This is a genomic window from Endozoicomonas sp. NE40, from assembly GCF_040549045.1.
Classification (GTDB): domain Bacteria; phylum Pseudomonadota; class Gammaproteobacteria; order Pseudomonadales; family Endozoicomonadaceae; genus Endozoicomonas_A; species Endozoicomonas_A lisbonensis.
On the sequence record NZ_JBEWTB010000002.1, the window covers coordinates 585,172 to 642,842 of the forward strand.

Genomic DNA, 57,671 nt, shown 5'->3' on the forward strand with positions numbered 1-57,671 from the left:
TCCTGAGGAAAAGGCATGTCGGAGTTAGGGGGAATACAGCCAAACACCCATGCGCGGGTTCACCTGCGCTCAGATACTACTGCCCAAAAAACCTTCAAAAAAATTGGCAGTGCATTTAATCGTAAGGTTTTCCCACACAAAATACAGAAAAAGCTTCTCCAGCTGCGACAACGTCCCGGGCGTCCAAACAAGCCAATCCATCTTCGTGGAGTAGCTCTGGCGTCACCACAGCGCCAGCTCGCCCCTCCAGCACTTCCTCCCAAAAACAACAGGCCACAGCAGCCTTTTCAGCCCGGACCATCGGGCGAAGGCGCAGCCATCTATAACAACCTGCAATATCGGTCACTGGTTGCCAGAGAGCGGGTCACTGCACAGTTTGAGCATCCTCAACAGGTATCGAAAAACATTATCGATGCGGCCTGGTCTTTTCATCATCAGGGCAAGAACAATACCTGGGGACAAAGCCATGCCCTGCTGGCAAAAGCCGGTCAGCTTGGGCAGGTCGGCAGCAGTATCAACTACCATGACCAGGCACTGGTACAGCCATTGTCCAGACAGGCTGGAGGCCTAGAACAGCAGGGAAGGCAGGTGATTGATAACCTGCAGAAAGGCATCAACCAGATGGATCAGCTGATGCAACAACAGGGGCATTTGATGCATCCCTCAGAACACCAATATCTCTCAGGCATAAAGCAAAGCCTCCACAACGAGCAGAAATTAATGCTTCAGGTGATGGATGACCCCGGCGCGGTATCCGTTTCCGGCTCACTGAATCTGCATCAGGCCATGGAACTGAAACGGCTGGGGTATGACCTGAACCCGACCATTGCAAAACATTTCAGTCCTTTTAGCGATCAGCACCTGATCAGAGGGTCTGACCAGAAGTTTGGCTCCGGAGCCATTCATTCTGTGACCAAACTGAAGTTCCAGACTCAGTCCGGCGTGGTAGAGAAAATTTTCAAGGGAGAAGATCCCGTTGATCCCTGCCCCTTTGATTCCATCACCGGATCTGAAAATTACCTCGATAAAAACAAGCCCCGATTTGCTGCCCGTAACTTTGCGGCGGCAAAGTTTGACAACCTGCTGGGTACCGGGCTGATGCCAACGATGGAACTGACGGTTCACGACGGGCAGCTGGGTGTATTAATGGATGTCGCCAAAGGCGTTAAACCCTGGAATCAGCACCCTGATACCTATAACTGGATTCCTGTGGAAGACAACCGCCAGCCTCAACTGGCTGCAAGCATTCAACAACAGCTGAACAGTGCTGAATGGCTGGATGGCATCTGCGCCCAGCAGGACCGACATGCAGGCAACCTGTTTGTGGACCCCGGCTCTGGCAAGGTCACACTGATCGACAATGATATGGGCTTTTATCCGGGACAGCGCGAAGTTCGCACTCCCTCCAGACCCGGCGGATTTCGCCGATTCAGTGGTAGTACCGCAGGTTTGCCTGCGGTAATTGACGCCAGGGTTTACCAGAAGCTGATGTCGATCACCCCGGCACAGATTCATCAGCAGATGGACGGGCTGCTAACCCCGCTGGAAATACAGTCAACAGTCAGTCGTGTGCAGCAGCTTCAGCTTCATGCCCGGCAGCTGGCAAACAATGGCCGGGTGATTGAGAACTGGCAACAGTGGAAGGACCCGGCAACCCGATTGAACGCTGCAAAATTTCAGCATCGCTACGCACCCGACAGTTATCTGTTATCCGTTCAAGGCAAGAGCAGAGGTTTATAGTTATGTTTGAACACGACCCGGCACGCAACTGTTATCAGTCAGCCTGCGCACTGCTGATCAGTGAGGGGCTACCCTGCCCACCGGTTCACCATAAATTTACAGGCAAACTCCAACAGACCCGCTATTCGGCACTGTTTACCACCGAGCCGTCCCTGCCGGACCCCTACCATTTTCAGTTCTATCTGAACCAGCTGCTATCCGGCGAGTGTCCTTCCATGGTCGTCTTTGGGGTATCAGGCCATGGTTTCTCTTCCCGGGCCATGCATTACTACCTGATTGATGAACATATCGCGGTATTGTTTCAGGACGGTTTTCCTGAAACGCCCGAAGGCTGGGTGGAAAAGCAGGCGGTTGATTACGACCTGGCCAGCCAGCTTTTTATTGCCTGTCAGGACGCCGTGCAGGCAAAGCGACTGGCAGCCGATGAAAAGCTGGTGATCTGTCGCTCATTCTTTCAGCCAGGGCAGTGGGGAGTCATTAAACAGTCCGGTGAAAAGGTGAAATGGGAAACAGCCGCTAACCCTCTGGAGGCAGCTACTGAATGGCTGACAGGGAAGAAAATGTGAGCGGTCAGCCCCGCCACCTCCGGGCCTCCAGCGGTGACTGGCTGCCTTCCATTAAACAAACGCTTCGATTAAACTGCTGATCAAACAATTACCAGACTATATGCCTCGCTGGATTAACTCATTCGATAACTCGCTCAATAACTCGTTTAATAACTCGTTTAATAAAAAGGGACTCCCCTTCTGATGCTACTCCTTGAACTTCTGCAAGCTTCACCCGGTTATCTTTTATTCGCCTTAACTGTACTCGGCCTGATTGTTGGCAGTTTTCTGAATGTGGTGATTCTCCGTCTTCCGATCATGATGGAGCGACAGTGGAAGCTTGAATGCCTGGAAGCCCTGCATCCGGACAAAGTACCGGAAAACCCGATGAAATATAACCTGATGATACCGGGTTCAAACTGCATGGCGTGTGGACACAAGATTCGTCCCTGGGAAAATATTCCGGTACTGAGCTACCTGATACTGAAAGGTCAGTGCTCACACTGCAAAACCTCTATATCCATTCGATATCCATTGATTGAAATCATCAGTGCCATTCTGGCGGTGGTGGCCGGAGTAACCTTTGGTGCATCAATCACCACCTTATTTGTCTGCCTTCTGGCGTGGGCATTACTGACTCTGACGGTTATAGACCTGGATACCCAGCTGCTGCCCGACAGCATTACCCTGCCTCTGCTCTGGCTGGGTCTGCTGGTGAACACCCAGCACCTGTTTGTCCCACTGACTGATGCGGTGTTTGGTGCCATGGCAGGCTACCTGTCGTTATGGCTGGTTTATCAGGGTTTCAAGCTGGCCACCGGCAAGGAAGGTATGGGCTATGGCGATTTTAAACTGCTGGCTGCGCTCGGTGCCTGGCTGGGCTGGCAGATGCTGCCCCTGATCATTCTGCTGTCATCCCTGGTGGGAACACTGGTGGGGGTTGGACTGATGGTGTTCAAACAGCACAAACGTGAACAGCCAATCCCTTTTGGTCCTTATCTTGCCGCAGCGGGTTTTATTGCGTTGCTATGGGGTAACACCCTGGTTGAGTCTTATCTGCAAATAATGGGGATGTAATGAGTCTGGTTATAGGTGTTACCGGTGGAATAGGCAGTGGCAAAACGGCAGTGACCGACTACTTTGCCGCACTGGGTATTACTGTTGTCGATGCGGATCTGGCCGCCCGGGTTGTGGTAGAGCCGGGCCAGCCGGCACTGGAAAAAATCGCACAGCGTCATCAGGGTATCCTTCAGGCAGAAGATGGCAGCCTGGATCGTCGTAAACTGCGGGACATTATCTTTGCCAGTGACAGCGAACGAGTCTGGCTGGAACAACTCTTACACCCGTTGATTCGTGAACAGATTATTACCGAGCTCAAAGCGTCTGTGTCGCCTTATTCAATTCTGGCTTCACCATTGATGATAGAAACGAACCAGCACCTTCTGACAGACCGGGTTCTGGTGGTGGATGTGCCGGTTGAACTACAGATTGCCCGTACCATAAGCCGGGACAACATGACGGAAGAACAGACCCGCAGCATTCTGGCTAAGCAGGCGACAAGGGAAGAACGTAGAGAAAAAGCCGATGATATTGTTGATAACAGCCAGTCGCTGGAACAGCTTTACCCGCAACTGGATAAGCTGCACCAGCAGTATTTAAAGCTCGCTAAGCTTTAAATAAATCAGACACCGGGACGCCAGCCATTGGTAATCGGATAGCGACGATCCCGGCCAAACCCCCGTGGGGTTATACGCACACCGACTACCGCCTGACGTCGTTTAAATTCATTAATGTCGATCAGGCGCAGCACCCGGTAGACGGTATCCCGGTCAAAACCTTCATCAATAATCGTTTCAGCACTGCAATCTTCCTCGACATACATTTCAATGATGCGATCCAGATCACTGTAGGGCGGCAGGCTGTCTTCATCCACCTGATCCGGAGCCAGCTCCGCTGAAGGCGGGCGGTCAATTACCCGCTGGGGAATAACATAACCCAGTGAGTTACGGTATTCAGACAGTTCAAACACCAGGGTCTTTGGAACATCTTTCAAAGCGTTGTAGCCACCACACATATCACCGTACAGTGTCGCATAACCCACTGCCATCTCACTCTTGTTACCGGTGGTCAGCACCATGTAGCCTTTTTTGTTGGAAATCGCCATCAGCAGTACACCCCGGCAGCGGGACTGAAGGTTTTCCTCGGTGGTATCTCGACCACTGTCGGCAAACTCACTGCTCAGAGTGTTCATAAAGGCATCGAACATCGGCTCAATGGGCATGATTTTATAGTCAACACCCAGAATGTCCGCTTCTTCCTTTGCATCCTGAAGACTCATTTCTGAGGTGTAGCGGTATGGCATCATCACTGCCTGCACCCGCTCCGCCCCGAGTGCATCAACCGCAATAGCCAGAGTCAGCGCGGAATCGATACCTCCGGATAGTCCCAGCACAATACCTTTAAAACCGTTCTTGTTCACATAGTCACGGACACCGGTGACCAGAGCGCTGTATACCCGTCTGTGCAGATCGGGCAGAGGTGCGCGACCTGTTCTTCTACAAATTGCTCTTCTACAAAATGCCCTTCTACAAAAAGCTTGGTGCCACAGTCAAAACGAACCGGCGTCAGTGTTTCGGTAAAGTAATCGCCACAGGTCATTACCCGACCATCGCCGTTCATTGCAAAGGAGCCACCGTCAAATACCAGCTCGTCCTGACCTCCGAACAGGTTGACATACAACACTGGCAGACCGGTTTCCTGACAACGCTGGCGAATGGTTTCACGGCGAACACTCTGCTTATCCTTGTGGAACGGCGAAGCATTCAGACTCAGGATCAGGTCAGCTCCGGCCTCTCTGGCCTGCATGGCCGGTTCCTGGAACCAGAGGTCCTCACAGATGGTCAGTGCCAGCCGGGTTCCTTTACAGTCAAAGGTGGCCATCTGATGACCCGGAACAAAATAACGCTTCTCATCAAACACCTGATAATTCGGCAGATGCTGCTTGGCATAACGGGCTATCACCTGACCGTCGCGCAGAACAACCGCCTGGTTTTCGAGACCGTGAGCGCCCATACCCGGCACACCAATAACAATATCAATGCCTTTAACGGCGTTCAGTCGATGTAAAGCCTGTTCCGTACGCAGAATCAGGCTGGGACGAAGAAGCAGGTCTTCAGGGGGGTAACCGCACAGGGTTAGTTCCGGAAACACCACCAGATCCGCCTGATGGGTATCCCGTGCCTGTTCAGCGGCGTTAATCACCATAGAGGTATTGCCGTCGATGTCACCAACCTTCAGGTTAATCTGTGCCATCACGATATTGAGCATAGCTGCGGACATTGAAATGCCTAACGTCTGTAATCTTTAATCCAGGGACGCTATTCTCGACGAAGATGAGGGTTCTGTAAAACTGAAGTTAAGGATCAGGGCAGAAAACGGCAAATCGAAGATAAACGGGTGAACAATCACTCTTCAAAGTTGTAATTCATGGTTTCTGCCGGTCCCTGCAGGAAGTCACCCTGAATGAAGTCAACGCCACTGTGCCATAAAGGCGCCATCTCGACAGCACTTTCTACATTGGGAACAATGATCTGCCTGCCACTGTCGGACAACTGCTGAACCATTGCCTTCAGCTCTTCCCCTTTACTTTCGTTGGTCAGGTCCTTGGTAAAAGATACATCCACCTTGACAAAATCGAGATCCAGAGAGGCAATGGTTTCCACCGGGTTAAGGCTGCAGCCAAATTCACTGACCGATGTGCCACAGCCCATATCCCTGACCGCCTTGAAAAAGTCCGGCATCTGCTTACTGAAACGAACCACATTCTGTTCACTCAGCTCCACGACCAGTGCCTGTGGCTTAATTCCAGCCGCCTTTAACGCCACCCCCATCCAGGGTAGAAACTCCTTGTCGTTAATCACGTTACCACCAAGATGGACAAACATTCTGGTTTTCAGCTTGTCCGTGTCATTACTCATCAGGTCTTTACCCGCCTGAATGACCTGCCAGCGGTCCACCTTTCCCCACAAGCTGTTTTTATCAAGCTTGGAACGAAAATTAACGGCATCATGCTGACGACCACGGGCATCCATCATGCGCAACATGACCTCATAATGCCCATATTCAGAACCTTTCAGGCTAATCACCGGCTGGTAAAACAATTTCAGGTTGTCATGCTGCATAGCCTGACTGACCATACCCGCCAGGTGCTTTTCAACCGAACTGACCACATTGATCTTGCGTTTCTGGTAAAAACACAGCTTGCCACCACCCTGCCGGCGCGCTTCTACACAGGCGTGACGCGCCCTGACCAGAAGGGTTTTAGCGTCGCTGTTGGCGTCAGTAAGCTGAATCGAACCCAGACTGAGTTTAACTGGCAGTTCATTCTTGCCAACCGTTACCGGAGTTTCAGACACTTCTTCCAGAAGCTGGTCAGCAACAGCCTGCACCACATTTTTATCCGCAGCCTTGACCAGCGCCATAAACTGCCCTCCCCCCCAGCTCGACGCCTTATGCTCGATAAGACTCAGGCCAAGCCTTTTGGCAACCTCCATCAGCAATGGCTGACTGATCCTTTTCCCACCTTTGGCGTGTACCGCTTTCAATGTGTCCAGAGAGACACAAAGCAGGGAAAACTTTTCCTTCCCTGAAATAACCCGCTGAATGGCAACATCCAGGTGCTCCTGGAACTGTTTTTTGTCGTACAGCCTGGTGTCGCTGTCCGGTTTTGAGACCCTGGCTTCTTCAGTGTCCGCCATAGAGTTCTGTTGTACTTCCTGCAAGCGAACCAGAAGGCTCAGAGTGAAGCGTCCTTCAAAAGAGGTCGGCGTGACCATGGCCCTTACCGGTACTTCGCCCTCTTCGGACATCAGCGAGCACTGAATCGCTGCCAGTGCCTGTCCGCTGTCTTCAATGCTGGCCAGGAATTCATCAACATCGTTCTGGTCTGACGAGGCCACCAGCTCTTTAAACGCATTCCCCTTCAGCGACTCACTCTCATCCCGTCCCAGCAATACATTAAATGCCGGGTTGGCATAGCGAATCGTGCCTTCGCCAACATAAACAATGGCATCAACCTGATCATTCAGAAGGTTTCGGCGCTGTTTCTCTGATTCATTCAACGCCACACTCATGCGGCGGTAATTGCGGCGGGTGTTAAGGTCGGCAATTTCACGTTTTGCGGTGATCAGCAGCAGCTCATCCCCCTGATGGGGAATCACACAGCGAACCCCCTGTTTTATCAGCTCCAGTATTTCTTCATCTTCCAGACGGTCACTGAGAACCACAACCGGAACATCTTGTCCCTGGTGCTCAATTCGTTCAATAACGCTATTGACCGTTATGCCCTCAGGCATATCCTGTTCTGAAATCAGCAACAGGTCCCACTTCTGGCGACCCGATAACGCTTCATCCAGACTGTCCATGGAGACAATATGATGGGCGCGGGTTGAGTGTCCTGCGTCACGGAACACATTGAGAACGGCTTCAGCTTCTTCGGCAAGGGCATCAACAATCAAAAGCCGGGTGATGTCTTTGTTATCCTGCGCCATGGATAAACGGGTCCTGACGGTCTGATTATTTTGAGGGTATTCTTTAAATTTATAGCAAGAGGAAATGCAGACCGCTGATTAACTGACGATAAACAGCTCAATGACGGTCCGAAATAAACAACATGCCTTCAGCTTTATTGAGCTGATTATTACGGTGGCACTGATTGGCATCATCATGGCCATTGCTGTGCCGTCCTATCAACAGTATGTTATTGAAAGTCAACGCTCCGATGCGGCCATAGCACTGACCTCTGCCGCAGCAGAGCAGGAACGTCTGTTCACTTATAACAACGCCTACTCCATGGATATAGACGATCTGGGCGGCAGTCGCTCTCCCGGCGGGCATTACACTCTTGCGGTCACGTCTCCGGAAAGCTCGCCGCCACCGGCCAGTCCCCGGCAATTTACCCTTACCGCCACACCAGCCACTGACAGCATCCAGCAACAGGATAACCACTGCCAGACATTTACCCTCAACCATCTTGGGGTTAAAGCCAGCCTTGACCATCTAGGCAATACTTCAACGGACTGCTGGTAGCTATCTGGTAGCTATATTGCTGTCAAAACCATGACTTCCTCTCACCAGCGCAGAGCCTTTCAATAGCTGTTTTACAATATACAGGCTGATGACTGAACGACCAGTCAGACTGCTAGATTGATAGACAGGTCTGTCAAACCATGGAATGCCAACTTGTCTGTTCAGCGCACCTATAAATCACCCCGGGGCTGCACACCGGCTAAGGGCTTTACCCTTCTTGAAATAATGATCGCCGTGTTACTGATGGGCATTCTGGTTTCCATAACGGCACAAATGGGGTCACTGGTGGAATCTTCCCGATTGGGTTTCTACAGCCAGAGACTTTATGCCAGCGCCAAACTGACCCGAAGCGAAGCCATTAAACGGGGAGAGAGGGTGAGTATCTGCCGGTCGGTCAATGGAACCGATTGCGATGTTTCTGACACCAACTGGTCTGCAGGCTGGATCGTTTTTGTTAACCCAAATGACAACGATACCGTTGATACTGGCGAAGAAGTTATCCGGGTGTTCAATGCCATGGACACCCTTCGTATCACATGGAGCGCAGGTAACAGGCTGACATTTATCCCCCGGGGCTCAGCTGCAACAAACGGTTTCTTCACGGTGTGTACTGATGGCCTCACGGCCACTGCCCAGCAAACCGTGACTGTGACCGCGTCCGGACAGATCAGGAAAGCTTCTGCCACAGGCGACTGCACATGAAACAGTTTATTGAACCCCAGAAAAATACTCGACAACAGGGTTTCGGCCTGATTGAAGTACTGATCAGCCTGCTGATCTTTGCGTTAGGGATTCTTGGCATCGCAGGCATGCAGGGGCAGGCTCTCAGGGTGACTCAGGACAGCCTTCAGCGTTCCCAGGCCGTCTGGCTGGCTTACGATCTTGCTGAGCGCATGTGGGCCAACCCTGAAGGACTGGAAGCCGGTAACCTTTACCAGACGACTGCGACTTCTGCTGCCGTAGCGGGGTACTGTGCAGGCACACCGCCCACTTCCTGCATTGGCTCAACCTGTACCTCAAACCAGATGGTCGAATACGACATTTTCGACCTGATCTGCAACAACCCCGGCATCGTTAACCCGCAACTGGCACTCACCTGCGCAGCAACCCCCTGTATTGACGGAGCGGTGACAATCGATGTTTCCTGGGATGCCAGGGGAGATGTCGGAGGCGTATTTTCAGGTCGGCGGAATCTCTCCATAACCGTGAGGCAATAGCCATTATGCAAAAGAACCGGGGTTTCTCTCTTATTGAAATGATGCTGGTAGTGGCTATGGCACTGGTGGTCAGCACCAGTTTCCTGCAACTGCTGGTAGGCAACAATCAGTCAACCCTTTTCCATGAAAACCTTTCAGCCTCCCAGGAGAATGGCCGCCACAGTCTGTACCTTCTGAGTCGTACAGCGCGGATGGGAGGTTATCGGGGCAGAATTAACCTGGGTACCCTTATTCCCCTGTATCGGGGTTCGTGCAACGGCGCCAGCCCCTGCACTTTTGATGGCGGTGGCACTAACAGTGACCAGGTGGCTATTCAGTACGAGCCGGTTCCCATTGGTACGACCGGTAATGGGGTTGACTGTGCAGGTAACACCGTGCGTATTCCGGAGCTGACCGCTGACGTTTACTTTGTGGCAGACGATCCGGCTAACAATAATGTATCAACACTGTTTTGCCAGGGCTTTAATCCTGCTACTGCCGCTTCTCGCGGCCCCCGGCAAGCCCTGGTGCAGGGCATTGAAAACCTGCAGGTCGTTTATGGCGTATCCAGCACAGGTACGGAAGTCGTGGATCAGTACCAGGCTGCGGGTAGTGTGACCAACTGGGCTAACGTCCGCAATATCCGGTTTGGGGTGCTGGTCAATTCCGGTATTGCCGGAACCGGCTTTGAGACACGAATCCGAACCTTCGATATTCTGGAAAGTGGCACCCTGTCATTCAATGACAATACCCCCCGGTATGTCTATACCACGGTGGCCACCATTGTTAATGCAGGACTTTGATATGGACCAGCCCTCATCATCCGGACGCCCCCCGAAAAAACTAAAACAACAACAGGGCTCCATGCTGAAGGAACTGACCGTTAGCAATGAGCAGCGGAGCCTGCAGGTGCAGAAAGTGGCTTTTGGCAAACTCATTGCATAATTACAAGCCCTGGAATCTACCCCTGACATTTTGAATAACGCCAGAACCAGCGACCAGACCTTAACAGCTATCAGCAACCCTGCCGGATGTACCACGGCAAGGCAGGTTTGCCAGACAGTAACACTCAGTTTTGTTGGTCAGCCCCTCCGGCGGGCTATAGCGTTGGTGACTATATTGGCTTGTCCTACGAACTAAACAGCATTGCCATCCTCAATGAAACCTCCTCACGGTCTGATCAGACCCTTGGGTTTACTTATGTCGTAAGAAAGAGTGCTGACTGAACCCTCTGATTTGGACAATAACTTTCAGAGCCGGGGTGAGCCTGCCGATTCCATACAAATAGTATTGCCCTGAGCAAAGGTAAAAGCCGTGAAAAAGAACATCACAGTCTGGCTGTTTATATTCATTTACTTTTCCGCCCAAGCCGACGACACCACTCTTTTTGTCAGAAGTTTACCAGACGCTGCAAGACCTAACATTTTGATGATCTACGACACTTCCGGTTCCATGTTGATTACAGAAGCATCCACCGGTCAGCAAAGACGTGTCGGAGCCAGTCAGGCTGCCATTAATTTTATCAATTCAGCCCAAAATATTAATTTTGGCCTGATGAGCTTTGCCCCTGTCAGGAATAGTACAAACCTGAATTTTGACGTAGCCGTTCGGGACATAAACCAGATTCGTACTGATGCTGTAACAGCTATCCAGAATTATGTATATGACGCATGGACTCCTCTCTATGAAAGCTATTTTGAAGCTTACCGGTACTTCAGGGGTGAGAATTCCCGCTTCGCTGTCACATTTGGAGCCAATACGCGCGTAGCCGGATCAACCAGTCAATACCGCTCGCCAATTACTCACAGATGTCAGGAAAACATCATTCTACTCATCACCGACGGTTTGCCTTCTGTATACCGAACCGGACTTGACCTGATCAGAAACCTGATCAGCGGCGTTACGTTTCCCACGGGAGAAGGTCTGACTAATAACTGTGACACCAGTGACGATGCCAGTGACAATGAATGGTGTATGGAAGAACTCGGATATTTCATGGATACGACCGATATGAGTTCAACCATAGACGGCACGCAGCATGTATCTACCTTTGTAGTTGCCTGCTACGGCGATGCTGATGAAACGGTCTGGAGAAACACAGCCCGGGTTAGCGGCGGAGAGTACTACTCCGTGGCTAACTCCAATGAACTGGCAGCGGCATTGACCGGGATACTCGAAAGAGTGAATGCAACCGCCAGTATTTTTGCGGCTCCGGCCACTTCACCCAGTGCTTTTAACTCACTACAAACATCCGAAGATGTTTACTACACCATGTTCCGCCCTGCTCGTGGCCCCAACTGGACTGGTAATTTAAAACGCTACAGACTGGGTCAGGACAACCAGATATACGACGTTAACGGCAACCTTGCTATTGATGCGACAACAGGGCAGTTCAGGGCAACCGCACAAAGCTTCTGGAGTAGCAGTGCCGATGGACTTATTGTAGGAGCGGGAGGAGTGGCTGAAGAAATTACTTTAACCCGCGCCCTTTACACGAATACCACCGGGAGTACCGATGTCGACCTGACTGACAGTGACAACATCCTGCATGAAAATACCACCGCCATCACTTCAGCCATGCTGGGTGCCGCTGACGCTACGGAAAGAACTCAGCTTTTACAATGGGGCAGAGGCGTTGATATTGATGACAGTGACGGGGATGGTTCAACCACCGATGTCAGAACTGCCGTTGGAGATGCACTGCATACCCAACCCAGAGACATTACTTATTATGCCGACAGCACCGGAAGCGTCGTCGATAAAACCGTCTTTTTTACCACCAACGACGGTTTTTTACATGCCATTGATGCCGATGATGGCACTACTGAATTTGCCTTTATTCCAGAAGAGCTTCTGTCTAACCTGAAATTTTACCGGGATGGTTTCGTCTCTGGCGGTACACTGAAAGTCTATGGAATGGACGGCCCCATGACTGTCTGGCACAACGATGCTAACAACGATGGCGACGTATTGCAGGCCGACAATGGTTCAGCTGATGCCAACGAGCATATTTATCTCTATCTCACCATGCGCCGGGGTGGTAATAATATTTATGCTCTGGATGTCACGGACCGCAGCAATCCTGAGCTTAAGTGGGTTATTGAAGGCGATCTGGATAACGATCATCAGCGTGATACCAGAACGGCCAACCCCAACTTTAATGAGCTGGGGCAAACCTGGTCCGCCCCCCTGCTGGCAAGAGTAAACTGGAACGGGGCAGAACGGCAGGTTCTGTTGTTTGGCGGAGGCTACGATGCCGATACAGACGCACAGACCACTATCGCATCGAACAGTGACATTGGTAATGCTATTTACATGGTCGATGCAGAAACCGGAGCTAAGCTCTGGTCAGCTTCATCCCAGAGCTACTCGAATCTTACCCTGAGTACGATGGACTTTGGAATTGCCGCCGACCTGACACTGGTCGATATTGATCAGGATGGCCTTATCGACTTTTTCTTCGCGGCAGACACCGGCGGTCAGTTGTTCCGGTTTGATATTGATCCGGCCAATTCCGGGGCAAGCAATTTTGCAACCGGCGGCAAGATCGCCCAGATTTCCACATCGACAGCTGCAAACACCCGCCGCTTCTTTGAAGCACCTGTCGTATCCATTGGCAGAAACAGCGAGTACCTGAATATCGCTGTAGGCACTGGCCTGAGGCACTCCCCGCTTGATACAACGGTGAATGACCGCATGTACGTTATCCGGGACCCGAATGTTTTCGAAACACCTGCTAACTATAACTATGCCACACGCGGAGGCAGCTCCACCTTTATTGATGAGTCCAATCTCTATGATGCCACCAGCAACCTGATACAGCAGGGTACCACTGCAGAACAGCAAACAGCATTAACCACTCTGGATAGCAGTAATGGCTGGTATCTGCGCATGGAAAGCAGTGGTGAAAAAATACTGGGTCAGGCCACTATTTTTAACGGCATTCTGTTATTCAACAGTTTCACACCAGTAGCAACCTTCTCAAGCAACTGTATACCGCAGGCTGGCACGAACCATTTTTACTCGGTCAACATTGAAAATGCCGGCTCGGTTTTCAATCAGGACACCAGCGTTGCTGCCCTCAATAAAAGTGATCGCCGGGTGGCAACGCTCAACAGCGCCATTGCACCAACCCCTTCAATTGTTAACCGGGGCAATCAGGGATCTGAAGTCTGTGTCGGAACCCAGTGCTTTCAAAACCTGCTCAGGAGTGTCAGATCCGTCCCCATGCACAGAAACTTCTGGAGAGAAAACCGATGAAACAACCCGGAGGCTTTACGCTTATAGAAATACTGATTGCAGTCATCATTGTCAGTACATTAATCGCCATTGCCGTGCGCTCTTATACCGATTATGTTAACCGCGCTCGCCGGAGTGACGTTCTGACACTCCTGCTGCAGATTATGCAGCAGCAGGAACGGTCGCCAATATCGTGAATGCAGGTCTTTAACATGGATCAGTCTGAAGCAACGAAACCCGCCACTGGAAAACAGCAGAAAGGCTCCATGCTGCTGATGACCATGATCATCCTGGCCATGTTTGTTTTCAGCGGTTTGTTCATAATGGAAACGGCCATGCTGCAGGAATTAACCGTGAGCAATGAGCAGCGGAGCCTGCAGGTGCAAAAAGTGGCTTTCGGAGAACTTGTTGCACAATTACAAGCCCTGGAATCTACCCCTGACGTTTTGAATAACGCCAGAACCAGCGACCAGACCTTAACGATTATCAGTAACCCGGCCGGTTGCACAACACCAGGACAGGTTTGTCAGACCGCAACGCTCAGTTTTGTTGGTCAGTCGCCGCCACCAGCAGGTTACAGTGTCGGCAATTATATTGGCCTGTCCTTTGAAATAAACAGCGTTGCCACACTCGATGAAACGTCTGCCCGTTCCGATCAAACGCTGGGATTTACTTATGTGATAAAAACAGCGGGTCCGTAATTAATACCGGTAGCAAGGAGCAACCAATGAAACCTGTCAGACAGCTTGGACGCTGTATTATTCTCTTTTTTCTTATTGTCCTGTCCCCGGCCAGCTTTGCCGAGAGCCAGTCCGGGGAGCGCAGGAAATATGCCCGGATCAAGGTCGAATTCCATACCAGAGATACCGGCCTGATATGGGCTTATTTCTGCAAAACCTGCCGCCCCATTCGCTTTTTGTTTGATGGGTTACTGAAGGTAGACATTCCCGGCATGCCTTCCATCAACGAGAAAAGTGTCCACAGGCTCAGGCAACTGGATGGCGGAGCCGCTGTGATTGTTTCTTCAGGCTATAACCGCAATAAAGCTGTACACGTCTGGCCGATAAAGGCCTGGTAAGTCTGGTCGACTATAAAAGAAATCACCCCAGGAACGAATTACATTGCTGCTACCAAGAGTAATGCTCGTGACAATAGCCCTGTCGACTGTTGTTTTCACACAGGCTGATGACACGGAGTTATTTGTTGCGACCCTTCCGGACAGCGCACGACCCAATGTGACGCTTATTATGGATGACTCAGGCAGTATGGGCTGGGGCTCACCGACTCCAATGTCTCAGGCTCAGGCAGCAGCCCGCAATTTCCTCAATAACGCCTCTGATATCAATATCAGCCTGATGAGCTTCAATGGTTGCAACCCCGGGGGCAATGTTGATTTTGCATCAGAAAATATTGCTACAGCACGAGCCCGGGCAATCGGGGTTATAAATGGCTATTTTGCGGACTGTGGAACCCCCCTGGGGGATACCTATTATGAAGCTTATCGCTACTATGCAGGTCTGTCCCCCAGGTTCGGTACAGGAAGCGTTGCTGCTTCCATTACTGGTTCAAATTACCGTTCCCCGATATCTAATGCCTGCCAGAGGAACAGTATTATCGTCTTTACGGATGGCTGGCCTAACACGGGGGAACAGTCTGCCGCAGCGATTAATGCGCTTACCAATGGTCTGACCTTTCCTGCCGGTATCGGACACTTAAGCCACTCCTGCGTTGCTGACAGTGGCGAGTGTATGGATGAACAGGCATGGTTCATGTTTAACAATGATGTCAATGCCAATTTTCGGGGCGACCAGCAGATTACTACCTTTACAATCGGGTTCGGGTTTACCGGAACGCCTCCTGCCCTACTGCCCAGAACCGCCAATATGGGAGGAGGGCAATTTTATACTGCCGCCAATGCCAACCAGCTTTCAGATGTTCTTAATGATATTCTGTTAAGGGTAAACGCCACGGCGAACAGTTTTGCGGCCCCCGCTGCGTCAACCAGCTCCTTTAATACACTGGAAACTTCCGAAGATGTTTATTATGTCATGTTCCGGCCTGCTGCCGGTCCCAACTGGACGGGCAACTTAAAGCGTTACCGCCTGGGTGATGACAACCAGATATACGACGTCAACAATAATCTTGCTATTGACCCGGCAACAGGCCTGTTCCTCGATACGGCACAAAGCTTCTGGAGCAGCAGTGCAGACGGGCTTGAGGTAGAGGAAGGGGGAATGGCTGAACAAATCACTTCAAGTCGTCCCGCTTATACGAACACTACCGGGAATAGTGGCGTTAACCTCACTGAAACAGATAACCAGTTGCATGAAAATACTGCCGCCATCACTGCCGCCATGCTTGGCGCTGCCAATGCAACGGAAAGGGAACAGCTTTTACAATGGGGCAGAGGTGTTGATGTCGATGACGCTGACGGTGATGGTTCATCCACCGACAACAGAACATCCGTGGGGGATGCGCTGCACACACAACCCAGAGACATCACTTACTTCGCCAACGCCACCGGGACTACCGTTGACAAAACCGTATATTTCACCACCAACGACGGGTTTCTTCATGCCGTCAACGCAGCCGATGGCACCACCGAATTTTCCTTTATTCCCGAGGATCTGCTGCCAAACCTCAAAACTTACAGGGATGGATTTGTCACTGGTGGCGCGCTGAAAGCCTACGGTCTGGATGGGCCAATGACCGTCTGGCACAACGATGATAATGGTGACGGGGACATATTACAGTCCAATAATGGTACGGCTGACAGCAACGAACATATCTATCCCTATCTCACCATGCGGCGGGGTGGGAATAATATTTATGCACTGGATGTCACCAACAGAAGTCGTCCCGAACTGAAATGGGTCATTCGCGGTGATCTGGATAATAACCACCAGCTTGACAGTCGTGCTACCAACCCGGACTTTAACGAACTGGGTCAAACCTGGTCTGCACCCTTGTTGACAAGAGTCAACTGGAACGGGTCAGAACGGCAGGTACTGTTATTTGGTGCTGGTTACGATGTGGACACCGACACACAGACAACCACCTTGTCTGTCAGTGACATTGGCAGCGCCATATACATGGTCGACGCAGAAACCGGAGCTAAACTCTGGAGGAGTTCTTCACGAGGTTATGCAGACCTTAGCGTTAGCGGTATGAACTATGCCATTGCAGCCGATTTGGCATTAGTGGATATCGATCAGGATGGTCTTCTGGATTTTTTCTACGCCGCAGATGTTGGTGGCCAGCTATTCCGGTTCGATATCGAACCGACCAATACCGGAGCCAGCAATTTTGCAACGGGTGGAAGGATCGCACAACTATCCCTGCAGACCGCTGCAGAATCACGACGTTTTTTTGAAACTCCGGCAGTGTCCATAGGCAGAAACAGTGAGTACCTCAATATTGCTATTGGGTCAGGGCTAAGACACACCCCCCTGAGTACAACGGTTAATGACCGTATGTACGTGATTCGCGACCCAAATGTATTCGATACACCTGCTAACTATAACTACGCTGTTCGCGGGGGCAGCCCCAGTTATATTGACGAGTCAAACCTTTATGATGCGACCAGTAACCTGATACAACAGGGAACCAATGCCCAGCAGCAGACGGCATTAACCAGTCTGGAAAGCAGTAACGGCTGGTACATACGTATGGAGGGTAGTGGTGAAAAAATTCTGAGCAGGGCCAGTATATTTAACGGCATTCTGTTATTCAGCAGTTTCACTCCTGCATCAGGCACCACTACCAACTGCACGCCAGGAGCCGGAGCCAACAATTTTTACGCCGTGAATGTTGAAAATGCCAGCTCTGTTTTTAATCTGGACACCAGCCTTGCCGCCCTTAACAAAAGCGACCGTAGCCAGACACTGTTAAGTGGCACAATTGCGCCAGCGCCATCCATCGTTAACCGGGGCAACCAGGGTTCTGAAGTCTGTGTGGGAAATCAGTGCTTTCAGAACCTTTTGAGAAGTGTTCGTTCAATCCCCATGCACAGGAATTTCTGGAGGGAAAACCGGTGAAAAAATACAGGGGCTTCACTCTTATAGAAATACTAATTGCCATTACCATCGTCAGCCTGTTAATCGCTATTGCGGTTCCCTCTTATACTGACTACGTTAACCGCGCCCGCCGCAGCGATGCTTTAGCGCTCTTATTACAGGTAATGCAGCAACAGGAACGCTACTTTACTGAACAGCTCGAATATACGACGGACCTGAGCCTGCTGGGCTACACGGTTGATTCATCCGGAAATATCGCTTCGGAAAACAGCCATTATCTGCTCTCTGCGGGTAACTGTGCTGGCATGACAACGGTTGCTACATGCGTCAACCTCACTGCGACCCCTCAGGGGATACAGGCAACCACCAGCAACATTACCCTTGATAGCCGTGGGAACAGAACACCGGCAGGTTACTGGCAATAACGGCAAGATCTGAATCATTCATTACTGACTTAACCAGGGAATATCGAATATCTGTCGCCAGGACATGCGACCAGACGATGAGAAACCATAATTCAGAACCCGCCGGTCGATGCTGCCACCCGCCCCCTGGGTCACCGCTGACCGTCGTCCTCCCTCCCCCTGATGAATCACCGGTGCTGAAGCATAGCCTATCCCCAGTAGAATCCTGTTCAATGAAAGATAGACATCCTCATCTTCACTGTATTCAACGTAGTCAATAACATTACCGGGTGTAGCGGTACCGGTCTGGTAATGAACACCGTGCAAAAAACTGCGACCATCTGCACGACAGCTGTTCAGGGATGGTTGATACTCGGTAAAGAACAGCATTGAAAATAAACGACTGGCACTGGAAACATTTCTTCCCGCAGGGTTTTGCCCATCGTAATTCAGCCGTATACGCCAGCCGGACTCAGACTGCATAACAGACCGGAGTACGTCAAAGTTACTGATCGTAGTATCCTCTACCTTAAACACGCTGTAACCGTTCACCGTACTTTCTACCACGGTTCCATTCGACAGGACTTCAACATCGGAGGTGTCAATAACGTCAGTCAAATTCACAGCGCTGTAGCTCAGGGTCCGACTGCTGTTCAACGGCTCTTTTAAGCCATAGTAATATTGCTGCCCCGAATTGCTGTTATCACTGTAAGTGAGCAGCCGTCCGGTACCCGCATAAACCCAGTGATTTTCGGTATCCTTTACCGTAAAGGGAGCCGCCGTAATGGGTTGCCCATTATCCATAAGAATCGAAAGTTGCGACTGAGCCATTTGTTCACTGAGCTGCAATCTCAACAGCTTTCCACCCAGCTCTCCACCTAATTCGGCCGCGCTGGTTTCCACACTGCCGAAATAGATGACATCGTCCTGATAATCATTATTCCAGTCCACCGCCGTCAGGTCTCCGGCATAGCTTGAGGGAGAATCGGAAACCAGAGGGTCAAGACCGGAAACAAATGACCGGATTTTCAGGTCATAGGCAAAAACCCGCAGGTTCTGATCACTCTTACCGACATTGATGGCTTCCCTGATCCCGGTTTCCCCTTCACCGTGAGGGCCTGAAGCAAAGACAAGATACCATTCATTGGTTAGCGCACCTTTACTCCAGTCAGTCTCGCCGCTAGTGTTTGTATCCGGAATACGACGCTTAACCACTACCGGTTTAGAAGTGGTTAAACCCAGCTCAGGGTGGCTGATTTCAGCGATTAACCTGGGAGGTTGTTCAGGATTAGTGACATCCAGCACCACATAAGCCGAACGCATGGTGCGGCTGGCTCCATTCACTTCAGTATCAATAGCACCACCACCCAGCCGCATTCCCACCACCAACACTGTTCCCCAGCCTCCGGGATAGTTACTATCCGCAGCATTGAAAATATTGGCATCAAATGTCAGCGGTTCACCGTCCATATAATAAACATGAGGATAATCCTGTTCCTGCAGCCATCTCAGGTGCGGCAGCAGGTTCATAGGCGTATAGGCCCAAAGTTCGGAGCCTAAAGGATGACTGGTTTCACTGTTGCTGCCAGTGGTGTTATAGGCATACTGGCTTTCATCCCAGAACCCGCCATTAAAGGCGTGAAGCATGCCATCATTAGCACCGGCATACAGTACATGACGACGATTCTGATAGTGCGAACGGAAAGCCTGATAGGTTGTATCGTTGTATAGAGCGTCATAGCGTGAGTCGGGAGCAGCCACCAGCCGGGGCGTAGAATGAACAATATCGCCCAGACGCCATATTTCGTCTACTCCGTCACCGTTGTAATCAATGGTTCGTGAACGGGTACCTTCTATCTCCTCCCCTCTGACATAGTTAACCACTGTCGTCACTTCAGAGGCCGGTACACCCAGATAGCCCTGTCTGTCGGTAAAACTGGACGCTGTAAATGGTAAAGATTCACCACTATCCACAACCCCATCACTGTCTTCATCCAGCCAGGTGAAAATATAGCGCCCGCTATCCGCTGTTGAATCATAATTGCGTTGAGTAATAACATCCTGCACCTTGGCAAGCTGGTCTCTTGCGTCCCAGATTGTTGTTCAGAGAAGACAACGGCTGCAAAGACCCCGAGACGGTTTGAGTCTCTCCGTCATCGTCCGTGGAATACCTTTGCAGCATGGTCTGGTTGGCGTTAGGGTCAAACTTGAGTTCGACAATATAATCCGTCTCATAATCATCGAGCTGATTGTTACCGTTACTGTCTTCGCGCAGCAACCCTTTACTGTCAACAAACAGGCTATGCAGCAGCCCTCCCCAGCTGATCGTACGACCATTGTATTCCTGCGTTGGTTGAAACAGCGCCTGGTACAATACGCCTGTACCCGTATTGCTGTTTGATAGCAGCGCCGTGTTCGTAGCCGACGACACCCGGCTGGCAATATCCTGCAATACCTGTCCCAGCTGTGCTTCCAGCAGAGCAGGGTTTCGGGCAAAGAAATAGTTGTCTGGCAGTCCGTCAGCCCCTATCGAACCTGTCGTATTATTGCGGGTATCCCACTCACGGCTGTCTCCGGAGCTGTTTCCGGGACTGCCATCACCATCCATATCGAGAAAGCCACCGTATTTAGCCGCAAGAAACAAAGGTTTAGGCAATACCCCCGCAGCACCATTATTGGCGACATAGTTATTGGTTTTAAAGCTGGACGACCCCTTGTAAACAAAATCATCCTGCAACCCGTCATCATAGGTTCCGGTCACGGTATAACTGAATCGCAGGTTCAGACCGGCATAAACCCCGTCAACCTGCACCGCAATACGCAGCTCATTGCCAAGAAAGCCTGTGGTTTTCAGGGTTGAATCGCTGGTCAGGTTGCACTGGTTGCCAACGCAATACTTGATCCGGGAAGACGCATCATAATCAAAATCATTGCCCCAGAGTGAATCTTCCCAGGTAAACAGCAGGCTGCCTTCTACCGGGTTGCCCTGATCATCAAGAACCGTATTTTCAACCACCACATCCGTCAGCGTACAGTCACTGCCACTGCCGGAAAAATTAGTGCCGGAGCCAAAGTTGGAGCTGGTGTGACAAACCGGTTGAAAGGTAACCGGGTTGCCCCCCGCATTCAGAGTAAAACCGGGCATACTTTCTGCCAGCTGAATCGCATAGGTCTTAACGCTCTGTACACCTTCAAGTTCGCTGCGCAGATCCGTCTGGTTGCCATAAAATGCCAGACCAGATACCTGATAGCTGCCTTCCAGTTGTGGCAGCTCCGGACAAAGCCCACGCGCTTCTGACAGACCGTTCAGATATTTCGCCGTACACTGCCGTGTACTACCGGTGCCGCCCACCAGATACTCGCCAGCAAAGCTGCCACCATACTCATAATTTCCAACCTCATCGGTTTTACTGTTAACTGACGCTACACCCGACAACCCCGGAAGTTCCGCACTGCTGCCGAGTTCATCGGCATCAAAAGAGTTCAGCCCGGTAGACAGCAGGATGATGGAACAGTTGGCGCAGGCATTCGCAGCAGTAATGGGATTCAGCCAGGTTTCAGTGGCAAGGTTGCTGACAAAGGAGGTATCCGAGCTGGTGTTAAATGCCGGAGTGGGCGCCGACCGTCCGGCAAAATACCTTAATGCCTCAAGATACATTTCCGCTATCGGGTTGCCCCAGTTGCTGCAATGGCGGTTGGAACTGGTTGAGCGCCCTGACTTGAAGGTACTGATGGAGATTCCGTAAGTGCTGCAATCCGTATATTTATTCTGGCTGTAACTGTATTTAGCGATCCGGAAGGTGTTGATATGGTGGATAATGCCTTTGACAGAGTGGTTAAACGTCCCGTCCGTTAAATGGATCTCGTTGTCACTGACGTTGGAGTTCCCCCCAATTTTAGAAATATTTCGCCTCAGGAGACCGCCCGAAATATTCCTGTCATAGCTGCCACTGATCAGGCCAAAACGTATACTGCCGTCTTCCCCGTAACGCTGTAGCAATCCTGTAGGCTTGTAGTGATTAGAACCATACTCCCTGCAACGGCCCGACACACTGTCTTTACCATTGACACAGGCGCGAACCCTGACGGTCAGTTCATCGAGTTTATAGCCGGATGACGGACTGTTTGTGGCTCCCCACTGGCACTGCTTCACCTCTGTGGATGCCCAGCGATTCCAGGCACCGCTGGCAATCCGCACCCTGGGCTCACCGTTCTCAGAGGTCGCCAGATTGCACAGGCTGACCGTGTTCGAATAAGGTGTCAGTTTGTCGATATCCGATCCGCTGTACACCTTAACAAACGAATGAATATCGCGAGGCAGGTAGGCCCGTTCCAGAACCGTTGACGTACTGGTATCCGTTGAGCGTTTGCCACCAAATAGCACACGACGAAGGATATCTATCCTCGACATGGTAGCCCAGTTAAGAAAATTGCCACTCCAGTAGGAAGCCGACCCTTCGCAGTAATGCTCATTGTCTCCTGCTGCCTGAAGTTCAGGTTCAAAACGACGGGAAGAGGCGTTGTAGCTGTAACACCAGTTACTTAAAAAATACCCAAGATAATCAAACCGGTCGTTATAGGTGGTATCCAGCTGACCATCGGCATCCAGATCGGAGTAATCAGGATAAGCCTTCTTGAAAAGCTCATGATCCACAGACATCACCAGCATAACCAATGGCTCAGAGCTTTTGCTCAATAGTGGTGGAACAGCTGAATACAGCTGCGATGTTGGTTCAGCCTGTGCGGACGAAAGCGTTATGCATCCAAGCATTACCAATGCAAACATTGCCGTGTATCGTTTCAGAAACTTGATCATCGCAGTACTCCTTTTCTGCGTTGAAGACTCCTTTTTCTGCGTTGACGATAATCTTTTCCCTCAGCGGTTCTTTTTGTAAGTAGTCTGCAACATTACCCTTGCGTCACTGGAGCCTCCGGTTGCCAATACCGTAATGCGGTAAAACTCAGCCCAGTCATCATAAACCGTCGGATCAGCTTCAGGTCCTCCGGTTTCTCTGGGAAGGTAACAGCGGAACTCAACAATATATTTTGCCTGTGTCGCTACCCCGTCCAGTGCTATTGTGGTGGTTCGGTAACGTCCGGCATCGCTCCAGAGTGCCTGCTCCTGCCAGGGAGATGAGGATGTGGCTGAGCAGGTTCCGGGATCAGAGTGATTAACTCCATCAAAGCACAGCCCATTATCACAATCCGGTGAAAAATCAGAACTGTTCAGCAACGTATTGACCACGTAAGACTCGGCCTCCAGTACGCCGACCTCAGCCGAATGGAAGGCTAACTGTTCGTTACGGTAATTACCGGTCATTTTTTCTTCAAGGCTGGTGACGCGAATAGACGCCATTCCGGCTATGGTCAGAATCAGCAGCAACACCAGGCTGACCAGCAATACACTGCCCTGCTCTTTTCCTGACCGAATCATGGCTGCACCCTGTTCCTTAACTCAATGGTCATAACAAAGTTACGTCGTATATAGTGATCCGCTGGTGTTATCTGCGTCCCTGCAAAAAAATACGTCTGAGGCTCTTCGGCCACTTCTGACAAACTGCGAACTAATAACTCCAGACGTACACTGACCACATTCGTCCAGTTATTACTGAACAGGCCAATAGAATCCGCCGTTCGATACTGATCCGGAGTACGGTTTCCGTCCGAGTCATAACCATATAAAAACGAAAGTCCTTCGATCCCCTCCAGCAAAGATTCTGCATAACGTGCATTACCTGACGTATATTCACCAGCGAATTTACGGTAGAGATTTGGCTGACTATTATTGGTTCGCAGGTAATACGCTACCGAGGTGACAGGAAACAGTAATGATTGGTTATGGCTGTAAGGTGCAGCGCCTGCGGCACTGTCCATACAGTTAAAATTGCCCTTCAGCTGTGAAGTACAGTTATACAAGGTTCCTGACGAACCTGCAGCGTGTGATATTGATGACCCATCAGTTCCATCAGCGGCTTTGAACACTGACACCTGATCACAACCCGGCGGTACCAGTGCCAGAATATCACCCTGATCAACACCATGACTGGTAACGTTCAACAGGGCAGATGACGAGGCATGACTGTTAACCGGCCTCCCCTGCTCAGCATCCATCTTGTGAACAACAATCGCCTCAGAAATAGCTGAGCTGTCGATACGGCTCTTGTTTGCCGTGGAGATGCCCAGAATGCCTTTATCAAAGTGAGTCATCCACTCCCGTGAATTGGTAGTGGTATAAATCGTATTAGCCAGAGACGTTTCTGCCGGGCAACCGGTATAGCCCGCCATACGAATATCCCGTGCCAGCAAATCCATGGCAAAACGCGCATTTTCCTGAATCCGTGACAGTTCATCCTGCAGCATATAAGTACGGTTCGCACTGAGAAACAGATGACCAATGCCTGCTATCAGAAACAGTCCAAGCAGCATTGCCACTAACAATTCAATTAAAGAGACGCCGGCTTGCCTGTAGTTCCTCACAAGGCACTCCTTACCACCACTTCCCTGACAGGTTGCTGCCCCCTGCTTTCATCAAACTGCATGGAAATCACATATATGCGACCCGATGAAGATTCCTCGAACGTTATGCTGCCAACGCTGTCCGGCAGTATGCAGGCCATCTGAAACTTCCACTGCCTTATGTCGTATTCAGCCAGCTCAGCCGGTGTGCAGGTTCCTGTCTCACAGTCGTCGGGATAGGCTTCCGCACTGCACGCTTCCGCCGTTAACTGTCCAGATCCAACCACATAGTTATCAGTGACTGACGACAGGCTACGATTAACCCGGATCCGGTCCATCATGTCATTACCAATAATCACCGCCTGAGAACGCAGGTAAGCAACATGGTTGTGCTGCAGGCTTCTGGTTTGCAGTCCCACCATTCCCAGAACCCCAATAGAAATAACAAGCAGTGCAGCCAGCACTTCAATAAGGCCAACACCGGCTGAACGTTTACTTCCCTGCATAAGATACTCCCTTCATCCTTATTCCGGACAACTGTCAGGTTCAGTTACCCGGACCCGTCCAGTCAGACTGACAACCACCTGCCTGACCTCTTCCCCTGTCAGTCCCTGCTCACATAAAGAGAAGCTCCCGGCCTTGCGCGCATAACCTTTGCTGCTAAAGCCAGCATTAACCCCCTGATTCCATTCCAGGGAAAGACTTTCAGGCAGTGCGGAAAAAACCCTCAGTCGTTCGTCGCCAGCCTCCAGCACACCATCGGCATCGGCGTCTGTAAAAATCACCCAGCCTGAACTCCAGTCATCGCCACTGCTGTTGCAGATAACACCATCGGCAGACGCACACAGTGAGACTGCACTGCGACGCTTAACCGCTTCGCTGCGGGCCAGTGCAAAACTGGTGTAAATTTCCTGGGCAACAGAAGAGATTCGCTGGCTGGTGACGAGGGTTCTCAGGGCGGGGGCAGCCATTGAAACCAGTGTGGCTGAAATCAACAGTGTAATGACCACTTCGGGAAGGGTCAGACCCGACTGTCCAGACATGTACTGCATAATCCTGTCCGTGGAATAGATGGAATCATTTGTGTATTAATTCCAATCTAGCCATGACCCGTTGCAGATTAAACGGTAACAGGTATCAGAGGTCTGATAGCGGGACGAGAGGAAAAAGTACAGGGGCAGATCTTCTGTGACAAGCAATTGACAGCAGTTTATCGACCGGCCTGTACCGTTTATCAGGGATTAGGCGAAAGAGCAGTTTCCTGCCCTTACAGGGTCAGCGCAAAACAGAGATGCAGGTAGAAATGGTATGCGTTTCCTGTGGCTCCAGCTGCACGGCCAGTGCAGGCAGGGTCGCGGTTTCGACACAAGCCATATTACGGTAGCCTTCGTCAGGCACGTCAGCCATCTGCTGAGCCAACTCGGCCCCCGGGTTCCAGACAATGGTACCGTTACTGCCGGATTTACGAATCACAATCCGGCGCTTCAGACCCGGATCGATAATGGTGCAGGTATCGCTGGTATTCAGATAAGCACGGTCCACTTCACCTTTCAGGGTTACATCGCCCTGCTGAACCCAGGCTTTCTGATTATCCGCTTCATCCAGATAACGTCTGCCAGCCAGACCTTCCACGCTGATCGCTTCAACATCTGAAACATTAAAGTAGGTATGCAGCGCCTGGCTGATAGCCACCGTTTTTTCACCAATGTTCTGCATAGTCAGGCTGACTTTCAGCTCTTTGCCAATGATAATTTCAGTTTCCAGACTGGCAGAACCGTCCCAGGCGGCATGTGTCGTTTCCGGTAAAGACAACAGGAGACGTGTTTCCCCCCCTTCCAGAGTCCCCTGCTCTTTTAAACGCCAGAGACTGGTACGGGCAAAGCCGTGGTTAGGACCACCTTCTGCGCGCTTGCTGAACCATGGCCAGCATACCGGGATACCACCGCGAATGGCTTTGCCTTCACCGTAAACAGCGTCCGGACTCAGCCACAATACTTTCTCTTCACCATGCGGCTGAAAGCTCAGTACCTGGCCACCATGGAGGGAAACCACTGCACGAGCAAAAGCATTCTCAATATCCAGTACTGCTATTTTATTGATAAGTCTCTGAGTGATCTGCGTTCCTTCCATTGCTGGAGCTCCTCTTTTTCCTGTTTCAGAGTTTTCATGTTTTAAGAGTTGACCGGCATCAATTTACTTGGTCAGCCTGATGATGAAACTAGGGATTAACACCTACTTTGGTAATTTACTGTGAAGAAGTTGAATCCCTTTATGGCAGCATGCCAAATATAAACAATACTTTCAGGGTTACAAGTCGTGCATTGAGTACGAGGTGTTTAATGAACGTAATCCCCGGCGCCATGGCCGGCCTTCTGGCTGGTCTGTCTGTTAATATTGAAGCCCAATCAACGGTAGATCATCCGCTGTATTTAAGTGCGCCTGATCTTTCCGGGCAGATGGATAAGGCTGCTTATCAGGAGGCTGATCTTCATGCTCCAAGTATCGAGCTTGGTAATATTTCACTGCGCGCTGGTATCAGGGGGCGAAATATCAAGTTCTACTCTTCTTTTAACCCACTCCCGGGGCTGGATCAGGCACTGGCGCGCTGTGACGGGAATCAGGCAACAGGGTGGGTCAGCTATCAGACTATGTCCATTACCTGTCTTCAGGGGGGAGTAGAAAGAAAAAGCACAATACAACTGCCTCCCCCTGACCAGAAAATGCAGTTGGAAGAAGCCGGAAGCAAAATTCTGATTGCAGAAGCGGCCGGCAATAAGGCAAGGCCTGTCGTTGACAGCACTATACTGGCCGCAGCGGCAGCCATTCAGTTTGATAGCCCCTTTGACATCGCCGGACGCAACAGTTCTTACGCGATCAGTGGTATCCGTCGTCTGAAAGACAACAGTGGTAACGACAGAGTCATTGTTGACCTCTGCGTGATAGGGGAGAGTAATGAATATCAGCCCCTGACGGATGGAAATTCGTTTTCGGGAATGAGGAAGTGTCCGGGGCCACTGAGTCACTGGTCAGGCAAAAAATCAGGCAAGCACTCTGACACCGGAGATGATGAAAACCCTGAAGAAACACCCCCATCCAAACCACCACGCGGCGGTGATGGTGGCGATGGCGATGACCCTGACAAAACTGCCAAAAAATCAGATATAGTAACGATTTTGTCTATTGAGGTTGATATAAAACAGCTTATTAAAGAACTGCAGAAGTTGATTGATTCTGCCTCCCCGGAACAAAGAATTGTCATTACCGAGCGGCTCACACAGCTGATAGGCGCCTTTCCTGAGGGTGAGCTTTTGAAAACAGAATCAGATAATGGCGAATCTGCCAATCAAATTGCGATACTCTTAACATCCTCTCAAGATTACTTCGATATGGCCTCCAATGTGGAGGCTGTTTCGGCCGTTCGAAATACACTTAGGAGTATATTTAACGGATTGGGTTCCGGAGAGCCAATAGGAGCTATTCTTCAGACGTTACGTGATTCAGGGGATCTGCAACAGCTGCAAAAAATCCCTCCTGAAGAGACCAGTCAGGCGCAGGATGAGGATGATGAAGCACTTCCCGGAGCAGTTGCGGACAGTGGAGAAAACTCCGAACCAGTTGCGAACAGAGTTGTCGACTACTGGAGGCAGATAATTATTATATTTCTGGAAATCAAAATAACACCTACAGACAGTGAGCCTGCGCCTGAAGATAAGACAACGCCTGAAAGGAAGGAAGATCAATCTGCCGGAACCGGGCAAGAACCTGTAACTATATGGAATCCGGAGATATAAGCAATTGACCAGAAACTATCAACAAGGCTAATGATTTCTGGTCAGGATGAATCGATGAAACAGGACACCTGCACGGGAGCTTTAATCGGGTCACTGTGCAGGGTGTTACTCACCTAGCCTGAGCATAACACCAGTCAAGGATATCAGCTCACTTCAACCATACGAAGCTCTTTCGGCATGGTGAAAACAATATTCTCTTCTTCACCTTCCAGTTCTTCCGGCATTTCGGCCCCGAGTTCCTGCAGACGCCTGATAACGCCCTGAACCAGAACCTCTGGTGCTGAAGCCCCTGCCGTTATACCTATAGCCTGTTTGCCCTGCAACCAGCGCGGCTCAATATCATCAGCCCCATCGACCAGATAAGCACAGGCTCCGGTTCGCTCTGCCAGTTCCCTCAGGCGGTTTGAGTTGGAGCTGTTTACCGAGCCTACCACCAGCACAATATCACATTCATCCGCCAGTGCTCGCACCGCATCCTGACGGTTCTGGGTGGCATAGCAGATATCGTCCTTGCGGGGTCCCTGAATGTTCGGGAATTTCTGCCGCAGTGCTTCAATAACTACGGCCGTATCGTTCATGGACAGTGTCGTCTGGGTCACATAAGCCAGATGTTCCGGGTCCTGAACCTCCAGTCCGGCGACATCATCAGCGGTTTCCACCAGATACATTCTACCGCCTTTGGAGTCGTCGTACTGCCCCATGGTACCCTGCACTTCCGGGTGTCCGTCATGACCAATCAACACACATTCTTTACCGGCACGGGAATAACGTACCACTTCCATGTGTACTTTCTTGACCAGGGGACAGGACGCATCAAACACCTTCAGCCCGCGACGCTCGGCTTCAGCCTCAACAGCCTGAGGTACACCGTGGGCGCTGAAAATAACGATCACGTCATCCGGTACCTGATCCAGCTCTTCAACAAAAATTGCACCGCGCTGCTTCAGATTTTCCACGACATACTTGTTATGCACAACTTCATGGCGTACATAAATAGGTGGCCCGAAAACATCCAGCGCGCGGTTTACAATATCAATAGCCCTGTCGACACCAGCACAAAAGCCACGGGGATTAGCCAACCTGATTTTCATTACGAATTCTCTACCTGAACCACCCTTACTTGGAACAATAGTTCCCTGCCTGCCAGGGGGTGGTTAAAATCTACGTAAACACGTTCATCGTCAAAAGCGGTCACCACACCAGCCAGCTCGCTGTTTCCTGCGTCAGCAAAGGACATAACCAGCCCTTCCTGGAACTGGATATCGTTTGCAAAGCGGGATCTTGGAAAGCTCTGTTGATTATCCGGATGGGGCATACCAAAGGCTTTTGCCGGAGGGATTCTGAAAACGCCCTCATCCCCTGCACTCATACCCAGAATGGACTGTTCAAAGCCAGCGGGCAGATTGCCATCGCCAACAACGAAAGAGGCAGGTTTCCCGCCAAAATTACTGTCGACCACCTGACCGTCATCCAGTTGGAGAGAGAAATGCAGGGTCACCCGACGACCTGCTCCTATGGCTACTGCAGAGACTTCTGACATTGTTATTATGATACCCGCTCGATACTAAACGCTTAGTTTGACCATGAAACCTTTTCATTCGCTCATGGCTGTTCATTTGCTCATGGCTGTTTAATGGCGACTTTCAGACTTTTCCCGTTCCAGACGGGACTGATCCCGGAACATATCCAGAATCAACATAGCCGCACCAATGGTGATAGCAACATCGGCCACATTGAACGATGGAAAATACCAGTCTTTATAGTACACCAGAAGGAAGTCGACGACGTAACCATGAACAACACGATCGTACAAATTTCCGAGAGCCCCTCCCAGAATCAGCGCCATGGAACAGGCCTGCCAGTCTTCCCCTTTTTCCATCCGACGCAGCCAACTGACCAGAAAAAGACTGACAATCATTGCAACACAGGACAGAAACCAGCGCTGCCACCCTCCCTGGTTACTGAGAAAACTGAAAGCAGCACCCGTGTTATAAGCCAGGGTCAGAGAGAAGAAGGAGGGAATAACAGTGACCTGCTCATACAGGTAAAAATTGTCCACCACACTGTACTTTGATACCTGATCCAGCACTACCACAATCAGGCTCAGCCATAACCAGTGTATCATCCCCATCGAGTTTTCTTTCATAAAGTGTTCGTCCTGCCAGTGCATGTGTGTGCAACATATATGATTTTTTTATAGTATTGTCAGTTTTCCCTGTCTGATATGGTTATTAACCGAAAAATCCAACCTATTCATGTCAAGCAATGTAAGTGTCTTTACACAAAAACACAATCCTTTGAACAGAATATGGTCGGGTTACTCTCCTGAGATTTCCTAAGAATCTTCGCTCAGCAAAAAGGATGGGAAATGTAAAAAAAATGCCGGGCAGAAAGCTGCCCGGCATTTTTCAAGCGATACTCAGAGATCAGGCGTAACGACGCACTTCACCCTGACCATCAACATTTTCAACACAACGACCACACAGGGTTGGGTGTGCTTCAATCTGACCAACGTCTTCACGACGGTGCCAGCAACGGTCACACTTCTCATGACCCGACTTGGCAACCACCACCTTCAGGCCATCCACATCGGTATCCATGGCATCAGTTGCTTCTGCCAGTGGTTTCAACTCAGCTTCGGAAGTGATCAGAACAAAGCGCAGTTCCTCACCCAGCTGGTTCAGCTTCTGCAGCAGTTCGTCACTGGTAAACAGAGTCACTTCAGCTTCCAGACCGCCACCAATCACGCCTTCCTTACGGGCATCTTCCAGCGCTTTGTTAACAGCGGTCTTCACGGCAAGAATTGAGTCCCAGTCAACGTCACTACTGCCCATCGCCTGCAAGCCTTCATACCAGGTGTCCAGCAGAACATGCTTGCTGCGCTGCCCCGGAATCGCCTGCCAGATTTCATTGGCCGTAAAGGTACAGATCGGGGCAATCCACAGAGCAAAGGCCTGGGCAATATGATACATCGCGGTCTGACAGCTACGACGAGCCAGACTGTTTGCCTGGGTGGTGTACTGACGATCCTTGATGATATCCAGATAGAAGCCACCCAGATCCAGCGCGCAGAAGTGATGGACTTTCTGATAAACGTTCAGGAAGTTAAAGCTGTCGTAGGCTTCAATCACGTCTTTCTGCAGTGTCAGGGCGCGGTCAACCGCCCAGCGATCCAGAGACAGCATATCGTCCCATTCAACGATATCCGTTTCCGGGTTAAAGCCGCTCAGGTTAGACAACAGAAAGCGTGCGGTATTACGAATACGACGGTAACTGTCTGCAGTACGCTTCAGGATCTCATCAGAAACGGTCATTTCTGCCGTGTAATCCGTGGCAGAAACCCACAGGCGAAGAATATCAGCACCCAGGGACTTAAAGACTTTCTGCGGTGCAATCACATTACCCAGAGACTTGGACATCTTGCGTCCATTGGCGTCTACCGTAAATCCGTGAGTCAGCAGCTGTTTGTAAGGCGGTACACCCTTGGTGGCAATACCGGTTTTCAGGGAAGACTGGAACCAGCCGCGATGCTGGTCAGAACCTTCAACATAAACGTCAGCAGGCGACTGTAATCCTTCACGACGATCCAGTACTGAATAGTGAGTAACACCGGAGTCAAACCATACGTCCAGAGTATCGGTCACCTTAACGTACTGGTCCGCGTCTTCTGCAGACAAAATTTCAGCCGGATCCAGATCGAACCAGGCATCCATACCGTCCTGCTCAACCTTCTGAGCGACCTTTTCAATCAATGCGGAAGTATCCGGGTGCAGCTCTTCTGTTTCTTTATGAATAAACAGCGCAATCGGAACGCCCCAGGTACGCTGACGGGATACACACCAGTCCGGGCTCTGGGACAGCATGGATTCCATGCGGTTACGTCCCCAGTCCGGCGTAAACTTCACATCCTTCAGGGACGCCTGGGCTGTTTTCAGCAGACCTTCTTTTTCCATGCTGATAAACCACTGTGGCGTGGCACGGAAAATCAGAGGCGTTTTGGTACGCCAGCAGTGCGGGTAGCTGTGCTGGAATGTAGACTGAGCCAGTACACGACCATTCTCAACCAGAACCTCAACCACCAGCGGGTCAACCTTGTAAACATGCTCACCGGCAAAGCGTTCAACGTTGCTGCGGAACACACCAGCGTCGTCCAGATAGTTCAGGGTGGCAATGCCGTATTTTTTGCCTACATTAAAGTCGTCAACACCGTGGTCAGGTGCCGTGTGAACACAGCCGGTACCGGCGTCAGTGGTCACATGATCACCCAGAATCAGGGGTAGTTCACGATCGTAAAACGGATGAGCCACCTTTTTGCCTTCCAGCTTCGCACCAACAGTACGGGCGATAATGGTGAAGTCTTCGATGCCGTAACGCTCCATCGCGCTTTCCAGCAGCTCTTCACCCAGAATCAGTCGGGCTGGTGCGCCGTTGACTTCGCACTGTACCAGTGCATAGCCCAGCTCTGCCCCCAGGGTTACGGCCTGGGAAGAAGGTAACGTCCAGGGCGTTGTGGTCCAGATAACCACTGCGACCTCGCCTTCACCCTGCTGGCCTTCACTGTCAGGTCCATCAAAATCAAAGGCAGATAACAGGTCCGCTTCGTTCAGAGCCGCATAACGTACATCCACCTGGGTAGACGTTTTATCCTGATATTCCACTTCCGCTTCTGCCAGCGCAGAACCGCCGACCACACTCCAGTAAACTGGCTTGTAGCCTTTAACCAGATGACCATTGTCGGCAATTTTACCCAGCGCACGGATAATATCGGCTTCGGTCTGGAAGTCCATGGTCAGGTAAGGCTTATCCCACTCACCCAGAATCCCCATGCGTTTGAAGTCTTCCCGCTGGCCATCTACCTGTTTGGCAGCGTACTCACGGCATTTCCTGCGGAAGGTTTTAAAGTCCACCTTGTCGCCAGCCTTGCCCAGCATGCCTTCTACTTTATGTTCAATAGGCAGGCCGTGGCAGTCCCAGCCGGGTACATAAGGCGCATCAAAACCACTCAGGGTTTTGGACTTGATAATGATGTCCTTGAGAATCTTGTTAACGGCGTGACCAATATGGATATCACCATTGGCGTAAGGGGGGCCATCATGCAAAATGAACTTGTCACGACCCTGACTGACATTCCGAATCTCTTCATACAGATTCATGTCGTACCAGCGTTTGAGCATTTCCGGCTCGCGCTTGGCCAGATTTCCGCGCATCGGAAAATCAGTCTCTGGCAAGTTCAATGTGTGCTTGTAGTCGGTCATAGTCTTGTTACCGGAATCTCACCATCACATCGGTCAGCGTTAAGAGGAATTCTTAAAGCTTGAAATATTACAATGAAAGCAGGTTGTCATCACCAGGGGTACTAACAACCTGCTTTCCGCTTATAGCGGTTAATCAGTCAAAATAGCACGGGCAGTAGTCACATCATTATTGATGGCTGCCTGCAATGCTTCGAGTGATTCAAATTTCTGGGCATCACGGATTTTTTCTACAAATTCAACCCGCAATGTCTGACCATACAGGTCACCTTTGAAGTCCAGCAGGTGAACTTCCAGCAGTGCAGTGGTCGCGTCAATAGTCGGGCGTGTTCCCAGATTAGCAACACCATCATAGCTTTTCAGCGAGCCATGACTCTCCAGCCAGCCCCGTACAGCGAACACGCCCTGTACGGGCAGCCGATTACGACAAACCCGGATATTCGCGGTGGGAAAACCCAACGTACGTCCCAGCTGCTGTCCTTTAATCACTCGCCCAAACATAGCAAATGGACGCCCCAGAAGATGCTCTGCACCTTTCAGATCCGCACCTGCTAATAGTTCTCGTACCTTTGTACTACTAATACGGTTCTGATCGTGGGTTACCGTACGGGTATCACACACCTCAAAACCATGCCGATCGCCCATGCTCCGAAGGTGGAAAAAGTCTCCGGCACGATTCAGCCCGTAACGGAAATCATCCCCCACAATCAGATAGCGAACGTCCAGCCCCTCAACCAGAATATCCATGACAAACTCGTCGGGTGTCATGTTCTGCAGTTTGCTGCCAAAAGGCAGGCACAGGACCTGATCCACTCCGCAATCGTCCAGCAGTGACAGTTTTTCCCGCAGGCTGGTCAGCCTGGCCGGTGCTTTATGTCCCTGAAAAAACTCTCTTGGCTGAGGCTCAAAGGTAATGACACAAACCCTGACACCCAGCTCAAAAGCCTGCTGCCGCAGGGCTTCAAGAATGGTGCGATGCCCAAGGTGAACACCATCAAAATTCCCTATCGTCGCGACACAGGCCCGGTGCTCTGGTCTGATGTTGTGCAATCCGCGGATCAACTGCATTGGGCGGTTTATTCTCGTTCAGGCTGGCAAATGGTCGATTATATCCCAGCTGGTCAAATGGTCACAGGGGGATATGCTTAACGGAACATAAATTTAAAAGGTTTGGCGACAATATGAAAGTATTCAGCAGGGCATTTGCCGCTATTTTTACCACAACCTCATCTTTGAGCCTGATTCTGCTTCTGTCTGCTTTTACAGTGGTGGCAAACGAGAATGAGGACGAAGACATCGCAACGCTTTATCACAGATTGATCACTGTGGAATTTCCTGCTCTGGATAAGGCCATACAGTCGGTGTTGTCTGATACACCATTAGAGCAGTCTGTCCGACACCTGAACAAGGTGACTATAGACGTTTACAAAGACTGGCATGGTCGTTTTCCCAGCATCCAAAATACCCCCCTTCCTGAGGTAGCAAAAATAACGCATAAGACTATTTCTCCGGAAGGTTTTGAATTATTACTGAAGCATGAAGTACTACCCTACGCCCCCGATGACTGGAACCAGTCCGATAACCACCTTGTAGTTTCACGTTTTCTGTACTTGCTGGGTATTGCAATTTCGAAGAACAGCCAGCTTGAACCGGTAAAAAAAGGTCTCAGAGAATTTTTTAACTGCGATAAAGATCACTGTTCTGAATTCGCAAAGGCAAAAGTGCGTAGCCAGAATGATCATGATAATTCACTATATTTAAAATTTTACACGGAATGCCTCTCAACCCCTTCAAGCAGTGTGCAGCAATTAACGGAGCTGTGTCAGGCGCTCTCCAGGAAACTTGTGTTTTAAATAAAATGCTCAAGTTTCCATGAGAGCCCCTGATCCACCAAATAAAAAGCATAATTAAACAGAAACCAACCATAACTAACCACTTAAAAAACACGCCCATTCCCTTTATTGCAAAGCGTTTATGTCAAATGATATGATCACCACGAAACACATATTTAGGTTGTTTTTCTGCATATTTATTCATTTTAATTTTAAAATACACAACTCCACGGACATATAAATGAGTGATCAAGTAGTACCTGCCTCAGAAGGCCGGAACATGCTGATGTTCCTGATCCCTTCTTTTGCTGGCATTTTATTTTTTATGGCACCGGTTTTTATTGACGGTGCAATGAGTTTTCCTCTGTCGCTGATGGCAAAAGCGCTCAAAAGCCTGCTGGGTGATGCCATGTTGCCACTGGTAACCAGTGTGATTACCCTTACCGCTGTGGTTTCACTGTGGGCATCCCTGTTCAAACCAGAGTTGAATAAACAGTCTCCTATATTTGACAGCCTGTTTAATACCACTCCGGTATGGTTGCTGGTCCGGGTTCTGGCGGCTGTTTTTGCCCTGGCAACCATCAACCAGTGGGGACCGGAAATGATCTGGGGAGCGGATACTGGCAGCCTGGTATTGCACGACCTGCTGCCCTCCCTGTTCGTAACCTTTATCTTTGCCGGCCTGCTGTTGCCGCTGTTGCTCAGTTTTGGTCTACTGGAACTGCTTGGCACCCTGCTGAGTAAAATCATGCGTCCGGTTTTCCGCCTCCCGGGTCGGGCGGCAATTGACTGTCTTTCATCCTGGCTGGGTGATGGAACCGTTGGCGTCATGCTGACCAACAAGCAGTACGAAGACAAACAGTACACCCAGCGTGAAGCCACAGTCGTTGCCACCATGTTCTCGACGGTAGGTATTACTTTCTCCCTGGTGGTTCTGACTCAGGTTGGCCTGCAACAATTATTTGTGCCGTTCTATCTTTCTATCTGTGTTTCTGGCGTACTGGCAGCGATTGTTCTTCAGAGAATCCCTCCCCTGAGCAAGAAAAAAGACCAGTTTATTGACGGCACCCGTCGTGAAGCAGACAGCGAGCTGATTCCGGAGGGTTACACTGCATTCAGCTATGGTCTGAAACTGGCTCTGGCCAGAGCAGCCAGAATCAACAGTCTGACTGACATAGCCCGTCAGGGGGCAAAGAATGCCATGGACATGGTGTTTGGCGTACTGCCTGCCGTTATGACCATCGGCACCATCGGTCTGATCATTGCTGAAGGGACACCACTGTTCAGCCTGCTGGGTACTCCTTTCATTCCTCTGCTGGAACTGCTGCAACTGCCAGAAGCGGCTGCCGCTTCTGAGACCATTCTGGTTGGATTTGCGGACATGTATGTGCCATCCATCCTGGCGGCATCCATTGACAGCGATATGACGCGTTTTGTGATCGCCGCACTCTCCGTTACCCAGCTGATTTTCATGTCTGAAACTGGCGCTGTTATCCTGGGCAGTAAGATTCCTCTTAACCTGCTGGAACTGATTGTGATCTTCCTGCTCAGAACCCTGATTACACTACCGGTAATTACCCTGTTTGCTCACTTTATTTTTTAATCAACTGCCACTGTCTTTTATTCGTTTGTGTGACGAATAACACTTGAAAACTGAAATCCATGGGCAACCTGTAACTGTCCATGGATTTGCAGTTTGTGTTGTGTATATCCCTTTTCTTCCCCTTTATATTCATTAATTTATAAAAGGAAAAAAGTAATTAAAAATTGTTACATTCAATCCGTCAGAAAAAAAAACAGGCTAAAAATGGGGAGCTAAAATATAAGCAGGTTTCACAATAACCTTACTGACTGCATCCATTCACCCAGTCTCTTCCAACTCTGACTGACTTATCAAACAACCTTTTGATTGGTGTTCAGACCTCTTTCAGGTATTCCCATGAAGAGTAAATACCTCAGCGCCCTGCGTGCGCCCCTGACGGCACTATGCCTGTACATTATCTGCCTCTCTTTCGCCAACGCTAACCCGAAAGAAGACTATTTACTTACAGATGCGCAGCGATTCCGGCAAGCCTACAACTTTATTATCTACTACGTACACAATGAAGTGGTAAGATTAAGCGAGCCTTCAGTGACTGAAACCTTTTCACCTCAAAGCGACACCACCCAGTTTTCAAAAGCCGAATTCCGTAAGAATACTTACATTACATCGCTGGTGTGGGACGGGCTGAATGCCTTCTTTATGCAACAGGCTGAACAGACACAATCGACCAGCCAGCAGCAGAAAAAACTCGTGCTGCCTCCAGATAGAATGAGTCTGACCCAGCTAATAGAAGAAGAACACCGACGAGAAGGATTGCATCACAACTTTGTAACCAGACTGATGAGGGAACTGGAAACCCGGCATAAAGAAAAGAAGATAAAAATGAGATATCTCACTGGCATGCTTAAAGCCAGAGCTGACAAACCTTTTATATTGGATAAAAAGGAAGTACTGGAACAAAGGGACGCCATGATCACGGCAGCTGAAGCTGCCAACAAAATGTTTGGCGAGGCAAGGCGTGACCAACGAACACTTGATAATGATTCTGTAGAAGCAATAGAACCAGGAGGCAGTAGCAACCCTGATAATGTAAAACGCGTTGAAGCCATCATTACCCCCGAAAAGTGGGAGTTTATATTTCCCCAGAGAGACAAAAAATACACATATCTTAACTTTCTGAAAGGCATCGGCAAATACCCCGCATTATGCCAGACCTACACGGACGGCAAAAATTCCAACGCGATTTGTACCAGAGCCCTGGCCACTATGTTCGCGCATTTCACTCAGGAGACCGGCGCACATACCCCAGGCGGCGAAGTCCCTCAATGGCGACAGGGACTGTTTTATCTGCGAGAAGTGGGCTGGACAGAAGAAGCGGCGAATGGCTATGGCATTTGTGACCCCACGTCATGGCAGGGCAAAGCCTTCCCTTGTGGGAAATTCCCCAACGGTCAGTACAAAAGCTACTTTGGGCGTGGTGCCAAACAGCTGAGTTATAACTATAACTATGGGCCATTCTCTATTTCTATCTACAACAATGTCCGCACACTGTTAAACTCACCGGAAAGGGTCGCTGACACCTGGCTAAACCTGGCCAGTGCCGCCTTTTTTTACACCTTTCCAGCTCCCCCAAAGCCTAATATGCTCAGCGTGATGGATGGAAGATGGGAGCCCAATAGTGTCGACCTGGCTGGCAACCGCACCCCCGGATTTGGTGTTACCACCATGATCATCAATGGCGGCGTAGAATGCGGTGGTCCGACTGAAAACATACAGTCAAAAAACCGGATCGAATACTATAAAAAATTTGCTGAATATCTGGAATTTAAAATACCAGAAGACGAAAGACTGGGCTGCGCTAACATGAAACAGTTTGACGCTAACAGCTCAGCTGCCATCAACATCTACTGGGATCAGGACTACACATGGAATCCAAACAACCCGAATGGTCTCTCTTATCGTTGTAAACTGGTCAGTTATCAAACCGCTTACAATGCTTTCACCGAAGGCGACTACATTAAGTGCCTGGTCGACAAGTTTAATGTTGTTATTAAAGACGACGGCGGAAATATCCCACCCAGAGCTTATGCCGGAGGAGACCTTACCGTTATGGCACCGGAAAGCGGGTTCCGTGCAGTTAACCTTGATGGCAGAGAGTCCAAAGCCTACGCCAACAATAAAATCACCCACTGGGAATGGTCACAGATTGGCACAGCCGACAGACTGGATCTCACCAACCAGAACAGCGACATAGCGACTGTTAACGTCCAGGCCATGACCTCTGAAACTCCTATGGAATATCAGTTCCAGCTGGAAATTACTGATGATAAAGGCGGCAAGGGTCTGGACACTATGAGCCTTGTGGTAACACCCTACAGTCATGGGGAGCCCATTGGCATTGAACTGGAAAGCGAGAATACAGTCGCTCCACTGGAAACCGTGAAGGTTACAGCCATACTCAATGATTCGGATCTGGGTAAAACTCTGGACTATCAGTGGAGTTCATCACGCCATGTCTCTCTGGAGACATCACCAGACAAGACTTTTGTCACATTCAATGCACCCGCCACAACCGTCATGGTCGACGTCATCATTTCCCTGGTCGTGAAGGATGAAAACGGCAACAGAGGCAGAGCATCAAAAACCATAGCAGTGGTTCCATCGGACGGCCGCTATCCAGCCTGGAAAGAAGGCACCATTTATCACGGAGGATCAAGAGTCTCCTGCAATGGTGTTGACTATGAATGCAGATCCTTCCCATTCAGTGGCTGGTGTGGTCAAAGTGCTTCCCATTACCAGCCCGGACGAGGAAGCCACTGGCAGGATGCGTGGAAACGCATAGAAGAAAAAGACTAATGCCAGCCGCATTGTCTTCTGGTTGTTAATCCGATAAAAGCCAGCGGATTGCTCCCTTTTCAGGCAGCAATCCGCAAACTAATCAGGGCTGAACTGATCAGCCTTCTCTCATCTGACGATCCGTTCTGCCACGGAAACGTCCCCAGGCAGCAGCTCCTACCTCGTCACTGATTTCCTGCCAGGTTTGATGCATCTGTCGTGTTTTTTCCGGATATTCATTGATCAGGTTGTTCTCTTCACCAATATCCTCGGCCAGATTATACAGCCCGGCTTCTTCACGACGGTGCTGAACCAGCTTCCACTCACCTTCACGCAATGCCCAGCTGTCGCCATAACGCCAGAACAGTCTGTCGTGGGGGCTTTCTTCTGTTTCACCGCTTAAGACTGGCAGAATATCCTTACCGTCAAGATTCCACTCAGGATCAATCTCACCACCGGCCAGTTTGACGGTGGTTGGGAACAGATCAAGGGCGCTGATCATGGTATCGGAACGGGTTCCCGCAGGAATCATGCCCGGCAGGCTGGCAGCGAATGGCACACGAATGGCACCTTCAAACGTACCACCTTTTTCTCCACGCAGTGGCCCGTTGGTACCACCATGCTGCCATTTACCACCGTTGTCAGAAAACAACACGACCATGGTTTTATCGGCAATACCTTTCGTTTCCAGCTTATCCAGAATTCGACCGATATTGTCGTCCATGTTAGAAATCATGGCAGCCAGTGTCTGACGTTCACCCAGATGATCGAACTTTTCCATATAATCATCAGGGGCAGTCATTGGCGCATGAGGCGCATTAAACGACACTTCCAGGAAGAATGGTTTTTCCGAATTGCGTTTAATAAAATCAACCGCTTCACGACCAAAGGCATCCGTCAGATATTCAGGTTCACCATCAATCGGCTTATCATTACGATAAAGCAGGTTGTTTCTGTTGGTTTCCATCCAGTAAGCCGAAGCACCGTTGTTAAATCCAAAGTACTCGTCAAAACCACGGTTATATGGCTGGAAATGTTCACCCTTACCATCATGGAACTTACCCACCAGACCAGTGTGATAACCCTGGGTTTTCAGATACTCCTGAATCATAATGATGTCGGTTGGAGTGCCGCGCAGTTCAGGATCCTGAGGGCCTACATTGCCTTCATAACCCCAGCGGTGCTGATAGCGCCCGGTATGAAAACCAGCCCGGGACGGGCCACTGACCGGCGCAGATACATAAGCGGTTGTCATGGCAACACCGGCATCGGCAATTCGATCCATATTCGGTGTTGGAATTTCAGTGGAACCATTAAAACCGGTATCACCGTATCCCAGATCGTCAGCAACAATCCAGATAAAATTTAATGATTCAGTTTCTTGAGTTTGTTCAGCTAATACCGCAGGACTCGTTGCCAACATGAAACTGGCAGCAGCGGCAGGCAGGGCTCGTTTTAATAAAGGAAGCATTGTGCTCTCAATTATTTTCAATTAAATAACAGAAAGCTGCAAACTATCACTTAAGTACCAAATCAACAATCTAACGTAATCATTCCTTTGACCTGAAGCAACTATTTAACCTATCTAATCAAACACTGTAACAATGCCTTGCAAACTTATTTAAAAGCCAATTATTTTGCAAATTAAACAAGTTTATTACGTAATCTGTATTTTCAAATTAAAATCTATTTAACGTGAGTTCGCTATGTACAGGACAATGTACGATCCGCCTCGTTGTTGCAATGACAATTTGTGATAACGGGGTTGGTCTGTGCTAATGTATTCGGAGTCTTCGCTGGGAAGCTCCACGATGAGATCCGCGCTGGATTGTCCTCATAAAACTGGCAGCATAGTTATTGATTTTAAGCAATTATACGTTGCTTGACGTGTGTGAAGTGGTCCCAAAAAATCATACAAGGGTGTAAGCCCTGATCCAGAACAAGAAGGGTAATGCGATCATGAGCAGAAAACGCAAACAATATAGTTCAAACTTCAAAGCTAAAGTCGCCCTGGCTGCCATCAAGGGAGACCAGACCACTTCTGAGCTGGCGGCGCATTTTCAAATTCATCCCACCATGGTTAGTGCCTGGAAGCGGGAGTTGCTGGAACGTGCTGCCGAGCTATTTGGCAGCAAGGCCGACAAGAATTCCAAAAGTCATCAGGATGAAGTTGATAACCTTTACCGGCAGATTGGCCAGCTCTCTGTGGAGCGCGATTTCTTAGCACGCAAGCTCGATCATTGAAAAAATGCGTACGCGTTTCTATGGTCGAGCACCATCATCCAGAAGTCTCAGTCGTCAGGCAGTTTCGTTTGCTGGGTATTTCACGATCATCGCCGTATTACCAGTCGCGCAAGGGTCTGACAAAGGATCTTGAAATGATGCGTCTGATAGATGAGCAGCATCTAAAAACACCGTTTTACGGGTCACGAAAGATGTGCACATTCCTGCGCAACTTAGGCTATTGCATCAACAGGAAACGAGTCCGTCGCCTGATGCGGCAAATGGGTCTGGAGGCAATCTATCCAAAACCAAGAACCAGTCAGCCAGGGATAGGGCACAAGATTTATCCCTATCTGCTGAAGGAGCTGGTCATAGATCGTCCGAATCAGATCTGGGCAACTGACTTGACATACATTCCGATGGAGCGTGGTTTTATGTATCTGATAGCCATTATGGACTGGTACAGTCGCCGGGTTCTGACCTGGCGGGTATCCAATACTACAGGGCAATTCACGCAGCACCAGTCACTATCCCAATTTCTAGCCAAAGTCCCAGACCCGCGTTGCTCTGGCATGTGTGATCACAACCTGCTTGATATACTCATCATTGCTGTATGTGCTGTCATATGTGGAGCTGATGAGTGGCAAGACATGGAAGATTTTGGCCACTGCAAGGAGGACTGGTTCAGAACTTTTCTGGAGCTACCTGCTGGCATACCGTCCAAATATACGTTTCGCAGAGTCTTTTGTTTACTTGACCCATTGGCCTTTGAAGCCTGCTTTACAGCCTGGATCAAACAGACATTGACTGAAATTTCAGGCAGTCACCACCTTGCTGTTGATGGAAAGACAATGAGGGGTTCCAAAGCCCAAGGTAAGAAACCGGTACTTCTGGTCAGTGCCTGGAGTGTTGAGCTTGGGCTGGTGCTTGGTAAGCGGTAATTCCACCACACCTTGATTCAAACTGGCTTCTGATTCCAGGGCAGCAACTGCTCGATATCGGCAATTGACTCTGCCCTTGGCAAGTAGTTGAAGACGGTCTTCAGATAATGGCAGGGTTCCAGTCCGCAGGCTTTCGCTGTTTCTACCAGGCTATAAAGATTGGCGCTGGCTTTAGCTCCGTCAGTACTGTTGCTGAACAGCCACGCCTTGCGACCCACCACGAACGGACGAATTGCATTTTCGGCCAGATTATTGTCCATACGCAGGTAACCCTCGTCGCAATAACGGATGAGCTTTTCCCACTGGTTATTCAGGTAATAAAGTGCCTTGCCCAACAAGGTTTTTGGCGGCACCTGGAGCAATGATTTATCCAGCCATTGTCGTAGCTTCTGCAGAACCGGCAGACTTTGCTCCTGCCGTACCCTTTTTCGTTCATCCGGAGGGCTCTCTTTTATCCCATGCTCTATTTGGTAGAGCTTACGGATATAAGACAGCCCCATATGGCTTTTGCCGGTTTTGTTTTTATCTTTCTGCCCCTTGATGGCTTCATCGAACTTTCGACGAGCGTGAGCCCAACAGCCTTGACTGATTACCCCGCTTTTGCGACCTATGGCAGCATAGCCTTCGTAACCATCGGTTTGCAGATAGCCCCGGAAGCCATCCAGCAGTTTCATGGGTACTGAACCGCTGCGGCTGGGCGCGTAATCGAACAGAATGATCTTTTGATTTTTCACCGGTTCAGCCACCTGAACCCACATGTACGACTGACTTCGGGCAGCCTTGCCTTCCTCGTTGAGCACCTGGGTGACCGTTTCGTCACAGTGAATCAGTGGCGCTTCCAGCAGCTTATCCCGCATCAGGTTGATTAACGGTTGCACCAGATCACCACAGCGCACCATCCACAGTGAGGTGGTGGCACGGGCAATATCAACACCCAGACGAGCCAGGATAAATTTTTCCTGACGGTATAAAGGCACCCCGTCAACGTATTTACTGGTGGCAATGAAGGCTAACAGCCCCGGAGTAGCTATGCTGCCCGGTATCGGCTGGGCGGGCAGTTTGGCTGTTTTAATACCTTCTTCACAGGATCTGCAGCCGTACTTGAATCGCACATTCTGGATAACCCGGATTTTGGCCGGAATGATATCCAGCTGCTCGGTCACTTCTTCGCCTATACGATGAAGTTGACTACCGCAGCCGCTGCAGTTTTTTTCATCGTCACGGATGTCGTGCTCTTCCCGGGCTCTTGACAGATCTTTGGGTAGCGGTTTTCGACCTTTCTTCTGGCGAGTATGTTCTGCAACCGTGACGTTTTCTTCGGGGTCTGGCTCAGGCTGTTCCGGTTGATCTTGCTCGGCTTCGTTGAACAGTTCCTGCTGATCCGGTGATGTCTTTTCGCTGGAGGCACCAAACTGTTTATGCAGAAGAAGGCGAAGGCGTTCTTCCAGCAATGCATTTTTCGCAAGGATGGACTGAACCCAGGCAATCAGCTCGGGGTTATTATCGGGTAAAGGGACAGGACAGGCTTCCATGCCGATTCAGAATAGACGGCGGCGCAGTCATTGCCACCTTGTTAGAGTAAAGTCGTATATTCCAGTGTTGGGTGAGGTGCTTTGGGGCGAATGTCATAACCATCCAGAAGCTGGTTGAGCAGGCCTCCATCGATCGCTTCGGGTGCTTCATTCCCCGGCCATTTAAAGCGGAATTTCTCCAGTCGCTTATACCAGAGCACAAAGCCATTACGCTCCCAACACAACAGTTTGATCTTGTCCCGCTTGCGATTACAGAAGACGTAGACCACGGGGTTGAACGGTGATTGTCCGGCTTGCTGTTCGACTAAAGCCGCCAGCCCGTCGATGGATTTGCGCATATCAACGTACTCAGCGTAGAGATAGACAGCCACCTCATCTTCCGGGCGGATCACGAGGCAGCCTGCAATGCTTTGATCAGGGCTGCTGCCTGTTCAGGAGCCGCTTCGATTCGTATGGAATCCATATAGAGGATCACCAGGGAAGGCGCAGAAGGTTCTGGCTGAACAACGCCCAGAGGGATCAATTTATTATCCGGTCTGGTGAGCAGTTTGTGCTTCCAGTAAAAAAACAGGTGCTGCTTGATGTCGTGCTTTTTACACCAGCCTGAGGCCGAGAGTCCGGACTGCTGCCAGTCGTTCATCCGCTCTTGCCAGAGTGCCTGGTTTTGTTTGCGCTCTTCAGGTTTCATGAGTTTCTCCGTTTTGAAACCTGAAGTATTAAGGGGCGTGGCTTTCTTTGGAATGTGGGGTTAATTTACCGCTTACACAGAAACATCTTGGCAGCAGGAAAGAGAACTGAACTTTAAGCTGGCATTGCACGACACTGATTATTGTTGGGTAGAATCTATTTCGCCAGCTTGGGAAAAACTTCCAGACCCCAACTAACAACAGCAATTAACTACACGACAGAAATGACCAAGTGTCTAAAGGCACATAACGCTGAAGCTCAACCGCCGCCGAAGGCGGTCGGGTGGAGGGGCGAAGCCCCGGAACGAACTGGAACCATTTGTTAGCTGGCGGTTAATTCGGTGTTGATACTAAATTGTGCTCTTGTGCAAAAGCTACCAGATCAGAAACTTGACCTTTGACCAATAGAGGAATTGCTAACTCAATTTTATCTATGCTCCAGTCCCACCAACATAAATCTAACAACATTGCCTGATCTTCACCGTTGTATCTTTGTTTTATAACCTTTGCTGGACTACCAACAGCAATGCTATATGGTGGAATGTCTGATGCAACTACTGATTTAGCCCCAATAATAGCCCCATGCCCAATAGTGACACCTGGCATAACTGTTACATCATAGGCAAGCCATACATCATTACCAATCACGATATCATCGTACTCTTTGAATGGGTAATCAGATAAAGGGAGAGCTTCTGCCCACTTTCCGCCAAACACTGCAAATGGAAATGTACTAACACCTGACGTTGCGTGGTTTGCATCAGCCATTAAAAATTTTACTCCGTGAGCAAAAGCGCAGAATTTTCCTATGCGAAGATAAGTATTTGATAAGCCAAAATTGTATAAGACATTTTCAGAAAGAAAATTTTCTGGATTGTTGGAGTTACTGTAATAGCTGTATTCCCCTGCCAGAACATTGCTTACTTCGCTTTTTTCAATCAATGGTTTTAGTAAAACCGTATTCTTAAAACCTTCGATTGGAAAGAGTTTATCTGATTTCATGTGATGAACTGCTTACTGAAAAAAGTTAATTATACAACGAATTAATGATGATTTTGATGTAGCCAGCTAACGCCTGGTTCAGCCGCGCCGCCGACGGCGGCGTCGGGTGGAGGGCGAAGCCCGGAACGAACTGGAACCATTTGTTATGTTCGTTTTCGCAGTATTCAAAGATATTCTGCTTTAGTAATTTTCGCTCAGTTTGGTTGCATATTTTTTGAGCTAACTAATGAGGATTCTACAGCCCTTCAATATCAGACATTGTCTGGTCAAAGTCCATATTATGCTGAAAGCTAAAGCGAGAATGTCTGCGATCAGTAATTTTAAAAATCTTCTGTAGCCCTTTAAAATCGCCTTTTTTTTGAACGAAAATTTCTGATTCTGTTTTATAAGTCTCGTAGTTTCTTTGCAGGATTACCTGCATATATTCCACTTTCAGTAATATCTCTGGTTACTACCGAACCAGCACCAACAACGACATTGTTGCAAATTTTCACATCAAGAATGGTTGCATTTGATCCTATGGTTACATTGTTTCCGATATTTATTCTGCCCCAAGTATTAGGGTTCGGGTTTGGCTTACCTTCTTTAAACATATCGTTTGCAAACATAACTCCGTGACCAATAAAGCAGCTTTCGCCAATGTTTACATATTCACATACGAATGTATGAGATTGGATTTTTGTGCCTGCTCCAATTCTGGTATTTTTTTGGATTTCTACAAAAGGACCAATGAATACATCGTCTGAAAGATAGCAACCATAAATGTTAGATGGCTCAATGATTTTTACATTTTCGCCAAATTCAACATCAACAATTCCTACCTTTCCATATTTTGGAGAAGACATCATAAATTCTCTTTTTTTGAGTTGTAAATTTTGTAGGAGAACATAACGCCTGGTTCAGCCGCCGCCGAAGGCGGTCGGGTGGAGGGGCGCAGCCCCGGAACGAACTGGAACCATTTGTTATGTGCCGTTGCTTTGTTTGAACTCTTTGCTGGGCAGACCCTTAAAGTCACTCCGGACTGCTACCCGCTAAACTCGGTGTTGCTGAAAACGCAAAAGCCAAAAACTCTGGGCTGGCGTTGCACGAACACCCAAGCCTGATTGCCAGCATGGCACTGAACTAACCCTTGCAAGGCGCACCAAACTATAAGCTGCCATTCCAAGCGGTAAACACTGAGAAGCTGCGGCCAGCTTGAATGAACTGGCAAAATAATCAAGGCTTTGTGCTGGCGTACCCCCCTGCCGCTACCATGCACAGAAACCTCTTGGCAGCAGCAAAGAGAACTGAACTTTATGCTGGCATTGCACGACACTGATTATTGGTGGGTGAAAAGCTGGCTCGCCAGCTTGGGAAAGACTTTCAAACCCCAACCAACAACAGCAATTAACTACACGACAGAAATGACCAAGTTTCTAAAGGCACATAACGCCTGGTCCAGCCGCTGCCGAAGGCAGTCGGGTGGAGGGGCGAAGCCCCGGAACGAACTGGAACCATTTGTTAGGTGTCCTCGCAACTCTGTTGTTAATTTGAGCAACGTACTTGAAATAGCTCCTCTCTCCGTTTACTCCGAGCTTTCCACCGTACACTGCTGAGAAAGGCAGAGAAGTTAAGATTATACTCTGCACTGTTGAGAGCTTGTAGAAACCTGACCGTGGAACCGAACCAAAAACCATCAAACTGGTTTGCCCCACCCCGTTAGCACCTGCTGAGAAGGTGACCAAGCCAATACTGGCGTTGTTTGTTACTTGATATTGGAAATCAGAGTTGCTCGCCAGAAACTCCAAACCAGCCCAACCTTGAGAGAGGCTCTGTACTTGCAAGGTGGCAACCAACCAAAAGGTTGAGAGCCAGAAAAATCTCAACCGTGGAACGGAACCAAACTCACGAATTGACCTGAACTCACCGCCAGAATCGGACAGATAAACCATCGACGTTTATTAAACTAACCGGTTTGAACAAAAGAACTCTCAGCGAAAACAAAGCCTGAAGATATGCACCTTTGGCACTGAGTTAACGGCACCTAACGCCTGGTTCAGCCGCCGCCGAAGGCGGTCGGGTGGAGGGGCGAAGCCCCGGAACGAACTGGAACCATTTGTTATGTGCCGTTGCTTTGTTTGAACTCTTTGCTGGGCAGACCCTTAAAGTCACTCCGTACTGCTACCCGCTATACTCGGTGTTGCTGAAAACGCAGAAGCCAAAAACTCTGGGCTGGCGTTGCACGAACACCCAAGCCTGATTGCCAGCATAGCACTGAACTAACCCTTGCAAGGCGCACCAAACTATAAGCTGCCATTCCAAGCGGTAAACACTCGGAAGCTGCAGCCAGCTTGAATGAACTGGCAAAATAATCAAAGCTTTGTGCTGGCGAGCCCCCCCTGCCGCTACCATTCACAAAGCCCACTTGGCAGCAGGAAAGAGAACTGAACTTTATGCTGGCATTGCACGACACTGATTATTGCTGGGTAAAATCTATTTCGCCAGCTTGGGAAAGACTTCCAGACCCCAACTAACAACAGCAATTAACTACACGACAGAAATGACCAAGTGTCTAAAGGCACATAACGCCTGGTTCAGCCGCGCCGTCGACGGCGGCGTCGGGTGGAGGGGCGAAGCCCCGGAACGAACTGGAACCATTTGTTATGTGCGTATTAATTTTAACTACGAGCTAAAAACAAACCAACAACCATTATGGCTACACCTAAAGTTCTTTGATAATTAATTGATGTCTGTATTGATCCCATTAGACCAAAATGATCAATGATTACAGCAGCAATTATTTGACCTGTGACAATAAAACAAATTGCATTCCCTACACCCATTCTTGGTGCAAGAAATGTAATTGATAAAACGTAAGTTGCTACAATTATACCTCCTCCGTAACTAAAAAGAGGTGTTTTCATAAAGCTTTCTAATGTTGGAAATGGAGCTTTGTTAAATAGTGCAAAACAACCAACGAAACAGAAGCCTACAAAAAACAAAGTTAGTGCAGAGAAAATAACTCCATTAAGCGACTTGCTAAGAACAGCATTTGCCGCTGCCTGCACAGGAATGAGTGAACCTGCGATTAATGCTAAAACAGGAAGAAATAGCCACTGCATTAGAATGAACCTTTATTTATTTTTACGGAGTTGTGTCACCTGGTCAAAGCCAATTCCCCAGTTGTCAGTATTAACTTCTTCTATCACGACAATTGTTGTTGCTGGGTTCTTTCCGAGAACATCTACAAGAAGTTGTGTTGCTCCCTTTATTAGTTCATGTTTTTGCTCTTTTGTCACACCTTCATCTGTTATTTTTATATTAACGTAAGGCATTTTTACTTTCCTCTTGATTGTTGGGAATTGGGGAGCACATAACGCCTGGTTCAGCCGCCGCTGAAGGCGGTCGGGTGGAGGGCGAAGCCTGGAACGAACTGGAACCATTTGTTAGCTGCGTGGTTGAAGGTCTTTAAGATCGTGGTATAGCTCGTGATAATAGTCCTTGTCGTAACCACTGAACTCTATTTGTGCGTTATTTAAAACCATGAATTTCAAAAGCTTGTTTAATTCTTTAAAAATATCAGCTTTAAAGAATATATATTCGTTCTCAAATGGAGCAGGTGCTAGCCAGGATATTTTGCTATCGAGATGTTTTACGACAACAGGAGAAAAATTATGATGACCGTCCAGAGTGAATATTTCATACTCTCCCTCCTCAACTAAGCTGTTGATTATTTCGTCAATATGAATATGAACATGATTATAAATAATGCGACTATTGATATATAGAGTTATTTCACCAATCACATCTGCTTCTTTAATTTTTTTCAAATATCTTTTGCTATCATTGTGCTCATCAAAATCGTGATAATAGATGTCTTTTTGATGGATACATTAAACTTGAAAGTACTAATGTTTTCTTCAGTCATTAAATTTTCAACATGTGATTTAGAAATTATTTCTCAGGGAGAGATATAGTATTTGTGCGTATAAATAAAACAATTAATTGTTGATATGAATGTTAAATATTTTTAGAAAACCATTATTCTGATAGCTTTTAAATATCAACCCTTGTTCAAACTCATTTAAGTGATTGTTTTATGAATGTCTTTATATCTAAATGTCAATTTTCATAACAATTATCATTATTTTAATACCATAAAACTGACTACGGGACATTTTTTGAGGAGAGTGCTGGCAAGGTCAGCAGCATGAGCTAAGAGAGTAGTTCTCACACAAACTTTCTTTGATGCCAATGAACCCTGTCACAGCACTCCAGAACAAGCTTAGTGTTCATCTCGATTGGAACAAGGCTCGTTGTGAATTTATTGCTCAATTTATCCTTGGTCTGATCAAACTCAGAACCAGCTCTCTATACAGACTCCGTGTCGCCTTTGTCAGAGAGGCCTCCCCCGACTCAAGCTACAAACGGATTCAACGTTTTTTCAGAAGCTACTCACTGGACTACTCCGCTATTGCTCGCTTGATTGTCACGTTAGTGCCTCTTGAGCCTAAGTGGACTCTCTGTCTCGACAGAACCAACTGGAAACTCGGAAGTCAGGACATTAACCATCTGGTTCTGGCTGTTTGTTGTCAGGGTGTTGCCATTCCTTTGTTCTGGAGCAACCTTGATAAAGCTGGTTGCTCCGAGTCGAATCAGAGAATTGCCCTCATGAAACGCTTTTTGGCAACTTTTCCGGATCAGCCAGTTGCCTGCCTGACCGCAGACCGGGAGTTTCATGGACACAGCTGGCTAAGCTGGCTCATGGAACAAGGAATACTGTTCAGGATACGTATCAAGAAGAATACACAAGTAGCTAAGCCCGGAAGCTCTGCCATCTCCGTGCGGTTGCAGTTTCGTTCATTGAAGACTGGCACTTGGGATGCAATCTCGAAGCCTTGCAAAATCTGGGGCTTGAAGCTTTATGTTGCAGGGAGTTTGTCCCATAAAGGCTACTGCTTTGTTGTCAGCCAGGATAAGCCTGATACGATTATTCCCGACTACCATTGCCGCTGGGAAATCGAGTCTCTGTTCAGTTGCCTTAAAACCAGAGGGTTTGACATGGAAGCTTGCAGGCTGACCGCACCAGAGAGGACGGACAAGCTGACGGCTTTGCTGGCTTTGGCATTCTGCTGGAGCTACACCGAAGGGTTGAAGAGGCAAGCAATTTCTCCATCAAGAATTGCGAAAACGCGCTTTGGTGCATCATGGCCAGCAGAAAGCATTTTCCATCAAGGCTTGGAGTACCTGCAGGAACTACTTCTGAATCCTGATAAATTGAAACGTGGATTTAAACAGGCTTTGAACTTTTTTGTCCCGTAGTCAGCAGCTTTTATTTCATCTGGTTTAAAACCGTATAGACATGTAAATCTATTTTCACCATGTTGAAGAATTGACCCGCTGCTTAGTTTTTCAGTATCAATATCGGCGAAGCTTATAAGTTTTAATTTTTCTGAGCCATTATCCATCTCATACCTCTGTCTATATCAGTTCAAGATAAAGTGCTATTAGACAATAAGTTTTAGAATAAGTTTCGTTTTTGGAGAGCGGCTAACGCCTGGTTCAGCCGCCGCCGAAGGCGGTCGGGTGGAGGGGCGCAGCCCCGGAACGAACTGGAACCATTTGTTATGTGCGCTGACTGGTAAGGAGCAAGACAAATGCGATGGATACGAAATGCACTCCATATTATCTGGGGGCATGATTGGTCAAAATGGGAAACATGGAAGCAGAGCACCGATTCATTCTATGGGATGCCCCTTAACTACCAGCGACGCACATGCAGGATTTGCGGATTAGTTCAAGGGCGGTGCGAGCAAGACGCATGAAAAAAATAAAATATATAGCTGCATGTTTTCGCCTGTACTTGATGTCTATCAAACATCGACACTGGGCGACCAATGTTAAAGGTGATCCGCTGAAAAAACGACTTTGTATCGTACTGTTCGAGGCAAACAGGTATTCGTATAACGAGATGAAAGCGAACTGGATGCCAGAAATAAAGAAGCTGGATGAAGCCACATAACGCCTGGTTCAGCCGCCGCCGTAAGGCGGTCGGGTGAGCGTAGCGAACGGACTGGAACCATTTGTTAGATGCGTTGTTTGATTAAAGGAGAGAATAGCATGGGAACAAGAGCAGACTTTTATATCGGTAAAGGTAAAGATGCTAAATGGATCGGAAGCATTGCATGGGATGGCTACCGTGATGGAATTGATGACTCGATTCTGAAAGCTGAAACAGAAACCCAGTTTGTTGATGCTGTTAAAGCATTCTTTAAAACTCGTAAGGATGTAACTTTACCTGAACACGGATGGCCTTGGCCTTGGGAAGATAGCTCAACAACAGATTGCTCATACTGGTTCTTTGATGGTCAGGTTTGGGATGAATGTGATGATAAGTACATTCCCTGCAAAGACCCTGAACCAGAAGATGAATACGATGAAGACTATCTGGCAGACAAAGTTTCAATCGAATACCCGCAAATGGACTATGACAATTTTTCTGCTGAAGCTGGCAGTTTACGCTCAGGAGTTATTGTAGTGGGTAGCATCTAACGCCTGGTTCAGCCGCGCCGCCGACGGCGGCGTCGGGTGGAGGGGCGAAGCCCCGGAACGAACTGGAACCATTTGTTAGCTGCTATACTCGAGGATTTTAAAATATACAGAATTGGGAGTAAGCATATATGAAAATAGATCACACAATTCCATCTGCTGTGGTTTTTCTTTGGCTTGCTGCGACAGTTTGTCTCTGCTTTGCTAATGAAGATTCTAATATTAAATCAGGTTTTAATTCGGTAACTCAGGTAATTCCTGTCGATTGTAATGTTAAGGTGAAAGATGGTGATATTATCAAAGCTCATTATAATGGGTACTTACTGTTAACTGACTCAACGATAAAAATTGATTCATCATATGAACGAGGAAAAACATTCAATTTCCGCTTAGGTTCAGAAAGAGTTATCAAGGGGTTTATTTATGGATTTAGTGATATGTGCCTTGGTGAGAAGCGCCTTATTACTATACCTCCTGAATTGGCCTATGGTGAAATTGGAATACCAGGTAGAATACCTGCAAATTCTACGTTGCTTTTCGAAATAGAGTTAGTTGAGATTCTCCAGCCTGACACTACCTCACAGTATATTAGATAGCCTGTTGTATGGCATGGCAGCTAACGCCTGGTTCAGCCGCCGCCGAAGGCGGTCGGGTGGAGGGGCGCAGCCCCGGAACGAACTGGAACCATTTGTTATGTGGCTTTAGTTGGTTGAATCTTCTTTCTAGATTATGAATCTCTATCACATACGAATGATTTTTAAATATCTATGGTTGTGTATTCAATATATCTATGAACATCAATCAGTAAACGAATGTTCAAGAATAAGGTGAAGTTGTACCATGGTTTTATGCTATTCACTATTGATATGTACTAATGTGCAAAAAAAATATATCTAAAATGGTTTCGATTATTAAATAGGAGATGGCATACTAAATATAGAAGGATTGATAAATTGAAATGGATATCTCTACTAGAGTTTATTTCATTTTTTGGAGATTCTATGACCCCTACACGCCATTACTTAATTAATCTGCTAAATAAATCAGGTCATAAGAAAATAGCAGATGCTCTTGCAAAAGGGAAATCAGATAGTTTGACGACTAAAGAAAAGGAAATACTTATTTTCCATGCTGCAAAGGCTAAGCGAGAAGTTAATTGCAAATTGGATAGTGCACTTGTGCAAAGTGCGTTGGTCCAAGTCACCTCTTCTGGCTGGGGCAGAGAATCTGAGACTACAGAAGCTGGGGTCATACAGCCGCTAATGAACCTGTAATATATACAAAAAATTATCAAAAACGTCTAGTAATTGAGGGTGCAAACTGCACCCTTTAAATTTTATTTTACAATAGTACCAGGTTAGATTTGCCACATAACGCCTGGTTCAGCCGCCGCCGAAGGCGGTCGGGTGAGCGAAGCGAACGAACTGGAACCATTTGTTAGCTGTTCCTTCCAAACTGTGAACTCGCGTATTTTTGCCCAACATTTTTGACTCTGACACCAGCCACATACTCTGAACTCAAATGTCTCAAGTTGCTCAGAACCTGAGTTTTTTTGCCCCAGAGACTGACTCTGCTGCCTATTCTGGCGTTGCACGAAGGAAAGAAACTCTGAACCTGCTTGCCGCCCGTAACTCAGAAGGTGATGCGAATGGAATGAGCCAAAAACTCCTAACCCAATGGGCGGCATTGCACGCTGGAAAAGGCACTAAACCTGATCGCCAGATTGCACAGGACCAAAGAAGTCTTTTACTGATGAACGCTACCGCCTACCAGCAAAGATAAAACCTGCAGTACATTCCTTTGCGCACATGTGACAGTCTGGATAAAAATTATACGACACTTACCATGCGCTAACTTTGCAAGTCAGAGAATACTGATTTTAAGTGGTGATTTCGAGGGGTAAATGATGTGGCAACAGCTTCTTATTTTCAGAAATGAAAGGCACCGAAGTTTAGGAACAGCTAACGCTTACCATAAGCCGCTGCCGTAGGCAGTCGGTTTGATGGTATTGTTAGCTGCCGTTATGCACGATGTTGAGAGAAGGAAACCATGCAATACATACAAGATAAGTTTATTCTGGATAACCACACTGTTGTACCTGTAGACACCAGCACCACTGAAGGCTTCATTGAGTGGGCAAAGTGGTTTGAAGAAGCTGACCGATCCGTAAAAAAGACCGACGTTACAGACAGTATTCATGTTTCAACTGTATTCCTTGGGCTGGATCACAACCACTTTGGAGGCGAACCTTTACTGTTTGAGACAATGGTTTTCCGTAACGGCTCTGGCTGTGAAATGGATCGTTGCTGCACTTGGGACGAAGCTGAAATCATGCACGATGAAATGGTGAAACGTGTAGAGGCTGAGTCAGGCAGCTAACGCCTGGTTCAGCCGCCGCCGAAGGCGGTCGGGTGGAGGGGCGAAGCCCCGGAACGAACTGGAACCATTTGTTAGAAGACCTGTTGGCACGGTCTCGAAAACACCATTTCTAAAAATCCACTCACTTCCTCAGCTTCTGAGCAAGACAAAATCTGATAATGAAGTGGAATTCCGAAGTTGCTAATGAACTGCAATTTCAAACTTTTGAAGTGTAACGTAATTTGTTTGATTTCTTCTTTACCAGCAATTATTAGAATATCAAAATCATTAGCACTGTCAGGTGATGTTAAAATTGAACCAAACACAAAAAGCTTTGCCTGTGAATTATGAAAAACATGATTGCTCTTTATTTTTAACCAATCGACAGCTTCATTCTTCATTTAATTCTCTTAAAAGATGAAAGAACCTTCCAAAGCTAACTATTTCAATACCTGTATTATCTGCATACTCTTGAGCTGACCCGGTAACAGTATCCCATTTGTTGTAAATTATATAATCGGCTTGTTCAGAGCCTGACAGGGCTTCGTCAATTACAGAGTCACCCATTATGTATTGAGAATTTACTAAAACAACATAATTGTCGCCATTCGGTAGCTTGATGTTAGCCTTACAATCACCAACAGGGTCAAACCAGCGAATTAGTCCATCATCTTTATACTTCATCAACGTACTAAAAACAGACACTGATACCAACTCCTTTTTTCTTTTCCATATGTTTTATCAAAATCTTTAACCAGTAAATTCCTTTGATCTACAACTTTTTCCAAAAACCCACTTGGATATGTGAAAAGTCGGTATGCCTCATACGCAGAATCCTGAAATATTTGATATGCATACGCATGAGTAAGGAAGTCAAAGTAATCTTTTTCATAGGAATGATTATTTATAAGATGAATATTTTTTTCAATAAGATCGCAAACTTTTAAGTTGTTTGGAATGACTACTGTCTTGCATAAATTCTTCCATACTTCAGCAGTTTCTTCATCATTAAAAACCCCACTAGCTCTTGCTTCAGAGCGAGGACCAATTCTTTCAAAAATATCTCTATTAACGGAAAGAAGAGTTACAATTGGATTATAAAATTCAGATAGTTGCTTGTTTATTCTTTCTCTTTTTTCTTCTTCAATTGTATTTTTTCGAGAAAGCTTATGTTGATCTGAAACCTGCTTTCTAGCTGATCTTGTAGAAATCAAGACAGAGAGAAGACTAAATAGAGCAGCTATTCCTGCTGCGATTAAGGCTGCTAATCCCTTATCAATTTCCATAAAATTCCTCGATGTTTGTTTGGTCTTCTAACGCCTGGTTCAGCCGCGCCGCCGACGGCGGCGTCGGGTGGAGGGGCGAAGCCCCGGAACGAACTGGAACCATTTGTTATGCTAAGCTGCGGGGTCTAATAATATTGTGTTAACAGCATCCTCAAACTCTTCTCGAGAATTGTAATATTCTGGTGCACCTACTCTTTTTTCAATATAATTGTAGAATTCTTCATTACCAAGCATATCGCTTGTGTCACAACTCTCTCTGCGCTGCCAGAGATTAATTGATGATCGTATTTTCCGATTCATACTATTTACAGAAGAATTCTTTGCCAATTTATCATTTCTGATTACTCTATTTCGTAGGCTGCTAACCTCGCTTTGTAATTCTGTGAGCATTTCAATCACAACCTTATCTGAAGAAACAACATCTTCAGATAAATTGGCAACATGGAATTTACCGAAGTTTTTGAGAAAGGTTGAATGATCTGGATCTGATTCTGATTTTTCAAGTGTTGCAATAACCTTATCAGCTAAACCTTCTTTAAAGGTAACGATATTTGAAAATCTAAGATCTCTGGGATAAGTAATGTGTTCAATAATACCAGTATCAAATGAGTAATTTGTCTTATCATCTTTTATAATTACAGTAGGCTTATCAAAAGCCAACCGCATTCCAAGTTCAAACATTACATTAGGATTCTTTCCACTAACGTCACATACAACAATATCACTATTGTATACATTCTGTACTATTCGTTTTTGGATGACGCCTACATCGTCAGCATCACTAACGAGACTTACTTTAAAATTATATTTTTCAATAGATTCTACTGCTTCAGTTATTATTTCTTTAACTTCCATCCAGTGTTCACTTGAGCACCCATCAATGCTTGAAATTGGCATTATGAGGCCACAATCCTTGTTTTTTGTCACATTTATCTCCTATTTTTGATTAGAGCATAACGCCTGGTTCAGCCGCCGCCGAAGGCGGTCGGGTGGAGGGGCGAAGCCCCGGAACGAACTGGAACCATTTGTTATGTTTTGGGCAACAGGCTTGAGTAGAGGGCTCCTGCAATAATTGATGTGTACAACCCAAAGTAGCCTAAAAAAAGAACAATTACGGTTATCAAAATATAGCTTGGACTTTCAAACCATAAGTTAATTAATCCATCTTCTTTTCCAAGA

Annotated in this window: 55 protein-coding genes and 1 pseudogene (1 of these 56 running past the window's edge); 28 read left to right on the plus strand and 28 right to left on the minus strand. The window is 48.4% G+C overall.

What is annotated here, in order from left to right; translation table 11 throughout:
- The first annotated feature begins 15 nt into the window (after positions 1-15).
- The 4 genes from V5J35_RS03635 (at position 16) to coaE (ending at position 3,961) form a co-directional block, all read left to right on the plus strand.
- Entirely contained in the window at positions 16-1,740 is a 1,725-nt protein-coding gene (locus V5J35_RS03635) for a hypothetical protein (RefSeq protein WP_354009952.1), read from the plus strand.
- A gap of 2 nt (positions 1,741-1,742) precedes the next feature.
- Positions 1,743-2,306: a hypothetical protein gene (locus tag V5J35_RS03640; protein ID WP_354009953.1), complete on the plus strand. Its 564-nt coding sequence runs from the start codon at positions 1,743-1,745 to the stop codon at positions 2,304-2,306.
- Between the two features lie 183 nt (positions 2,307-2,489).
- A complete protein-coding gene (locus V5J35_RS03645; protein WP_354009954.1) occupies positions 2,490-3,362 on the plus strand; it encodes a prepilin peptidase in 873 nt (290 codons plus the stop codon).
- The gene (gene coaE, locus V5J35_RS03650; protein ID WP_354009955.1) at positions 3,362-3,961 is read left to right on the plus strand and encodes a dephospho-CoA kinase; all 600 of its coding nucleotides are present in this window, start codon (positions 3,362-3,364) and stop codon (positions 3,959-3,961) included. Before V5J35_RS03645 ends, coaE begins: the two co-directional genes overlap by 1 nt.
- Before the next feature lie 5 nt (positions 3,962-3,966).
- Here coaE and V5J35_RS03655 read toward each other — a convergent pair.
- Together V5J35_RS03655 and V5J35_RS03660 are read right to left on the minus strand one after the other, a co-directional pair.
- Positions 3,967-5,612 (minus strand): annotated as a pseudogene (locus tag V5J35_RS03655) (NAD+ synthase).
- 137 nt (positions 5,613-5,749) lie between these two features.
- Positions 5,750-7,834 carry an EAL domain-containing response regulator gene (locus V5J35_RS03660; protein ID WP_354009957.1) on the minus strand — a complete coding sequence of 695 codons (2,085 nt, stop codon included), beginning with the start codon at positions 7,832-7,834 and terminating at the stop codon, positions 5,750-5,752.
- A gap of 100 nt (positions 7,835-7,934) precedes the next feature.
- On the opposite strand from V5J35_RS03660, the gene V5J35_RS03665 reads away from it, so the two are divergent.
- From V5J35_RS03665 to V5J35_RS03715, 11 genes are all read left to right on the plus strand, one after another.
- Complete coding sequence (locus V5J35_RS03665; RefSeq protein ID WP_354009958.1) at positions 7,935-8,372, plus strand: type IV pilin protein; 438 nt, start codon at positions 7,935-7,937, stop codon at positions 8,370-8,372.
- A gap of 153 nt (positions 8,373-8,525) precedes the next feature.
- On the plus strand, positions 8,526-9,074 hold the full coding sequence (locus V5J35_RS03670) for a GspH/FimT family pseudopilin (protein WP_354009959.1): 549 nt from the start codon (positions 8,526-8,528) through the stop codon (positions 9,072-9,074).
- Positions 9,071-9,589 (plus strand): type IV pilus modification protein PilV, encoded by a 519-nt coding sequence (gene pilV / locus V5J35_RS03675; protein WP_354009960.1) that lies wholly within the window; start codon positions 9,071-9,073, stop codon positions 9,587-9,589. Before V5J35_RS03670 ends, pilV (V5J35_RS03675) begins: the two co-directional genes overlap by 4 nt.
- Before the next feature lie 5 nt (positions 9,590-9,594).
- Positions 9,595-10,371: a PilW family protein gene (locus V5J35_RS03680; protein ID WP_354009961.1), complete on the plus strand. Its 777-nt coding sequence runs from the start codon at positions 9,595-9,597 to the stop codon at positions 10,369-10,371.
- 1 nt (position 10,372) lies between these two features.
- On the plus strand, positions 10,373-10,513 hold the full coding sequence (locus tag V5J35_RS03685) for a hypothetical protein (protein WP_354009962.1): 141 nt from the start codon (positions 10,373-10,375) through the stop codon (positions 10,511-10,513).
- 369 nt (positions 10,514-10,882) lie between these two features.
- Positions 10,883-13,828 (plus strand): pilus assembly protein, encoded by a 2,946-nt coding sequence (locus V5J35_RS03690; RefSeq protein WP_354009963.1) that lies wholly within the window; start codon positions 10,883-10,885, stop codon positions 13,826-13,828.
- Entirely contained in the window at positions 13,825-14,004 is a 180-nt protein-coding gene (locus tag V5J35_RS03695) for a type IV pilin protein (protein ID WP_354009964.1), read from the plus strand. The genes V5J35_RS03690 and V5J35_RS03695 overlap by 4 nt, the downstream gene beginning before the upstream one ends.
- Before the next feature lie 15 nt (positions 14,005-14,019).
- Positions 14,020-14,508 carry a hypothetical protein gene (locus V5J35_RS03700; RefSeq protein ID WP_354009965.1) on the plus strand — a complete coding sequence of 163 codons (489 nt, stop codon included), beginning with the start codon at positions 14,020-14,022 and terminating at the stop codon, positions 14,506-14,508.
- 26 nt (positions 14,509-14,534) lie between these two features.
- The gene (locus tag V5J35_RS03705; RefSeq protein ID WP_354009966.1) at positions 14,535-14,885 is read left to right on the plus strand and encodes a hypothetical protein; all 351 of its coding nucleotides are present in this window, start codon (positions 14,535-14,537) and stop codon (positions 14,883-14,885) included.
- A 67-nt stretch (positions 14,886-14,952) separates the two neighbouring features.
- Complete coding sequence (locus V5J35_RS03710; protein WP_354009967.1) at positions 14,953-17,844, plus strand: pilus assembly protein; 2,892 nt, start codon at positions 14,953-14,955, stop codon at positions 17,842-17,844.
- On the plus strand, positions 17,841-18,248 hold the full coding sequence (locus V5J35_RS03715; RefSeq protein WP_354009968.1) for a type IV pilin protein: 408 nt from the start codon (positions 17,841-17,843) through the stop codon (positions 18,246-18,248). The genes V5J35_RS03710 and V5J35_RS03715 overlap by 4 nt, the downstream gene beginning before the upstream one ends.
- A 21-nt stretch (positions 18,249-18,269) precedes the next feature.
- Here the strand turns inward: V5J35_RS03715 and V5J35_RS03720 are convergent, their stop codons facing one another.
- The 7 genes from V5J35_RS03720 to V5J35_RS03750 form a co-directional block, all read right to left on the minus strand.
- Positions 18,270-20,294: a pilus assembly protein gene (locus tag V5J35_RS03720; protein ID WP_354016269.1), complete on the minus strand. Its 2,025-nt coding sequence runs from the start codon at positions 20,292-20,294 to the stop codon at positions 18,270-18,272.
- Positions 20,263-23,043 carry a pilus assembly protein gene (locus tag V5J35_RS03725; protein WP_354016270.1) on the minus strand — a complete coding sequence of 927 codons (2,781 nt, stop codon included), beginning with the start codon at positions 23,041-23,043 and terminating at the stop codon, positions 20,263-20,265. The genes V5J35_RS03720 and V5J35_RS03725 overlap by 32 nt, the downstream gene beginning before the upstream one ends.
- Positions 23,044-23,103: 60 nt before the next feature.
- Positions 23,104-23,661: a pilus assembly PilX family protein gene (locus V5J35_RS03730; RefSeq protein ID WP_354009970.1), complete on the minus strand. Its 558-nt coding sequence runs from the start codon at positions 23,659-23,661 to the stop codon at positions 23,104-23,106.
- Positions 23,658-24,704 carry a PilW family protein gene (locus tag V5J35_RS03735; protein ID WP_354009971.1) on the minus strand — a complete coding sequence of 349 codons (1,047 nt, stop codon included), beginning with the start codon at positions 24,702-24,704 and terminating at the stop codon, positions 23,658-23,660. The genes V5J35_RS03730 and V5J35_RS03735 overlap by 4 nt, the downstream gene beginning before the upstream one ends.
- Positions 24,701-25,189, minus strand: coding sequence for a type IV pilus modification protein PilV (pilV, locus tag V5J35_RS03740; protein ID WP_354009972.1), 489 nt, complete (start codon positions 25,187-25,189; stop codon positions 24,701-24,703). The genes V5J35_RS03735 and pilV (V5J35_RS03740) overlap by 4 nt, the downstream gene beginning before the upstream one ends.
- A gap of 18 nt (positions 25,190-25,207) precedes the next feature.
- Positions 25,208-25,726, minus strand: coding sequence for a GspH/FimT family pseudopilin (locus V5J35_RS03745; protein ID WP_354009973.1), 519 nt, complete (start codon positions 25,724-25,726; stop codon positions 25,208-25,210).
- A 232-nt stretch (positions 25,727-25,958) separates the two neighbouring features.
- Positions 25,959-26,813 (minus strand): D-hexose-6-phosphate mutarotase, encoded by an 855-nt coding sequence (locus V5J35_RS03750; protein WP_354009974.1) that lies wholly within the window; start codon positions 26,811-26,813, stop codon positions 25,959-25,961.
- Between the two features lie 209 nt (positions 26,814-27,022).
- Here V5J35_RS03750 and V5J35_RS03755 point away from each other — a divergent pair, with 209 nt between their 5' ends.
- The gene (locus tag V5J35_RS03755) at positions 27,023-28,474 is read left to right on the plus strand and encodes a hypothetical protein (protein ID WP_354009975.1); all 1,452 of its coding nucleotides are present in this window, start codon (positions 27,023-27,025) and stop codon (positions 28,472-28,474) included.
- A 143-nt stretch (positions 28,475-28,617) separates the two neighbouring features.
- On the opposite strand, the gene ispH is transcribed toward V5J35_RS03755, so the two are convergent.
- The 5 genes from ispH to ribF all read right to left on the minus strand — a co-directional run bounded on the left by ispH (position 28,618) and on the right by ribF (position 34,794).
- Positions 28,618-29,565, minus strand: a complete 948-nt coding sequence (gene ispH, locus V5J35_RS03760; RefSeq protein WP_354009976.1) for a 4-hydroxy-3-methylbut-2-enyl diphosphate reductase — start codon at positions 29,563-29,565, stop codon at positions 28,618-28,620.
- A complete protein-coding gene (locus tag V5J35_RS03765; protein ID WP_354009977.1) occupies positions 29,565-30,014 on the minus strand; it encodes an FKBP-type peptidyl-prolyl cis-trans isomerase in 450 nt (149 codons plus the stop codon). Before V5J35_RS03765 ends, ispH begins: the two co-directional genes overlap by 1 nt.
- Before the next feature lie 90 nt (positions 30,015-30,104).
- Entirely contained in the window at positions 30,105-30,620 is a 516-nt protein-coding gene (gene lspA, locus V5J35_RS03770; protein ID WP_354009978.1) for a signal peptidase II, read from the minus strand.
- 280 nt (positions 30,621-30,900) lie between these two features.
- Complete coding sequence (ileS, locus tag V5J35_RS03775) at positions 30,901-33,729, minus strand: isoleucine--tRNA ligase (RefSeq protein ID WP_354009979.1); 2,829 nt, start codon at positions 33,727-33,729, stop codon at positions 30,901-30,903.
- Between the two features lie 129 nt (positions 33,730-33,858).
- Positions 33,859-34,794, minus strand: a complete 936-nt coding sequence (ribF, locus tag V5J35_RS03780; protein ID WP_354009980.1) for a bifunctional riboflavin kinase/FAD synthetase — start codon at positions 34,792-34,794, stop codon at positions 33,859-33,861.
- 113 nt (positions 34,795-34,907) lie between these two features.
- Between ribF and V5J35_RS03785 the strand changes: the two genes are divergently transcribed.
- The 3 genes from V5J35_RS03785 to V5J35_RS03795 all read left to right on the plus strand — a co-directional run bounded on the left by V5J35_RS03785 (position 34,908) and on the right by V5J35_RS03795 (position 39,957).
- Positions 34,908-35,579 (plus strand): hypothetical protein, encoded by a 672-nt coding sequence (locus V5J35_RS03785; protein WP_354009981.1) that lies wholly within the window; start codon positions 34,908-34,910, stop codon positions 35,577-35,579.
- Between the two features lie 220 nt (positions 35,580-35,799).
- Entirely contained in the window at positions 35,800-37,161 is a 1,362-nt protein-coding gene (locus tag V5J35_RS03790; protein WP_354009982.1) for a YjiH family protein, read from the plus strand.
- A gap of 336 nt (positions 37,162-37,497) precedes the next feature.
- Positions 37,498-39,957 (plus strand): chitinase, encoded by a 2,460-nt coding sequence (locus tag V5J35_RS03795; RefSeq protein ID WP_354009983.1) that lies wholly within the window; start codon positions 37,498-37,500, stop codon positions 39,955-39,957.
- Between the two features lie 97 nt (positions 39,958-40,054).
- On the opposite strand, the gene V5J35_RS03800 is transcribed toward V5J35_RS03795, so the two are convergent.
- Complete coding sequence (locus tag V5J35_RS03800) at positions 40,055-41,407, minus strand: sulfatase-like hydrolase/transferase (protein ID WP_354009984.1); 1,353 nt, start codon at positions 41,405-41,407, stop codon at positions 40,055-40,057.
- Between the two features lie 488 nt (positions 41,408-41,895).
- On the opposite strand from V5J35_RS03800, the gene V5J35_RS03805 reads away from it, so the two are divergent.
- Both V5J35_RS03805 and V5J35_RS03810 read left to right on the plus strand, forming a co-directional pair.
- Positions 41,896-42,180, plus strand: coding sequence for a helix-turn-helix domain-containing protein (locus tag V5J35_RS03805; RefSeq protein WP_354009985.1), 285 nt, complete (start codon positions 41,896-41,898; stop codon positions 42,178-42,180).
- Between the two features lie 134 nt (positions 42,181-42,314).
- Complete coding sequence (locus tag V5J35_RS03810) at positions 42,315-43,100, plus strand: ISAs1 family transposase (protein WP_354009986.1); 786 nt, start codon at positions 42,315-42,317, stop codon at positions 43,098-43,100.
- 17 nt (positions 43,101-43,117) lie between these two features.
- On the opposite strand, the gene tnpC is transcribed toward V5J35_RS03810, so the two are convergent.
- The 8 genes from tnpC to V5J35_RS03850 all read right to left on the minus strand — a co-directional run bounded on the left by tnpC (position 43,118) and on the right by V5J35_RS03850 (position 50,129).
- Positions 43,118-44,632 carry an IS66 family transposase gene (tnpC, locus tag V5J35_RS03815; protein WP_354009987.1) on the minus strand — a complete coding sequence of 505 codons (1,515 nt, stop codon included), beginning with the start codon at positions 44,630-44,632 and terminating at the stop codon, positions 43,118-43,120.
- Positions 44,633-44,673: 41 nt separating this feature from the next.
- Positions 44,674-45,024: an IS66 family insertion sequence element accessory protein TnpB gene (gene tnpB, locus V5J35_RS03820; RefSeq protein WP_354009988.1), complete on the minus strand. Its 351-nt coding sequence runs from the start codon at positions 45,022-45,024 to the stop codon at positions 44,674-44,676.
- A complete protein-coding gene (gene tnpA, locus V5J35_RS03825; protein ID WP_354007878.1) occupies positions 45,021-45,320 on the minus strand; it encodes an IS66 family insertion sequence element accessory protein TnpA in 300 nt (99 codons plus the stop codon). Before tnpA ends, tnpB begins: the two co-directional genes overlap by 4 nt.
- 331 nt (positions 45,321-45,651) lie before the next feature.
- Positions 45,652-46,320, minus strand: a complete 669-nt coding sequence (locus tag V5J35_RS03830; protein ID WP_354009989.1) for a CatB-related O-acetyltransferase — start codon at positions 46,318-46,320, stop codon at positions 45,652-45,654.
- 383 nt (positions 46,321-46,703) lie between these two features.
- Positions 46,704-47,168 (minus strand): acyltransferase, encoded by a 465-nt coding sequence (locus tag V5J35_RS03835; RefSeq protein ID WP_354009990.1) that lies wholly within the window; start codon positions 47,166-47,168, stop codon positions 46,704-46,706.
- Between the two features lie 1,809 nt (positions 47,169-48,977).
- On the minus strand, positions 48,978-49,421 hold the full coding sequence (locus V5J35_RS03840) for a DMT family transporter (protein ID WP_354009991.1): 444 nt from the start codon (positions 49,419-49,421) through the stop codon (positions 48,978-48,980).
- 12 nt (positions 49,422-49,433) lie between these two features.
- Complete coding sequence (locus tag V5J35_RS03845; RefSeq protein ID WP_354009992.1) at positions 49,434-49,742, minus strand: tautomerase family protein; 309 nt, start codon at positions 49,740-49,742, stop codon at positions 49,434-49,436.
- Between the two features lie 3 nt (positions 49,743-49,745).
- Complete coding sequence (locus tag V5J35_RS03850; protein ID WP_354009993.1) at positions 49,746-50,129, minus strand: hypothetical protein; 384 nt, start codon at positions 50,127-50,129, stop codon at positions 49,746-49,748.
- A gap of 424 nt (positions 50,130-50,553) precedes the next feature.
- Here V5J35_RS03850 and V5J35_RS03855 point away from each other — a divergent pair, with 424 nt between their 5' ends.
- The 7 genes from V5J35_RS03855 (at position 50,554) to V5J35_RS03885 (ending at position 55,227) form a co-directional block, all read left to right on the plus strand.
- Positions 50,554-51,621, plus strand: a complete 1,068-nt coding sequence (locus V5J35_RS03855; protein WP_354009994.1) for an IS4 family transposase — start codon at positions 50,554-50,556, stop codon at positions 51,619-51,621.
- Between the two features lie 544 nt (positions 51,622-52,165).
- Positions 52,166-52,321 (plus strand): hypothetical protein, encoded by a 156-nt coding sequence (locus tag V5J35_RS03860; RefSeq protein WP_354009995.1) that lies wholly within the window; start codon positions 52,166-52,168, stop codon positions 52,319-52,321.
- Positions 52,322-52,419: 98 nt separating this feature from the next.
- Positions 52,420-52,851, plus strand: coding sequence for a hypothetical protein (locus V5J35_RS03865; protein ID WP_354009996.1), 432 nt, complete (start codon positions 52,420-52,422; stop codon positions 52,849-52,851).
- A 128-nt stretch (positions 52,852-52,979) separates the two neighbouring features.
- Positions 52,980-53,444 (plus strand): FKBP-type peptidyl-prolyl cis-trans isomerase, encoded by a 465-nt coding sequence (locus tag V5J35_RS03870; RefSeq protein WP_354009997.1) that lies wholly within the window; start codon positions 52,980-52,982, stop codon positions 53,442-53,444.
- Positions 53,445-53,801: 357 nt separating this feature from the next.
- Positions 53,802-54,122 carry a hypothetical protein gene (locus V5J35_RS03875; protein ID WP_354009998.1) on the plus strand — a complete coding sequence of 107 codons (321 nt, stop codon included), beginning with the start codon at positions 53,802-53,804 and terminating at the stop codon, positions 54,120-54,122.
- Between the two features lie 247 nt (positions 54,123-54,369).
- Positions 54,370-54,630, plus strand: a complete 261-nt coding sequence (locus V5J35_RS03880) for a hypothetical protein (protein ID WP_354009999.1) — start codon at positions 54,370-54,372, stop codon at positions 54,628-54,630.
- A 267-nt stretch (positions 54,631-54,897) separates the two neighbouring features.
- A complete protein-coding gene (locus tag V5J35_RS03885; RefSeq protein WP_354010000.1) occupies positions 54,898-55,227 on the plus strand; it encodes a hypothetical protein in 330 nt (109 codons plus the stop codon).
- A gap of 71 nt (positions 55,228-55,298) precedes the next feature.
- Here V5J35_RS03885 and V5J35_RS03890 read toward each other — a convergent pair whose 3' ends face one another.
- The 5 genes from V5J35_RS03890 to V5J35_RS03910 all read right to left on the minus strand — a co-directional run.
- Positions 55,299-55,607, minus strand: coding sequence for a hypothetical protein (locus V5J35_RS03890; protein WP_354010001.1), 309 nt, complete (start codon positions 55,605-55,607; stop codon positions 55,299-55,301).
- A complete protein-coding gene (locus tag V5J35_RS03895; RefSeq protein ID WP_354010002.1) occupies positions 55,597-55,911 on the minus strand; it encodes a hypothetical protein in 315 nt (104 codons plus the stop codon). The genes V5J35_RS03890 and V5J35_RS03895 overlap by 11 nt, the downstream gene beginning before the upstream one ends.
- Positions 55,890-56,492, minus strand: coding sequence for a hypothetical protein (locus tag V5J35_RS03900; RefSeq protein WP_354010003.1), 603 nt, complete (start codon positions 56,490-56,492; stop codon positions 55,890-55,892). Before V5J35_RS03900 ends, V5J35_RS03895 begins: the two co-directional genes overlap by 22 nt.
- A 111-nt stretch (positions 56,493-56,603) precedes the next feature.
- The gene (locus V5J35_RS03905) at positions 56,604-57,419 is read right to left on the minus strand and encodes a hypothetical protein (protein WP_354010004.1); all 816 of its coding nucleotides are present in this window, start codon (positions 57,417-57,419) and stop codon (positions 56,604-56,606) included.
- 101 nt (positions 57,420-57,520) lie between these two features.
- Positions 57,521-57,671, minus strand: the 3' portion of a protein-coding gene (locus V5J35_RS03910) for a hypothetical protein (RefSeq protein WP_354010005.1). Its footprint extends 158 nt past the window's final position; 151 of the gene's 309 nt are visible here — the last part of the coding sequence; its start codon lies beyond the right edge, outside the window; it ends in the stop codon at positions 57,521-57,523.

Bases quoted from the DNA above. Each gene is read 5' to 3' on its own strand.
- V5J35_RS03635 (WP_354009952.1), top strand. From the start codon at position 16: ATGTCGGAGTTAGGGGGAATACAGCCAAACACCCATGCGCGGGTTCAC.
- V5J35_RS03640 (WP_354009953.1), top strand. From the start codon at position 1,743: ATGTTTGAACACGACCCGGCACGCAACTGTTATCAGTCAGCCTGCGCA.
- V5J35_RS03645 (WP_354009954.1), top strand. From the start codon at position 2,490: ATGCTACTCCTTGAACTTCTGCAAGCTTCACCCGGTTATCTTTTATTC.
- coaE (WP_354009955.1), top strand. From the start codon at position 3,362: ATGAGTCTGGTTATAGGTGTTACCGGTGGAATAGGCAGTGGCAAAACG.
- V5J35_RS03660 (WP_354009957.1), bottom strand. From the start codon at position 7,834: ATGGCGCAGGATAACAAAGACATCACCCGGCTTTTGATTGTTGATGCC.
- V5J35_RS03665 (WP_354009958.1), top strand. From the start codon at position 7,935: ATGACGGTCCGAAATAAACAACATGCCTTCAGCTTTATTGAGCTGATT.
- pilV (WP_354009960.1), top strand. From the start codon at position 9,071: ATGAAACAGTTTATTGAACCCCAGAAAAATACTCGACAACAGGGTTTC.
- V5J35_RS03680 (WP_354009961.1), top strand. From the start codon at position 9,595: ATGCAAAAGAACCGGGGTTTCTCTCTTATTGAAATGATGCTGGTAGTG.
- V5J35_RS03685 (WP_354009962.1), top strand. From the start codon at position 10,373: ATGGACCAGCCCTCATCATCCGGACGCCCCCCGAAAAAACTAAAACAA.
- V5J35_RS03695 (WP_354009964.1), top strand. From the start codon at position 13,825: ATGAAACAACCCGGAGGCTTTACGCTTATAGAAATACTGATTGCAGTC.
- V5J35_RS03700 (WP_354009965.1), top strand. From the start codon at position 14,020: ATGGATCAGTCTGAAGCAACGAAACCCGCCACTGGAAAACAGCAGAAA.
- V5J35_RS03705 (WP_354009966.1), top strand. From the start codon at position 14,535: ATGAAACCTGTCAGACAGCTTGGACGCTGTATTATTCTCTTTTTTCTT.
- V5J35_RS03725 (WP_354016270.1), bottom strand. From the start codon at position 23,043: ATGATCAAGTTTCTGAAACGATACACGGCAATGTTTGCATTGGTAATG.
- V5J35_RS03730 (WP_354009970.1), bottom strand. From the start codon at position 23,661: ATGATTCGGTCAGGAAAAGAGCAGGGCAGTGTATTGCTGGTCAGCCTG.
- pilV (WP_354009972.1), bottom strand. From the start codon at position 25,189: ATGCAGGGAAGTAAACGTTCAGCCGGTGTTGGCCTTATTGAAGTGCTG.
- V5J35_RS03745 (WP_354009973.1), bottom strand. From the start codon at position 25,726: ATGTCTGGACAGTCGGGTCTGACCCTTCCCGAAGTGGTCATTACACTG.
- V5J35_RS03750 (WP_354009974.1), bottom strand. From the start codon at position 26,813: ATGGAAGGAACGCAGATCACTCAGAGACTTATCAATAAAATAGCAGTA.
- V5J35_RS03755 (WP_354009975.1), top strand. From the start codon at position 27,023: ATGAACGTAATCCCCGGCGCCATGGCCGGCCTTCTGGCTGGTCTGTCT.
- ispH (WP_354009976.1), bottom strand. From the start codon at position 29,565: ATGAAAATCAGGTTGGCTAATCCCCGTGGCTTTTGTGCTGGTGTCGAC.
- V5J35_RS03765 (WP_354009977.1), bottom strand. From the start codon at position 30,014: ATGTCAGAAGTCTCTGCAGTAGCCATAGGAGCAGGTCGTCGGGTGACC.
- lspA (WP_354009978.1), bottom strand. From the start codon at position 30,620: ATGAAAGAAAACTCGATGGGGATGATACACTGGTTATGGCTGAGCCTG.
- ileS (WP_354009979.1), bottom strand. From the start codon at position 33,729: ATGACCGACTACAAGCACACATTGAACTTGCCAGAGACTGATTTTCCG.
- ribF (WP_354009980.1), bottom strand. From the start codon at position 34,794: ATGCAGTTGATCCGCGGATTGCACAACATCAGACCAGAGCACCGGGCC.
- V5J35_RS03785 (WP_354009981.1), top strand. From the start codon at position 34,908: ATGAAAGTATTCAGCAGGGCATTTGCCGCTATTTTTACCACAACCTCA.
- V5J35_RS03790 (WP_354009982.1), top strand. From the start codon at position 35,800: ATGAGTGATCAAGTAGTACCTGCCTCAGAAGGCCGGAACATGCTGATG.
- V5J35_RS03795 (WP_354009983.1), top strand. From the start codon at position 37,498: ATGAAGAGTAAATACCTCAGCGCCCTGCGTGCGCCCCTGACGGCACTA.
- V5J35_RS03800 (WP_354009984.1), bottom strand. From the start codon at position 41,407: ATGCTTCCTTTATTAAAACGAGCCCTGCCTGCCGCTGCTGCCAGTTTC.
- V5J35_RS03805 (WP_354009985.1), top strand. From the start codon at position 41,896: ATGAGCAGAAAACGCAAACAATATAGTTCAAACTTCAAAGCTAAAGTC.
- V5J35_RS03810 (WP_354009986.1), top strand. From the start codon at position 42,315: ATGATGCGTCTGATAGATGAGCAGCATCTAAAAACACCGTTTTACGGG.
- tnpC (WP_354009987.1), bottom strand. From the start codon at position 44,632: ATGGAAGCCTGTCCTGTCCCTTTACCCGATAATAACCCCGAGCTGATT.
- tnpA (WP_354007878.1), bottom strand. From the start codon at position 45,320: ATGAAACCTGAAGAGCGCAAACAAAACCAGGCACTCTGGCAAGAGCGG.
- V5J35_RS03830 (WP_354009989.1), bottom strand. From the start codon at position 46,320: ATGAAATCAGATAAACTCTTTCCAATCGAAGGTTTTAAGAATACGGTT.
- V5J35_RS03835 (WP_354009990.1), bottom strand. From the start codon at position 47,168: ATGATGTCTTCTCCAAAATATGGAAAGGTAGGAATTGTTGATGTTGAA.
- V5J35_RS03840 (WP_354009991.1), bottom strand. From the start codon at position 49,421: ATGCAGTGGCTATTTCTTCCTGTTTTAGCATTAATCGCAGGTTCACTC.
- V5J35_RS03845 (WP_354009992.1), bottom strand. From the start codon at position 49,742: ATGGTTCCAGTTCGTTCCAGGCTTCGCCCTCCACCCGACCGCCTTCAG.
- V5J35_RS03855 (WP_354009994.1), top strand. From the start codon at position 50,554: ATGAACCCTGTCACAGCACTCCAGAACAAGCTTAGTGTTCATCTCGAT.
- V5J35_RS03860 (WP_354009995.1), top strand. From the start codon at position 52,166: ATGTCTATCAAACATCGACACTGGGCGACCAATGTTAAAGGTGATCCG.
- V5J35_RS03865 (WP_354009996.1), top strand. From the start codon at position 52,420: ATGGGAACAAGAGCAGACTTTTATATCGGTAAAGGTAAAGATGCTAAA.
- V5J35_RS03870 (WP_354009997.1), top strand. From the start codon at position 52,980: ATGAAAATAGATCACACAATTCCATCTGCTGTGGTTTTTCTTTGGCTT.
- V5J35_RS03880 (WP_354009999.1), top strand. From the start codon at position 54,370: ATGTCTCAAGTTGCTCAGAACCTGAGTTTTTTTGCCCCAGAGACTGAC.
- V5J35_RS03885 (WP_354010000.1), top strand. From the start codon at position 54,898: ATGCAATACATACAAGATAAGTTTATTCTGGATAACCACACTGTTGTA.
- V5J35_RS03890 (WP_354010001.1), bottom strand. From the start codon at position 55,607: ATGAAGAATGAAGCTGTCGATTGGTTAAAAATAAAGAGCAATCATGTT.
- V5J35_RS03900 (WP_354010003.1), bottom strand. From the start codon at position 56,492: ATGGAAATTGATAAGGGATTAGCAGCCTTAATCGCAGCAGGAATAGCT.